This is a genomic window from Mycobacterium sp. SMC-18, from assembly GCF_045310895.1.
GTDB lineage: Bacteria > Actinomycetota > Actinomycetes > Mycobacteriales > Mycobacteriaceae > Mycobacterium.
Genome location: NZ_JBJIAL010000035.1, coordinates 1 through 53,606 on the forward strand (window position 1 = coordinate 1; position 53,606 = coordinate 53,606).

A 53,606-nucleotide genomic window follows, 5' to 3' on the forward strand; every position below is an offset into this window, starting at 1 on the left:
CTCATTTTCGAGAGACCTCGACCTCTATCCCGGCAACGACGCGCCAACCACCTCTACACCCTCATCTGTGAAGAGCCTCCAAAGGGAGGCGAGACGGCAGGAAGCGGTGGCCAGGGCGGTGCTGGCAGTACGCAGACCGCGCCACTTGAACAGCCCGCGCAAGCGCCAGTGTCCGATGTGCCGGGTGGCGGACAAGGCGGCAGCGGCAAGAAGCCGAGTGCGCCAGTCGAGCCAATAGTGACGCCTCGGCACGAATCTCCGCAACCCGCGGTGGCCGATGGATCGAATACACCTCCGCCTGCTGGTGGGATCAACGCGGCAATGGGGTCACCGGGATCGCGTCCGACGCCGCCCGGGGCAACTCCGACCGGCGCGCCATCAACTTCGTCGGCTGGCACGTCAACGTCTGGCAGCCCCTCGTCAAGCGCCCCGACCGGCCAGGGCACAGGCCAAGGCGCAGGCCAAGGAACTGGCCAAGGCGCAGGCCAGCCAACCGGTCAGCAAGCCCAAGGACCGCAGACTCCGAAAAGCCCGTTCGGACAACTGCCAACGCAGCCGTTGTCCGCGGCGGCGAATGCCGTTCCACTCACGACGCCCGAACCCGCCACCCAGACGGGCGCAGCGTCGGGCACCCCGGCCGCTGCAAGTGGGGCGGCGACAGGCACCGGCGGCGCGGGTGCAGCGCCGGTGACCCAGGCGGCGGGCGCGGCAAGTGCCGCCGCGCCGACCGGCACACCGGCCGGCGCCGCACCGGCCGCCCCGTTGGGGCCGGCACCGACACCCTCACCGGCCGCGCCGGTCGCGCAACCCGGCGCAGGTGCCGGTGGTCCGGGTGGTCCGGGCGTCGCGCCGATGTCGACCAACCAGCAGCAGAACGCCGCTGCCGCGGCGCCGATCCCGGTGACGGCGGCTCGCGCCGAGCGTGACGCGATGGCTGCCGCGGCGCGGGCCGGTCTGGTGCGCAAGTCCGCGGGTGACGCGGATGTGCAGTTCGCCGAGCGAATCGCGGCGGCATTGCACGCGCCGCCGTCGATCCCGGCGATGGCGTGGAACTTCGTGTGGGCGGTCGGCGTGACGACCGACGGCGAGATCATCGCCGCGAATTCCTATGGGGTGTCGTTCATTCCGGACGGCATGTGCCTACCCTCGCAGGTGATCTTCGTCAGCGCTGACGAGCGCATCCCGGCTGGCCAGCGCGGCCGGTGGGTCCGCGAGCCGTTCGTTGCTCTGCAGGCGTGGTGCACCTTCCATGAGAAGACGCTCAAGGTGATCATCGGCACCGAGCAGGAAGTGCAGCCGTTCGCCGGTAGCCTGCAGACGAGAATCATTCCGCCCGAGGACATTCCGACGGACGGCCTGATGAAGGGTCGCACCCGCTTGGAGGTCATCGCTCCCGAAGCCGCCGCGAAGCTCGCCGAGTGGCCGGATGCGCAGCTGCATGAAGCGTTGCCGCCGCAGCCGGTTCAGCTGGTCCCGCCGGACCCCGCGGCCATCGGCAAGGCATGGATGGAATCGATCCGCCCGCTGATGCAGACGACGGGCGAGACGTATCGGACGGCACACCTCGAGAAGCTGGCTGCCTACGGCCGCCTGCAGGAGTCGGCTGCGCTGTACCGCGCCTACACCGCGCCGTACGCGGCCGACCTGCGGGCAGCGATCACCGATTGGGTGTGGTGGCAACAGTTCTCGACGATCCAGGGTGACGCCCAGCTGGTGGAGCTGGGCGCCTAACCGCGCGGCAGCATCGCGAGCTGCCGGCTCTGGACGACCACCTGGCCGGTGGAGTCCAGGATGACGTGGTCCTCTTCGAACCACGTCTCGCCGACCACGGTCGAACTGGCCTGCACCCGCAGCCATCCCGGCGCCGGCCGCCGTCGGACGTACGTGGTGAGCTGCACGGTGGGCGTCCAGCCGAAGTGTCCCTGATTCATGGTGACCGGGGGAGTGATGTCGCCTGCCATCAGCGCGAACAGCAGGGCGGTGTCGGGATTGGCCTCGTCATCGGCGAAGGGCCGCAACCACATTCGGTTGACGGGGTCGCCCTCCTCGCCGGACAGGAACGGTGTCGCTGCGTCGAGCAGGAACTGGCAGCCCTGTGCCACGTGGACGATCGCACCGACCGCGTGGCCACCGGTCACCGGTACGGCATCGGCAGGTGGTTCCACCGGCAGGTAGGACACCTCGAGCGATTCCTGGTGGCGCGGCGGCTTGGCGTCCAGCGGTCCGAGCGTCACCGCGCAGCTGACCGCCGCGCGACCGTTCTGCGACAGCTGGACATCGACCAGGGCGACCTGGCGCCCATGCTTGCGGACCGTTGTCGTCAGCTGCACCTCGCCGGGGTCCGGCGCATTCAGGTAGTTGGCGCTCACGGCGACGGGCGCCAGGTCGGATTCTGCACCGATGGCCTGCTGCGCGGCCGCGGCACACACCGCCATCATGCAGCCCCCATGCACCTTCGGGCCGATCGTCCACACCGGGTCGATGGTGGCGGTGAAGGTGCCGTCTCCGACCGCGGTGACGGTGGTGAGGTCCGTGAAGGGGTGCGCTGTCATTTCATCTCCAACGGTGGCGCGATGGTTGCTGATTCCGGAATGGGCAAAGCTCACGACCGATTCAGCCGGATCTCGATGTCACCTGCGGAAACGGTGGCAGCATTTGGATCATCAGTGACGATCACGCCAACCCGGTTGCCCGACTCCCGGTCGACGAAGCACAGTGGACCGCGTCCGCCCTTCTGTAGATGCTTGTCGCCCCACTGACTCATCGCCAGGTACACGGGCAGGAGGTCTTCGCCGGCCTCGGTCAGCCGGTATTCGTCCCGCGCCCGCTTGCCGGGCTCCTGATAGGGCACCCGCACCATCAGTTGTGCGGCCTCGAGTTGTTTGAGCGCGCGTGACACCGCCGGTGCGGACGTTCCGATCCGCTCGACGAAGTCTTCGAATCGCGTTGTACCGAAAAGGCTTTCGCGGACAGCGAGAAAAACGGTCTTGGTGCTGAGCAGGTCCAGCAGCTTGGCCACCGAGCAGCCGTCCTTGATCGACCACTGGCGGTCGCGCAGTCTTTCCTCGAACTCCATCACACCCTCTTTTTGGATAACGCTTGCGTTACTCAGATGTCTGTGCTTCCATCTTAGTAACGTCATCGTTATTCAGCAAGGGAGCTTCAGATGGTCGCAGTGGCAGGCAAGGTGGTCGTGGTGACCGGCGGACGGCGGGGTCTGGGCGCCGCACTCGTCGACGAACTTCTGGCCAGGGGAGCGCGCAAGGTCTATTCGACGGGCCGGTCGTCGTTCACCGATGAGCGCCCCGAAGTGGTCCCGGTCGAACTCGAAGTACGTTCGGAGGCATCGGTTTCCGCATTCGCCGAGCTCGCACCGGATGCCGAGATCATCTTCAACAACGCGGGCATCCTGCTGCCCGGTTCGCTGCTGACCGGCGGTTTCGACGATATCGAGGCGACCTTCGACATCAACGTCTTCGGGCCGCTGCGAGTGGCTCGGGCCTTCGCCCCGATTCTGGCGGCCAACGGCGGCGGCGCCCTGGTCAACATGCACTCGGTGCTGTCCTGGGTGGCCGGAAGCGCGGCGTACGGCGCCTCGAAGGCCGCGATCTGGTCGGTCACCAACTCGCTGCGCGGCGAGCTGGCGGCACAAGGCACGCAGGTGGTCGGGGTGCACGCCGGGCTGATCGAGACCGACATGGTCGCCGATATCCCGGGTCCGAAGACGACGGCGGTGGACATCGCGACCCGCATCATCGACGGACTGGAAGCGGGTGCGGTCGAGGTTCTGGCCGATGAGGTCTCGGTGGGTGTCAAGTCGGCGTTGTCGGGTCCGGTGGAGAACCTGACCTTCGCGATGGCGGTCTGACGGCATGCCGCTGTGGACCATTCACCACACGCCGGACTTCTTCACCGCCGAGGACAAGCGTGCGCTGGCGCGCAGCATCACCGATCATTACGAGAAAGCGGGGCTGCCGCGGTTCTACGTCGTGGTCATCTTCAACGAAACCCGTTCGGGTGACCTGTATGTCGGTGGTGAGCAGACCGACGTCGGGCTGCGGGTGGTCATCGACCACATCGCCCGCCGCGCCGCGGACAAGGACCATCGCCACCGCATTGCCCACTGGATCAAGTCGATCCTCAGCCCGTATTTGGAAGCGCAGGACAACCCGCACTGGGAGTTTCACGTCGATGAGACCAGTGAGGACCTCTGGATGATCAACGGCTTGATCCCGCCGCCCATGGGCTCTGACGCCGAAAAGCGTTGGGTCGCAGACAACGCGGTGTCCGCGTACTGACCGTCAGGACCCCAGCGGCAGCATCGCCATTTGGCGACTCTGTACGACCACCTGGCCATTGGCGTCGACGATGAGGTGGTCCTCTTCGAACCAGGTGTCGCCGATGACGGTGGAGTTGGCCATGACTCGCAGCCACCCGGGTGCGGGCCGGCGCCGCAGGTAGGTGGTCAGCTGGACCGTCGGCGTCCATCCGAAGTGTCCGCGGTTCATCGTGACCGGCGGTGTGATGTCACCGGCCATCAGCGCGAAGAGCAAGGCTGCGTCCGGATCGGCTTCGTCGGAGGCAAAGGGGCGCAACCATATCCGGGTGACAGGCTCGCCTTCGGCGCCGGTCAGGAACGGTGTTGCCGCGTCCAGGCGCATGTCGCAGCCCTGCGCGACGTGGACGACGTGACCCAGCGGATGGTCGGCGGTCACCGGTACCGCATCAGCCGGCGGCTCGACGGTCATGGAGCAGACTTCCAGCGGCACCTGATGGCGCGGCGGCTTCGCATCCAGTTGTCCCAGGGTGACCGAGCACGTGACGGCGACCCGGCCGCGTTGTGACAGCTCGACCTCGACCAGGTTCACCTGTCGGCCGCGTTTGCGGATCGTGGTGCTGAGCCGGACTTCACCCGGATCGGGCGCGTTGAGGTAGTTGGCGCTCAACGCAATCGGGGCCAGGTCGGCGGCGTCGGGAACGCTCTGGCGAGCGGCGGCGGCGCACAGCGCCATCATGCAGCCCCCGTGCACCTTGGGGCCGATGGTCCACCTGCCGTCGATGTTGGCGGTGAACACACCCGAGTCGATCGCGGTGACAGTGGTCAGATCGGTGAAGGGATGCAGCGTCATGCCATCTCCAATTCCGGTGTTGTGCTTGTGGTTTCAGCGGCACGGGTGGGACGGCTCCGGACCTTCAGCGGCCACCAGAACCAGCGTCCGAGCAGTGCCGCGATCGACGGGGTGATCAGGGAGCGCACCACGAAGGTGTCGAACAGCAGGCCGAGTCCGATCGTGGTGCCGATCTGGCCGACCGACCGCAGGTCACTTGCGATCATCGAGATCATCGTGAACGCGAACACCAGGCCGGCGGCGGTGACGACGCCACCGGTGGCGCCGGTGGCACGGATCAGTCCGGTGCGCAGGCCGGCGCCGATCTCCTCCTTGAAGCGGGACACCACCAGCAGGTTGTAGTCGGAGCCGACGGCCAGCAGGACGATGACCGACATGGCGATCACCAGCCATTGCAGTTCGATGCCCAGGAAGTATTGCCAGATCAGCACGGACAGACCGAACGACGCGGCCAGCGACAGCACGACGGTGCCGACGATGACGATCGACGCGACCAGGGCCCGGGTGATCAGCAGCATCACCACGAAGATCAGGATGATGGCGGCGAGGGCGGCGATCAGCAGGTCGTAATGCGCGCCCTGCTGGGATGTCCTTGTAGGTCGCGGCGGTACCGCCCAGATAGAACTTCGCGCCGGCCAGCGGCGTGCCCTTGACGGCCTCCTTGGCGGCCTGCAGTTCGGCGTCGACATGCGAAATGCCCTCCAGGGTTGCGGGATCCACGTCATGCGTGACGATGAAGCGGGCCGCCTTGCCGTCGGGGGAGAGCATCAGTTCCATGCCGCGCTGAAAGTCGGGGCTGCTGAACGCTTCTGGCGGCAGGTAGAACATGTCGTCGTTCTTCGCGTCGTCGAACGTCTGACCCATGGCCGCGGCGGTGTCGGTCATGCGTTCCATCTGGGTGACCATGCCGTCGAAAGTGCTGCGCATGGTCTGCATCAGGTTGCGGACGTCCGTGGACAGGCTGATCAGCGGTGGCAGTTGGGCGGCGATCTGCGGCGTCACCACGTCGAGCTTGCCCATGGCGTCGGACAGTGCCCTGGTGTTGTCGGCCAGCCGGTCGAAGCCGTCGGTGGCGTCGAACACCGAGCGCATGGCGTGACAGACCGGAATGTCGAAGCAGTGCGGCTCCCAGTAGAAGTAGTTCCGCAGCGGCCGGAAGAAGTCGTCGAAATCGGCGATCTGGTCGCGCAACTCGGCGGTGGTCGCCGACATGTCCTGCGCGGCAACATCTCCGGCATGTGTGGCATCGGCCAACTGCACGCTGAGGTCGTGCATGTGCCGCATGATGCCGATCATCGAGGTGAGGTGGTCGGTCATGGTCTGCACGTCACCGAGGCGGGCCTTCAGGAACTGCAGGTTCTCGTTCATCGAGACGGCCTGCGCGCTGATCTGGAACGGCACCGAGCCGTGTTCCATCGGTGGGCCGAGCGGGCGCGTGATGCTCTGCACCCGGGCGATACCCGGTACCCGGAAGATGTTCTTGGCGATCCGGTCCAGCACCAGCATGTCCCGGGAGTTCCGCAGGTCGTGATCGGCCTCGACCATCAGCATGTCGGGGTTCATCCGCGCGGAGGTGAAGTGCTCTTCAGCCGCGGCATAGCCGATGTTGGACGGCACGTCTTTCGGTACGTAGAAGCGATTGTCGTAGTTGGTGCGGTATCCGGGCAGGGCCAGCACTCCGACCAGCGCGGCAGCGGTGGCCGCGACCAGGATGGGCCCGGGCCACCGGACCACGGCGGTGCCAACCCGGCGCCAGCCGCGGGTCTTGTTGGCGCGCTTGGGGTCAAGCAGTCCGAAGTGGGTGCTGACGACCATCACCGCGGGTGCGAAGGTCAGCGCCATGACCAGGATGACGGTCATCGCCGTCGCACACGGCAGCGCGAGGGTGTTGAAGTAGTTCAGGCGGGTGAACAGCAGGCACATCATGGCGCCGGCGATGGTCAGGCCGGAGCCGAGGATCACGTGGTAGACGCTGGAAAACGTTGAGTAGTAGGCGGTTTCGCGGTCCTCGCCGGCGTTGCGGGCCTCGTGATAGCGGCCGACCAGGAATATCCAGTAGTCGGTGCCGGCGGCGATCGCGAGGGCGGTCAGCACGCTGACGGCGAAGGTCGACAGGCTGATCAATTGGGCGTTACCGAGGACGGCGACCAACCCGCGGGCCATGCTCATCTCGGTCAGCACGACCAGTAGGGCAATGAATGTCGTTGCGATGGAGCGGTATACGACCAGCAGCATCACCGCGATGACGACGAGCGTCACGACCGTCATCTTGACCATGCTCTTGTCGCCGGCCTCGTTGGTGTCGGCGACCAGGGCGGCCTGGCCGGTGACGAACGCCCTCACCCCGGCCGGCGGATGGCTGCGGTCGACGATGTGCCGCACCGCGTCGACGGATTCGACGCCCTCGGTGGACCCCTGGTCACCGCGCAGGTTCACCTGGACGTAGGCCGCCTTGTGGTCCTCGCTCTCGGAGCCGGCCGAGGTGATGCGGTCGCCCCAGAAGTCCTGCACGTGCTCGATGTGTGCGGTGTCCTGCTCGAGTTGGTGCACCAGGTCGCCGTAGTACTGCCGTGCGGTGTCGCCGAGTGCCTGGTCCGACTCGATGATGATCATCAGCACACTGTCGGAATCGAATTCGCCGAACGTCGTGCCGATGTGTTTGGTCGCGATGACCGATGGCGCGTCCTGCGGGGAGAGCGACACGGCGTTGTTCGCGCCGACGACCTCGAGTTTGGGCACCAGCAGGTTGGTGGCCGCAGTGGCTGCCAGCCAGATCAGGATGATCGGCACCGACAGGATGCGGATCAGCCGGGGATAGCGGCCCCGGCTGCTGTGCTGGCCGCTCATGCTGCCTTCACCAGGCAGAACGTGGTCGCCGCAGCGCCGTCGGACGACTGGTGGTCGCGCAGCTCGCCATTGACCGTGATGCGGCAGGTCAGCCGGCTGCTGTCGCCCTGGGCGACGAGGTTGGCGAACACGCTCGGCACCGTGGTGGTCAGGGTTTTCGACCAGGGCAGTGAGGTGAAGCGCTCGCGTTGCGGCTGGGCCCGCTCGTCGACGTAGCTGATCATCCCGGTGGTGTCGGAGGGTCCGTCCACTTCGTACGTCACGTACTTCGGGATGGTCGAAACGATGTTGTCCGTGCGGGTTTCGGCGGAATGCTGGCTGCCGAACACGCCGTGGAAGCGGTCGATGACGAAACCGCCGACCGTGACGACCCCGACAACCGTCAGCAGCACCCAGCCGCGTCGCGCGGTCTTGAGCAACCAGTTCATGACCAGCACCATACGACTGTATATATACGCATGTATAGTTACGGAGCGGTGGCGACCATCACACCTCGTCACGACGACGATTAGGGTGAAGGCATGGCGGGCTCGACACGGCAGCGGAATGTGCGAGGGCAGGGCGCGCTGCTGCGTGACGAAATCCTGGCCGCCGCGATCCGGGTCGTCGACTCGTCGGAGTCCACGAACGAGGTGTCGTTACGCAGCATCGCGCGTGAAGCCGGCATCTCGAACATGTCGGTGTACGCCCATTTCGACAGTCGCGAGGACGTGCTGGCCGCCGTGGCGGAGCTGAGCTGGGATCAGGTGAACCAGGACATCGCCGATCAGGTGCAGAGCGGCAAGACGCGGCGAGAGCGCCTACTGCTCGGCTGCCGTGCGTATGTCGCGTTCGCCCAACGCTTTCCGTTGCGATACGTCCTGATGGTCAAAGTCGACGAGATCACCCCGTCGGCGCGCCAGGCGCTCGAGGTGGTGACGCGCGGGTTGCTGGCCGCCGGCGGCATGGACCCCGACTCCGAGCCGGGGCCCGACGCGAAGCGGGTGGCCGCGGCGCTGTCGGTCGCGCTGCACGGCGTCGCGATGCTGCACCGCACCGACACGCCGCATCTGTGGATGAGCGATTTCAGCACCTGCGAAATCATCCAGACCATGGTCGACGCGGCCATCCTGCAGCTCGAGCAGGCGGCCGCGGCGCCGCGGCCGTAGCAGCTACTTCTTCTTGGCTTCGCGCCAACCCCGTTCGAACGGCAGCCGCCAGGCGTTGGGCGCAATCAGTTGGTGAATGGCGTTGGGGCCCCAGGTGCCGGGCTGGTAGTTCTTGACCGGCGGCGGATCCGCCAGCAGCGCAGCCGAATTCGCCCACAGGGACTCGATGCCCTCGGCAGTGGTGAACAGCGTGTGGTCGCCGCGCATGGCGTCGAGGATCAACCGCTCGTAGGCCTCCAGTACCTGGTCGGCGCCGTCCGCCTCGGTGGCCGAGAACTGCATCGAGAGCTTCTCGAGCTTCATGCCCGGCCCGGGCCGCTTGCCGTAGAACGACAGTGACACCTTCGAGTTGTCGGCCAGGTCGAAGGTCAGGTGGTCGGGTCCCTGTGACCCGACGCCCGAACCCGACGGGAACATGGTGCGCGGCGCCTCCTTGAAGGCGATCGAGATGATGCGCATGCCCTCGGCCATCTTCTTGCCGGTGCGCAGGTAGATCGGCACGCCGGCCCAGCGCCAGTTGTCGATGCCGACCTTCAAGGCGATGAACGTCTCCGTATCGGAATCCCTTGCCACGCCCTCGAGTTCGCGGTAGCCGGTGAACTGCCCACGGACGACATCGGACACCTTCACCGGCAGCATGGACCGGAAGACCTTGTTCTTCTCCTCGCTGATGGCGCGCGGTTCCAGCGCCGTCGGCGGCTCCATCACCACGAAGGCCATCACCTGGAACAGGTGGGTGACCACCATGTCCTTGTAGGCGCCGGTGCTCTCGTAGAAGTTGGCGCGGGCGTCCAGGCCGAGCATCTCGGGAATGTCGATCTGGATATGGTCGATGAAGTTGCGATTCCAGATCGGCTCGAACAGGCCGTTGGCGAACCGGAACGCCAGGATGTTCTGCGCCGCTTCTTTGCCCAGAAAGTGGTCGATCCGGAAAATCTGTGCCTCGTCGAACGTTTCGTGGACGAAGTTGTTGAGTTCGACGGCGCTGGCCAGGTCGGTCCCGAACGGCTTCTCCATGACGACGCGGGAGCGCTCGACCAGGCCGGCCTCGTCCAGCGTCGCGATGACGGCGCGCGCAGCTTTGGGTGGCACCGAAAGATAGTGCAGGCGGCGCACATTCGGGCCCAGCTTCTTCTCCGCGGCGGCCACCGCCGCCGCCAGACCCGACGGCCCGGCGCTCTGCGGGACGTAGGTGAGCGTCGCGGCGAACCGTTCCCACTGTTCGTCGGTCAGGTGGTGGCTGCCGAATTCGTCGATCGCGGCCTTGGCCAGCTCGCGGAACTCGTCGATCGTCAGGTCCTCCAACGAGGTGCCGACGATCTGGATGTCGGGTGCCAGTTCGGACTGGTCCAGATAGGCCAGACCTGGCAGCAGTTTGCGTTTGGCGAGGTCGCCGGTCGCGCCGAACAGCACGATCACGTGTGGATCGACGGCGACATCGTCGTGGCGGTTCGGCCGCGAGCCGGGCGCCGGGTACGAGATGGTCTGCGGTTTGGTGTTCGCCACGATCCGCATGATTCCACCGCTGCCGGGTCCGCGCATGGCCTAACACGAACAAGGCCCGGTCACCGTGAGCGGTGACCGGGCCTTCGTCGCGAACTGTCAGTCGAGCTGGATGTACTTCACCGTAACCGGCTGCGCGGGCTTGCCGTCGCCGCCACCGCCCTCGATGCCGTTCTGGGCGATCTTGTCCAGGGTGGCCAGGCCGGTGGCGTCGACGGTGCCGAACGCGGTGTAGCCCGGAGGCAGCTGCGAGTCTTGGTAGACCAGGAAGAACTGGCTGCCGTTGGTGTTCGGGCCGGCGTTGGCCATCGCGAGCGTGCCGCGCGGGTAGACGACCGGCTGGCTTAGAGCGGGGCTGTCGGGCTGGTACTGGTTGGTCGGGTACTCGTTGGCGAACTGGTAGCCGGGGCCGCCCATGCCGGAGCCGGTCGGGTCACCGCACTGCAGGACGGCGAGGCCGCCCTTGGTGAGCCGGTGGCAGGGGGTGTCGTTGAAGTAGCCCTGCTGCGCCAGGCTGGCGAAGCTGTTGACGGTGCACGGCGCCTTGGCGTTGTCGAGCGTCAGGCCCAGGTTGCCCTGATTGGTGCTCATGCTGGCCGTCACCGTCGGCGGGGTGGTCGGGATCTTGCCGGTGCGCGGCGGGTTGACCTTCTTGCTGGCCTGCTCCGACGACGCCGGGTACTGGCAGTTCTCACCGAGGCCGGCGGGCGCCACGAACGGCGGCAGCTTGCCGTCGGCGGGCGGGTTCTGCGCCGGGGCGGTCGAGCTCTCGGTCGATGCCGAGGCCGTCGCCGACGAGGAGTCGGAGTCCTTGTTGAGGTAGATGACACCAAAGACGGCGCCGCCGATCACCGCGAGCACCGCGACCACCGACGCGGCGATGGTGATGATGCGCTGCTTGCGGGCCTTCTCGGCCCGGCGCTCCAACTGCCGTTCCAGCTTGCGCTTGGCGGTCTCCCGCCGTTGTTCATTCGTCGGCACCGCCGAAGCCCTCCTCGTCACGGTCGGGGGAATTGCCCCGACGTACAGCTGGTCGGCACCGAGTGTGCCAGGTCACCCTGAGACGTTCTTGAGCTGGTCCAGCAGCGCCTGCGGATCGGGATGCAGCAGCACGGCGTCCCCGATATCGGTGCCGTTGAGCAGAACCGTCGGCGTCGAGTTGATGCCCGAGCTCTTCACCGCGCTGTTGACCATGTCACGGTACTTGCCGCCGGTGATGCAATCGGCGACCGAATCCGGGGCGCCGGCCTTCTTCGCCTGTTCGACCAGCTCGTCGTCGGCCGGGAACGTCTGCGCCGACTCGTCGGGTTGATGCGCGAACAGCGCGGCGTGGAATCGCTGGAACGCCGCGGTGTCGGCGTCGGCCACGCAGTACGCCGCCGCGCCGGCCCGTACCGAGTACGACGTCAGGTCGCCGCGGCCCAGGATCGACACCATGGTGTAGTCCACGGCGACGCGGCCGTCGGTGATCAGCTTGCCGATGGTCGGGCCGTAGACCTGCTCGAACCGGCCGCAGAACGGGCACAGGAAGTCCTCGTAGACCGTGAGCGTGGCCTTCGGCTCGGAGGTGCCCGGCTTGGTGGCGACGTTGGGCGCCGCGAGGCGGATCGAGCGCAGCGGCGTCGGACCGGAGTCAGCGGACGATGTCTCGGCAGCACCCCCGACGGGCGCGTTCTTGTGCCGAAGCACGATGACGGCGGCGACGCCGGCCGCGACCAGCGCGATGACGGCGATCACGGCGAACATCACCCAGCCGGTGCGGGACTTCTTCGGTGGCGGAAAGCCCGGAACGTATTGCGGCGGCCCCCACGATCCTGGCTGCGTCATGGAGGCAGTTTCCCACGTGGGAAAATGGCTGCGTGTTGTTGACGGGGTTTCCGGCCGGGATGTTGCAGTGCAACTGCTACGTCCTCGCGGCGCGCGCCGGGTCGGACGCCATCATCGTCGACCCGGGCCAGCGGGCCATGGGCCGCATCCGCGAAATCCTGGATGAGAACCGGCTCACCCCGTCGGCGGTGCTGCTCACCCACGGCCACGTCGACCACATCTGGTCGGCGCAGAAGGTGGCGGACACCTACGGCTGCCCGGTGTACATCCACCCCGAGGACCGGTTCATGCTGACCGATCCCATCAAGGGGTTCGGTCCGCGGCTGGCGCAGCTGGCGTTCGGGGTGCTGTTCTCCGAACCCAAGCAGGTCGTCGAACTCGACCGCGACGGTGACAAGCTCTACCTGGGCGGCATCACCGTGACGGTGGACCACACGCCGGGGCACACCCGGGGCTCGGTGGTGTTCCGCGTGACCGACGGTCCCGCCGAACTGGCATTCACCGGCGACACCTTGTTCAAGCAGTCGGTGGGCCGCACCGATCTCCCGGGCGGCAGCGGCCGGGACCTGCTGAACTCGATCGTGACAAAACTGTTGGTGCTCGACGACGACACCGTGGTACTACCTGGGCACGGCCCACAGACCACGATCGGCGCCGAACGCCGTACCAACCCATTCCTCGAAGGCTTATCAAGTTGAGCGATTTTCAGGCGCCCAAGGGCGTCCCGGATTACCTGCCCCCGGACTCGGCGGAATTCGTCGCGGTACGTGACGGACTGCTGAACGTCGCGCGGTTGGCCGGGTACGGCCACATCGAGCTGCCGGTCTTCGAGGACACCGCGCTGTTCGCCCGCGGTGTGGGTGAGTCCACCGATGTGGTGTCCAAGGAGATGTACACCTTCGCCGACCGTGGTGACCGCTCCGTCACGCTGCGGCCCGAAGGCACCGCCGGCGTCATGCGCGCCGTCATCGAACACGGGCTGGACCGCGGCGCGCTGCCGGCCAAGCTGCGGTACTCCGGACCGTTCTTCCGGTACGAGCGGCCGCAGGCCGGCCGGTACCGCCAGCTGCAGCAGGTGGGTGTCGAGGCCATCGGCATCGACGACCCGGCGCTCGACGCCGAGGTGATCGCCGTCGCCGATGCCGGCTTCCGCTCGCTGGGCCTCGACGGCTTCCGCTTGGAGATCACGTCGCTGGGTGACGACACCTGCCGCCCGCAGTACCGGAAGCTGTTGCAGGACTTCCTGTTCAAGCTCGACCTCGACGAGGACACCCGGCGCCGCGCCGAGATCAACCCGCTGCGGGTTCTCGACGACAAGCGCCCGCACGTCAAGGAGATGACGGCCGACGCCCCGGTGATGCTCGATCACCTGTCGGAGGCCGCCAAGGAGCACTTCGACACCGTGCTGGCGCACCTGGACGCTCTCGGCGTGCCGTACGTCATCAACCCGCGCATGGTCCGCGGCTTGGACTACTACACCAAGACCACGTTCGAGTTCGTGCACGACGGGCTCGGCGCGCAGTCCGGCATCGGTGGCGGTGGCCGCTACGACGGCCTCATGAAGCAGCTGGGCGGGCAGGACCTGTCCGGCATCGGTTTCGGCCTCGGTGTGGACCGCACGGTGCTGGCGCTCAAGGCCGAGGGCAAGACGGTGGCGTCACCGGCGGCTGTCGATGTGTACGCCGTGCCGCTGGGTGCCCCGGCCAAGCTGGAATTGGCGAAGATCGTTGCGGCCCTGCGTGGTTCGGGTATCCGCACCGACATGTGTTACGGCGACCGCGGCCTCAAGGGTGCGATGAAGGCCGCCGACCGCTCCGGCGCCAAGGTGGCCCTGGTCGCCGGTGACCGCGACATCGAGGCCGGCACCGTGGGCGTCAAGAACCTGTCGAACGGTGAGCAGGTCGACGTGCCCATCGCCGACGTCGCCGCCCGAGTGGCCGCACTGCTTCCTTAGCTGCGTATTTTGGGGCCGCTCGTCAGCGCTGGGTGGCCCCAAAATGCACATCCCACACGGCGTGTCGGTGTACAAACACGGCCGCTCGCGGGTTGTGGTCAGTGGGTCAGTGGGTCATGCGGCGGAGCATGCCGTCGCGCAATGTCAGGGTGTGGAGCAGGATGGCGCTGACGTGTGCCGCGATGGCGGCCACCAGCAGGTACGCCACCACTGAATGTGCCTGCCGCAGAACGCCGTACAGATCGCCGTCGAAGGGGACGAGGCCGGGTAGCGTCAGTCCGAAGGCCCGCACCGGGGTGCCCGAAGCCGACACCATGGCCCAGCCGACCAGTGGCTGCGCCAGCAGCATGGCGTACATCGCCAGTTCGGACCCGGCGATCAACTTGCCTTCCAGCGGTCCCACCGTGTCGGGCCACTTCGGCGGCTTGTGGGTGAATCTGTTTGCCGCCCGAACGATCACGATGACCAGGATGCTGATGCCCAGCGTCATGTGGACGGCGACCAGGGCCCCGTGGGAACCGATCCGGTTGGTCATGGTGAAGCCGATCAACAGCGCGGCGAACACGGCGGCCGCGGTCAGCCAGTGCAACACGCGGGTGCGGACGGGGAAGCGGCCGGTCATGGGACAACCTGAACGGCCGGAGCGCTTTTCGGCTCGATGGTCCGGGCCCGGTACGACCCGGCGTACACCGCCGATCGCGCGCTGAGCAGGGGGTCGTCGGACGGTTCGATGCCGTCGGGCAGGACCAGCGGGTCGAAGTTGATGTCGCGGGCGTTGCCGGCGGCATCGGTCTGGGCTTCGGTGAGCGTCAGGACGCCCGCGTCGATCACCTGCCGGTCGGCCGGCCACGGCAGCGTCGGGTCGGTCGGGTCGCCGTCCCGTCCGACCGTCAGTCGCAGATTCCACTGCAGCGGAGCCTTTTTCAACTGCAGGATCAGCGCGTCGAACAACGCGTTGGGATCGTCGGACTTCGGTGGCAGCGCCGTCTGCTGCGGTACGAACGACCAGCGGACCGGCGTGCGGACGCCGGCCTGGCTCACCAGATAGAACTTGTGCAGACCCGCGAATGTGCTGTCGGCGAAACTGGGCGTGGGCGGGCTCTTCTTGACCAATGCCATCGCGGCCGCGGTCTCGGGGTGCCAGCCGAGGAAGTCGGCCATGACCTTCGGGTCGGGCTTGCCGTCGGCGGCCGGTTTGGAGGCCAGCAACCGGTCGTAGAAGCCCTGCGGTGAATTGTCGAGGAACACCGGGATGTTGAGCATCGCGGTCCGCCACTGGCCGGGGCCGGGGAAGCCGATGGCCAGGCCGAGCCCGCGTGCCGCGCCGGGAGTATCGGCGACGGTCGGGTTGCCGCCGGCCAGCGAGAACCGACCGGCGACCGGCGTCTCACCCGGACCGAAGACCGCGGCGCGGGACAGCGCGGCGGCGTTGCCGTTGCTCATGAAATGGCCGACCACCGAGACGCCCTTGGCGTGGTTCTTCCGGAAGCCGGGGTGGGCGCCGAAGACGCTCCGGAAACCGTCCAGGAACGTCTGGCGGGTCAGCGTGCCGGCGCGGCTGGTGTACGCGACGAGTCCGAGGTCGACGGCGAGGAACGCCCCGACGGCGCCGAGGCCGACCAGGACCGAACGCCGGGTCAGGGGAGTACCGCGCCAGGATGGGCCGTCCATGACCACCACAGGTACCACAAACTGCTGTGGCAACATCTGCGAACGTGCGGGTACTGGTGCAGCGGGTGACGTCGGCGCGGGTGACTGTCGACGGGCAGATCGTCGGCGAGATCACCCCGAACCCTCAGGGCCTGGTGGCGCTCGTCGGTCTGACGCACACCGACGACGCCGCGGTGGTGCGCAAGATGGCCGACAAACTGTGGCGGCTGCGCATCCTCGACGGCGAGCTGAGCGCCGCTGACGCCGGCGCCCCGATCCTCGTGGTCAGTCAGTTCACTCTCTACGCCGACACCGCCAAGGGACGCCGCCCGTCCTGGAACGCCGCGGCTCCCGGGCCGGTCGCCGAGCCGCTCGTCGACGAGTTCGCGGCGGCGCTGCGGGCGCTGGGCGCCGAGGTCGCCACCGGGCGGTTCGGCGCCCATATGCACGTCGAGCTCGTCAACGACGGGCCGGTGACGGTGCTGCTGGAGCTGCAGGCGGGGTGATACGTCTGATGCAGGGTGTAACAGTCCGGTACGGTCAGTCGATATGACCGGCATGCGTAAAGCGACAGTCAAGTTGTCAGTGGTGTGTGGCGCGGCAGCAGTGGCGGCCGCTGGGCTGATGGCGCCGGTGGCGTCTGCCGCCCCGGCCGGCCACGAGGTCCGGTACACGCTGTCGGTGGGCGGCCCGGCCACGTTCGACCTGCTCTATCTGGTCAATCAGCCGGCGAACAAGGCCGCCTACAACGCCGACGCCTACGCCTACCTCAAGCGCGAGACGGTCACCGTCGGTCCGGACGCCCCGTGGGTGTTCACCACGACGCTCGCCGACCCGCAGTGGGCCATCTTCACCGTCAGCAGCACCACGCACGGTGGCCAGGCCGCCCCGGACTCGACGTGCGACATCGCGGTCGACGGGCAGTCGGCGGCGCACCAGACCGCGCCGTACAACGTGCAGTGCCAGCTCGGTCAGTGGTAGTTCGCTAGCGGCGGCTCGCCCGCCGGTTGGCCTTCTCGATCGCGTCGACCAATTCGTCCTTGTTCATCGTCGACCGGCCCCGGATGTCGAGCCGGCGCGCGACGTCCATGAGATGTTTCTTGGTGGCGTGGGTGTCAACGCCCTCGGCGGTCTTGCCGCGGGCGTTGGGCCCGCCGCTGCGCGCCCGCTCGTCCGAGGGGCCCTTGTGGTCCTTCTTCTCCCAGTGGTCGCCGACCTTCTCGTAGCTGTGCTTCAGAGCTGAGTACGCGACGCGGTGGGCGCGTTCACCTTCGCCGTATTCCTCGGCCGCCGAGTCGTGTGCTTTCGCAAACGTGCGTTGCGCCTTGGGACTCGACTTCTGCAGTGTGCTGGGCAGCTCACTCTTCTTGGCTTGCCCTGTCTTTGTGGTCTTCGGCATGACACTCCTCCTCACGGTGGTTAATTGGTGTCCGAATCGTCGTCCACGACGGGGAAGAACGAGGCGTCCTCCTCGGTGTCCGGCCGGACCGGACCGCCGAGCACATCGGGCTCCTCGGCGGCGAGCTTGTCGTCGAGTGATTCGCCCTGCTCGGCTTCGTCTTCGAGCAGACCGAATTGATCGGCTCCATGCCAGCCTTCGGGTGGCTCGACGGTTTGGTCACCGTCGCGGTTGTGCAATTCGTCGGAGTCGGTGGACTCGCTCGGGGTGAGCATGTTGTCGTCAGACATCAGGCAGGCACCGCTTCCGTCGCCCGGTTCCAGGTCCGGTGCCGCCGGATCGTGTCGACGAACGCCTCGATGAACAGTTCGTCGAGCGAGCCGCCGTGCGATGTCGTCGTGACAACGCCTCTGTCCGTGTGGGTTTCGGCCAGTCCGGCGGATTCGGGATTGATCCCCGCGGCGCGCAGCAAGCCGACACCCGCACCGAACGCGGCGATGGGCTTCAGGTGCTTGTAGGCCTCGGCGACGAAATGGATCGCCGAACCGTCCTGTGCGAGCAGCTCCACGGAGTTCTGCGGTCCCGGCACCAGCACCGCGTCGTACAGCGTCGACGACGTGGTGTTGAGCCCCAGATCCACGCCGAGTTCCTGGCCGGTGTCGGTCGCGATGGTGCCGCCACCGATGAGGCCGATGATGTCGACGGTGGCGCCCAACTCCCTGAGCGCGGCGGCGGTCCGCTCGGTGCCGCGCAGGTCCACGCCGTCGGCGGCCAGGACGGCGATCCGGCGGCTGACGATGGAATCGGTCGCGGTGTTCATCTGCGACAGCGCCGGCGACGGCGTCACATGATCGGGGACGGCGACCTCGTCCGGTGCCAGCAGTCCGAGCTTGGCGGCGACCCGCTCGGCCAGCTCGTGGTCGATCATGTTGAGCTGTGCGATGACTCGTTCACGGATGCCGGTCTCGGGGCCGACCTTGCCGAGTTCGAACGAGAATGCGGCGACGATGTGGTCCTTCTCGACGGTCGACATGCTCAACCAGAACATCCGGGCCTGGCTGTAGTGGTCCTTGAAACTCTCTGCGCGGCTGCGGATCTTGCGACCGTCGACGCGTTCGGTGTAATGCCGGTAGGCGTCTTCGTCGGCCAGCGCGGGACAGCCACCGCCGAGGTTGTTCTTGAGGTAACTCGTGGCGCCCTGGGGGATGGTGTGCTGGCCGTAGCCGTCGCGCTGATTGTTGGTCACCGCTGCGATGGGCCGGTTGACCGGCAACTGCGCGAAATTCGGCCCGCCCAAGCGGATCAGCTGGGTGTCCAGGTATGAGAAATTGCGGAGCTGCAGCAGGGGATCGTTGGTGAAGTCGATACCCGGCACCACATTGGCGGTGTGAAACGCGACCTGTTCGGTCTCGGCGAAGAAGTTGTCCGGGTTGCGGTCGAGCACCATCCGGCCGACCGGGATCACCGGAACCCGTTCCTCTGGAACAAGTTTGGTCGCGTCGAGCAGATCGAACGGGAAGGCGAACTCGTCGGACTCGGGGATCAGCTGAACGCCCAGCTCCCACTCGGGGTATTGGCCGGCCTCGATGGCGTCCCACAGGTCGCGGCGATTGAAGTCCGGATCCTTACCGGCGATCTGCTGGCATTCCTCCCAGAGCAGTGAGTGCACACCGAGTTTCGGCGTCCAGTGGAATTTCACGAAGACGCCCTCGCCGGCCGCGTTCACCAGCCGGAAGGTGTGCACGCCGAAGCCCTGCATCATTCGGTAGCTGCGCGGCAGGGCGCGGTCGGACATCAGCCACATGATGGTGTGCAGCGTTTCCGGCTGCAGCGACACGAAGTCCCACAGCGTGTTGTGGGCAGACGCGGCTTGCGGAATCTCGTTGTGCGGCTCCGGCTTCACCGCGTGGACGAAGTCGGGGAACTTGATGCCGTCCTGGATGAAGAAGACGGGGAAGTTGTTGCCGACGAGGTCGTAGTTGCCTTGCTCGGTGTAGAACTTGGTGGCGAAGCCGCGGACGTCGCGTACGGTGTCGGCGGAGCCGCGGGACCCCGCGACGGTGGAGAAGCGCACGAACACCGGTGTGCGCAGGCCCGGCGTGGTCAGGAATTTCGCCGTGGTGAAGTCGGCCAGCGAATCGTCGTACGGCTCGAAGTACCCGTAGGCCCCCGCGCCGCGTGCGTGCACGACCCGCTCGGGAATGCGTTCGTGGTCGAAGTGGGTGATCTTCTCCCGCGCGTGGAAATCCTCCATCAGGGTCGGGCCGCGCTCACCTGCGGTGAGGGCGTCGTCGGTGTGCGGAACCCGCACCCCCTGTTGGGTGGTCAGGTACCCCGCATTGTTGTCGACCCGCGTGGCCTCGAGTTGCTCTTGCTTTGCATTCGATGTTTTGTCCACCGTGTCTGGTTACCCAGCGCGATGGTCAACAAACGCGGCGGTGGGCAGCCCTGATTCACAATGATGCGGCCGACGGATAGTCCGCTGCGTCGAGGTTCGCCGCGGGCGTGACCTGCTTGACGAACTCGCCGATGTAGTGGATCGCCCGCCGCCCTTCGGGCAGGACGGGAGCGGCAAGCGGAAAGTCGTGGATCTGCCCGTCCCACATGTGAAGTTCGCACTGTGCCCCCGCGGCGGTCAACCGCTCGTACATCAGTTCCGCGTCGGGCCGGAGAAACTCGTCGCTGCTGACGTGGATCAACACCGGCGGCATCCGGCGCAGGTCCGCGTCGACGGGCGAGGCGATCGGCTGCCCGGACGGATTCTTCTCACCGTGCGCGGCGACGTAGCGCATGAACGACGCCATGGCGCGTGCCGTGAACATGGCGCACCGGTCCTTGCCGCTGGGGGATTTGTCGCGCGGCTTCAGCGTCGTCAGAGGGGAGATGGCGGCCACGCCGGCGGTGGGCGGGTTACCGTCCCGAAGCAGATCGGCGGCGGTCTGCAGGGCCAGATATCCGCCCGCAGAATCTCCGGCCACCACGATGTCGGACCAGCGGTAGCCGCGGCGCAGCAGCCAGCGGAGCCCGTCGGCCGCGTCGGCCAATGCCGCCGAAAGTCCGTGGTTGGGCAACATGCGGTAACCGACGTTGAGTACCTCGGCCTCGGCGCTGCGGGCAAGCCGGGCGGCAAGGGCGCGGTGCGTGTTGAGACCGCAGGTGAGGAACGCGCCGCCGTGCAGGTAGAGGATGGCGCGTCGGGCCGACGAGCCGGCGGTGCCGATCAGCTCGGCCGGACAGGACGGCAGGCGGACGGGCTGCACGGTCGCCGAGCTCGGCAGCGGGGCCAGCGCGGCGACCTGATCGACGGAGCTGAAGGGCCAACGCAGATTCGGCTGCAGAGCCCACATCCGCACGATGTTCTTGACGAACACCCGGCAGACGGCGCCGATTGCCTGGGATTGTGGGCTGCGTCGGCGGTGATGGTGCCGTACTCCCTGGTCATGCCGGGTATTTCGCATTGTCATCAACTCCCGAGCACTCGGGTACCCATGCCAGATTTTGGCGAAACGTTGCGCCAGAGAAGGTTTCCGATGGGCGCAGACCAGGTATGTCGGTAGTGCCGGATTGTTCAACGGAATCAAGCATGTTTGGAGGAATGGCGTATGACCACGCACATCGATACCGGCTCCGACACCGGCGTCTTCACCGGAACCGCTGACAAGGACTACAACCTCATCTGGTTCGTGGAGAGCTGCCTGAGCAACGCGCTTCGCATGGAACGCTATTGCGCCGACGCTGAGCGCCAGGGCGATACCGAACTCATCGATCTGTTCAAGCGGGCGCAGAAGGAAAGCCGCAAGGGTGCCGAGCAAGGCAAGGCGCTACTCGCGAATCGCCTGGTGTGACGGACTGCGATCGCACCTGACAACACCGCAATACAAGGAGGAAATGCAGTGGGAGAGAACAAGAGTGGCCCCGAAGAGGGCGTCAAGGGCACCGTCGAGGGTGTCAAGGGCAAGCTGAAGGAAGCCGCAGGCAGTGTCGTGGGCCGGGACGATCTGGTCCGTGAGGGACAGGCCCAGCAGGACAAGGCCGACGCCGAACGCGATGCGGCCAAGCATGAGGCGGAAGCCGAGTCGGCCCGCTCCGGCGCGGCGGCCGCTGAGAAGCGCCAGCAGCAGAACCAGTGAGCCAGAACGGCCCGGCCTCCTTCAACCGTGGGGAGGCCGGGCCGCTTCTTGCGTGAAAACTATTGTGCGCGAGCGGTATCGTTGGGTCCGCTGTTCTGCATCGCCAATGGGACCAGCACCCAGAACGTGCAGAAGCCGGCCAGGCCGATGCCGCCGGCGACCCAGCCGGCCACCTGGCCTGTGACGGTCCCGAAGATCAATTCGGTCACGCCGGTCAGGGCCATGCCGAGTAGCAGCAGGCCGTAGAAGGCGCAGCGGTGTGCCGCGGCCACGATCAATGACATGCGTCGTTGCCGAAACAAGATGCGGTGCATGCCGACTGGGGCGATCAGCAGAATCGTCGACGCCACCGAGAAGCCGACGGTCGCCAGGTAGACCGCCTGGCTCTGGTCATCCAGCGTGGAGAACCGCTGTTGGAACGGCAGGGTCAGCAGGAAGCCGGTGAGCAGCTGTACTCCGGTCTGTGTGACGCGGAGTTCCTGCAACAGGCTCGACCAATTGCGGTCCAGCCGTTCGATTTCCGTCTCGTGACGGGCCATCCGGTCCCAGCGCTGGTCGGATGGTCCCTCGTCACCGTGCTCGCCCGTCATCAGACACATCGCTCTTACGCCGAACTTTTTCCTTGTCGACCACGATGATGCGGTCATCGGGTCCCGAACCGTAGAAGCTGAAGATGTCCTTGTAGGGCGAGGAGTCCACCTGGATCTCACGGACCGTGAGCCAACGGCCACCCGCGGGGTCCTCGATGACGTCGCCCTTCGTGACGTCCGCGGGCCGGACGGCCTCGATCTTCGTTTCAGTGGTCATCGGAACCCCTTTCCTGTCAAGGGGTTTCGAACGTGAACGTGAGGATGGCGAACCCGGCGATCAACAGGGCCCAGGCGACCAGCGGTACCACGATGCCACGCCGGGTGCGTGCGGTCACGAATGAGATCGCGATGGCCAGCACCGCGACCACCGGTGCGCCGTACTCGATCAGCCCGAATATGAACGGGCTCGGGCCCAGCTTGGCGCAGGTGCGTTCGGAACAACCCGCGGTCGCCAGGACCTGGGCGTATTGATACAGGATGATGGCGAGGGCACCTGGCACGGTGAGGCCGGCCAGTACCCAGTTGATGACGGTGCGTCGCCGGTGTCCGGCTCCCTGTGCGTCTGCATCGTGTTGCGCGATCGCCCCGGCCTGGACCTCAGACATCGACACCTCCCGGGTGGTAGCGGTTTCCTTGGGACTGTCCTGTTGAGGGCGTACCCGGGCGGCCGAACCGCGAAACGCCTGTTTCGTCCGGTACCTCACGGGTACCACGCCCGGATGACGATGACTGTTGGGGATTACCTGCTCGAGCGGCTGAGGCAATGGCATGTCCGTCACGTATTCGCCTATCCGGGTGACGGCATCAACGGGATCGTTTCCGCATTCGGCCGGAGCGATGATGTGCCGCAATTCATTCAGACCCGCCACGAAGAGATGGCGGCGTTCTGTGCCACCGGATACGCCAAATTCGGTGGTGGGCTCGGTGTCTGTATGGCGACATCGGGACCGGGCGCCATCCACCTGTTGAACGGGCTGTACGACGCCAAGCTCGACCGCGTTCCGGTGGTGGCGATCGTGGGCCAGACGGCGCGCAGCGCGATGGGTGGTAGCTATCAGCAGGAAGTCGACCTGCACAGTCTCTTCAAGGATGTCGCCAGTGATTACCTGGTCGATGTCAATGTCGCCAACCAACTACCCAACGCGCTCGACCGGGCGATCCGCATCGCGCTGGCCCGGCGGGCGCCGACGGCCCTGGTGATCCCGTCGGATCTGCAGGAGCAGCCATACGAACCTCCGCAGCACGCGTTCAAGCAGGTGCCGTCGAGTGATCCGGAGTATGTGCCGCCGGCGGTGTATCCGCAGAACGAACAGGTCCGCCAGGCAGCCGATGTGCTCAATGCCGGTGAGCGCGTGGCGATTCTGGTCGGGCAGGGTGCCCGCCAGGCCGCCGAAGAGGTGCGCGAACTTGCGTACAAGACGGGCGCCGGGCTCGCCAAGGCACTGCTGGGCAAGGACGTGCTGTCCGACGAGCTGCCGTACGTCACCGGGTCCATCGGGTTGCTCGGGTCGCGGCCGAGCTACGAGATGATGCGCGACTGCGACACCCTGCTGATCGTCGGATCGAATTTTCCCTACAGCCAGTTCCTGCCGAAATTCGGTCAGGCCCGGGCGATTCAGATCGACATCGACGGAACGGCAATCGGCATGCGCTACCCGACGGAGGTGAACATCGTCGCCGACGCGAGTGCCGCGCTCGGTGCGCTCCTGCCGCTGGTGGAACCGAAGACCGACCGGAAATGGCGAGACACCATCGAGCACAACGTGTCTCGCTGGTGGGACACCGTCGAGCGCCAGTGCATGTTGTCGGCCCGCCCGGTGAATCCGATGCGGATCGTGTGGGAGCTCTCACAGCGGATACCGGCCGACGCCATCGTGACGGCAGACTCCGGTTCGTCCACCAACTGGTATGCGCGGTGCCTGAAGTTACGCGGTGAGATGCGCGGTTCGCTGTCGGGCACGCTCGCAACCATGGGGTGCGGAGTGCCGTACGCGATCGGTGCGAAGTTCGCGCATCCGGACCGTCCTGTCGTCGCGCTCGTCGGCGACGGCGCGATGCAGATGAACGGCATGGCCGAGCTGTTGACCATCAAGCGCTATGCAGAGCAATGGTCCGACCCGCGCCTGGTGGTGTGTGTCTTCCACAATGGCGATCTCAATCAGGTCACCTGGGAGTTGCGGGCAATGGGCGGAGCGCCCAAGTTCGTGCCGTCACAATCGCTACCGGACGTCTCGTATGCCGAGATCGCCTGTGCCATGGGGCTGGATGGCATCGCGGTCAATGATCCCGACCGGCTGGGCGAGGCCTGGGATCGGGCGCTGGGTGCCGATCGCCCCGTCGTGCTGGACGTCAGGTGCGACCCCGAAGTGCCGCCGATCCCTCCGCACGCGACCTACGAACAGATCAAAGACCTGACCGCCGCGGTGCTCAAGGGTGATCCCAACGGCTGGCACCTGGTGTATCAGGGGATGAAGACCAAGGCGCAGGAGTACATCGCCCGTTCCGGTGGTGGCGCCGGGTAGCCCCGTGTACTGTGAGAAGCACGACGCTGTTACAGCGTGGCCGCTTAGCCAAAAGCGGCGATAGTCGAGGGTACTGCAGCTCGGCGCGTGAATCCGGTCCAGAGCGGGGCCTCCATTCTCAGGATTCGCCGGTTGCAATCGGGCTCGACTTCGGCAGATCGCCGTTCCGCCTTCACGGCGGAAGCCAGCATGTCGCGAACTAATCGGCTATGCCGTCAATTGGTGGTATCGCGCGTGCTGTCACACCCTGGAAGGGGTGCTGCATGTCAGTTTCTGTGTTGGAAAACGACTTTCGTAAAGCGAGTGAGCCGGTAGAAGCCGGCGCAGAGCCCGATCAAAGTCCTGACGAATACGCGGATGTGGTCGCGATGGTCGTGATGCTCCGTCAATTACCGCCCGACTCGGCCGCCTATGCTCGTCAACTCGAACGCATCGTGCTGCGGTGCTGCCCGCTGGCCGACCGGGTGGCACGCCACTTCGACCGCCGCGGCGAGAATCTCGAAGACCTGATGCAGGTGGCCCGGGTGGGGTTGCTGCAGGCCGTCAACCGGTTCGATCCTGCGCGAGGATCACGATTCGTGGCGTTCGCCCTGCCGACGATGATGGGAGAGCTGCGGCGATATTTCCGGGATTATGGCTGGAAAGTTCACGTACCCAGGAGAATTCGCGATCGGCAGCACGATATTGCCTGTGCCACTGCGTATTTGACCAACGACCTGAGGCGAGCGCCGAGCATCGAGGAGCTCGCCGAGGAGCTGGAGATCGACCGTGACCAGGTGGTCGAGAGCATCGTGGCAGCCAAGGCGTATCAACCCCAGTCGCTGGACGTCAACGTCGTCGACGACGACTCGCGGGCGCAGGCGCTCGGTGACTCCCTTGGTGAGATGGATGCCGGATTCGACCGAGTGACGGATCGTGAATCGGTACGGTCCCTGCTGGCGGCGCTGCCTCGACGCGAGCAGAAAGTGCTGTATCTCCGGTACTTCGGTGCCATGACGCAGCGGCAGATCGCCGACTCGATCGGCGTTTCCCAGATGCATGTGTCACGGATACTGGACCGCACCCTGCGCGATCTGCGCGCTCAAGTGGGTTGCGCCTGATCGACGCCGGCCTTTCGGCCATCGGCGGCAGACCGGTTCTGCCGCCGATGGCTGGTGTCGCACCACGGATAGGTCTTGCTGCGTTGACAGCAACAGATCGCGACCATGAATCTGTCAGAGCAGACGCGGGTCCCGTCTTCGAGTTCGACCTGGACCGGCCCCTGGATCAGCATCGGGCCGCGGGGCACGATGCGCACGGTTCTGCGCGCGGGACTCATGGCTTCACCGCCTTGATCACAACCAGTTCCTCGGTACGCCGCCCGGGTGTCAGTCGACCGCAGTCCTCCAACCACCGTGCGCGAGCGGTCATCACCGGCCCGAATGGGATGGTCCGGCGCGCCACCACGTCAACCTGAAGGCCGCCGCCTCGCAAGGCGGCGACGCTGCTCGCGACATCGGCGAACTCGGAGTGGACGATGAGCGCTGCGCCGCCGCGCCTGAGCAGCGCGGGCGCCGCGGCGCAGAGCGGATCGAGGATGAGCCGGCCGTCGGGGCCGGCATTGAAAGACGTGGGCGGACCACCGGCGCCGACGATCACCGGTTCGCTCGCAGGCTCGGGCACATATGGCGGGTTGCACAGCACCAGGTCGAATGGCTCGAGCCCCAGTGCCGCCGACCAGGAACCGAGCCGCGCATCGATGCGGCAACCGGCGAGCCGTGCGTTGGCGCGGGCTGCCGCGATGGCGGCTTGCGACGTATCGAGGGCAACGACGCTGTCCGCTCCGGCGCCGGAGGCAGCAATCGCTGCCACCCCGCTGCCGGTACACAGGTCCGCGACGCGCATGCCCGCCGGGTGGCAGCAGCGGTGCATGGTTTCGATCAACAATCGCGAATCGTGTTGCGGCAGATAGACGTTTGCGCACTCAGGCGAGATTTCGGAGCTCAGCATTCGGGCTTCCTCTCTGGATCCAACCTCTCCGATATAACCGGGATGCGGCATGGGCAAACGCGTCAATTCGGTAACGCCGCATGACCTGGGCGGTTTTGATGCGGGCGGAAACGGGTAACACCCGTCAATGCCGGGTCACGGTGACAGCCAGCGGGCGGTGATCCGAGAGTTCCACCTCCGGGGTGGCATGTCGGAGCACGGCCAGCTGCCGGTCGTCGGTGAGAAGGTGGTCGAGCTGCTGGGCCGGTGCCTCAGCCGGAAACGTGTTGGCACAGGCCAGCGAACGCATGCCCGACCAGCGCTCGGCTGGTTCCGCCGCCATGTTCAGGTCGCCGGCGATGATGTGTGGTCCGGGCAGCGCGCGGACTGTGCGGGCCAGCTGCCGCAGTTGATGCCGATTCCAGCCGGGTACGAACGACAAGTGGGTCCCGGCGATCGTCATGGCGCCCAACGGCGTCTCGAGCCGGGCGAGCACGGCGGCGCGGGGCTCCTCGTGCACGATCATGACCCTGCCGGGCACCGGAAGGTACATCGGAAAGCGGGTCGGTATCCGGGGCAGCCGCAGCACCTGCCAGCTGGTCGCCGGATACCGCGAGAGCAGAGAGATGCCGTACGCCGCCGATTCGGGTTGTTCCTCACCGGTGGCGGCGATCCAGGTGGCGCCCGGCGTTCCCGTGATGGCGGCGACGAACCGGTGGGAGACGGCATTCATGACCTCAGCTGCGATGGCGGTCAGATCCGCCCGGCCGGAACGTGTTTGGTCGAAATCCACCTCCTGCAGCGCCAGGATGTCCGGGTCGAGGATGCTGATGCTGCGACGAAGCCGGTCGAGATGGACTCCGTCGCCGACGGTGCGGCCGTGCAGGATGTTGAAGGTCGCGAGGCGCATCGAAGTCATGATGACTCGGTACCCCCGAACGCCGACTTTGATTGCGCGGTGCGTCATGTGTCCTGAGCGCACCCAGCTGAGAAACGCACTGCGCGCCGCGGCAAGTGCCTTCAAGGCGAACGGCCAGAGTTTCGCCCTTGCCGGCAGCTACGCGCTGTGGGTCCACGGCGCGCCGGAACCCGACCACGATGTCGACTTCGTCGTGCCCGAGCCGGACACCGAGGCGGCGGTGAAGATATTGGGCCAGAACGGATTCGACATCGAGCGACCACCAGAAGACTGGCTGTTCAAAGCGTACTTCGAGGGCGTGCTCGTCGATGTTCTGCACCGACTCAACGGCGTGCCTGTGGACTCCGCTCTTCTCGCCGGGGCCGTGGATCGCGAGGTACTGGCCATCTCGATGCCGGTCTTGACCCCCGATGCGGTGATCACCCAGAAGCTGCTGACGCTCAACGAACATCACTGTGACTTCGCTCCGCTGCTGCCGGCGGTGCGCGCGGTCCGTGAGCAACTCGACTGGCCGCGAATCCGGGAACTGGCGGCCGGAAACGACTTCGCCATGGCCTTTCTCGAGCTGGCGGCCCGACTTGGGCTGGACGGGTAAGCACCGGTCGCGGGTTCTTTTTCTTGCGCGTTAGTTTGCCGTCACGCACCCATGGGTACTTCTTTCCATGAGACCAGAGAGGTCTGTCTAGGAGGAGCCATGTTGCGAGGAAGCGTGGGCGTCATCGTGGTGGTCTGGCTGTTGATCGGGGTGCTGGCGGCCTGGCAACGCGACTATTTCCGCGGCGGCGACACGAGCTGCGGCTCGGCAGGGCGTATCGCGCTGACCGTGGTCGCCGGGCCGTTGAACTACGCCGGGGTCAATCCGAAGGTGGTCGATTGCCGACTGCCGCAACCGAGTGCCATGCGGTGAACCGCATCTGAGAAAAGGAATCGATCATCATGATTGCTTTGGGAGTAGTCCTGCTCATCCTGGGCTTCGTCTTCAACGTGTATCTGCTGTGGGTCCTGGGCATCGTGCTCGTCGTGGTGGGCGCGATCTTCTGGCTCCTCGGGGCAGCCGGTCATGCCGTCGCCGGACGCCGGTACTGGTATTGACGTGACAAGAGGGGCGAAAGCCCGGGCCTCAGGCCCGGGCTTTCGCCTTCTTTGCGGTAGTGACTGCGGTGTCGGCCAATTCAGACGCACGCGCACTGGCTTTCCGGTACGCGGATTCCGCGTAGGGAGCGGCCTTTTCCAAGCCGTCTCCCACGGTGTCGGCCAACTCCGAGGCGCGGGCGCTGGCTTTCCGGTAGGCAGATTCCGCATACGGGGCAGCCTTCTCGAGCCCGCCTTCCAGCTTCTCGAGCGCGACGCCGGCGAGCTCACGGCCGTGCTCGAAGCCGGTTTGGACTCCGTGGCCCAGCTTTTCGCCCACTTCCGGCATGCGGGCGAGCGCAACTTCCGTCCTGGACGGCACCGTCGATGAGAGGGCCTCGGCCGCCCGTTTCGCGGCGCGCCGACCCCGCCATCCCAGCGACGGCTTTCCGGCGGTATCCGCGGAGGCGAGGATCAGACCGCCGAGCAGGCTCAGGTCGGCCAGGAAGCCCCGGCGTTTGGCGGCTTTCGCCTCGGGATCGTCCTCGGCCCAGAACATGTGGTTACCGAGGTTTGCGGGAATCACCGTGGCCGCGAGAACTGCCGAGGCCACGCGCGGAATGCGTCCGGTGGCCAGCAACAGCCCGCCGGCGACCTGAGCGGCCGCGGTCGCCTGCGCCACGGCGACGGCGTTGGAGGGCACATTGCGTGCGACGGGTTCCGGCATGTCCTTCAGTCCGTCGAGCGCCGGCTGTACGGCCTGGGCGCCGGAGTCGGTGTTCAACAGGGTTTCGACGCCCTGTCCGATGAACGCGGTGGCCAGAAGTGGACGGGCGATCCTACGAATGATCATGGGGCAGGGATTTCCCGTGCGGGACCGGCCCAAACATCATCCCGGCATCGTCTCGCCGCCGAGGGGCGCCAGCACTTCACCGCTGTAGTACGACGACAGTTGGTCGGCGGCGAAGAAGACGTACGACGGCGCGATCTCGTCCGGCTGGGCCGGCCGCCCCAACGGTGCGTGGGCGCCGAATGACTCGACCTTCTCCTGCGGCATGGTGGCCGGGATGAGCGGCGTCCAGACCGGCCCGGGGGCGACACAGTTCACGCGGATGCGGCGTTTGGCCAGTGATTGGGCCAGCGCGTAGGTGAACGCGATGACGGCTCCCTTGGTGGCCGAGTAGTCGATCAGCGACGCATTGCCGCGTAGCCCGTTCACCGACGCGGTGTTGATGATCGCGGCGCCGTCCGGGAGATGCGCCAGGGCGGACTTGGTCACCTGGAAGTAACTGTCGATGTTCACGGCGAACGTCCGCCGCCACTGCTCATCGGTGATGTCGGTGAGATCGTCTGTAGGCGCCTGATATGCGGCATTGTTGACGACGATGTCCAGCCCGCCGAGCTCGGCGAGGGTGCGCGCCACCACCTCTCGGCAATGGGCGGCCTCGCCGAGATCACCGGGGAACAGGGCGCACGTCCGTCCGGCCGCGCCCACGATGCTCGCGGTGTGCGTCGCGTCGTCGTGCTCTTCGAGGTAGGCGATGGCGATGTCCGCACCTTCCTTGGCGAACGCCGCCGCCACCGCGCGCCCGATGCCGGAGTCGCCGCCGGTGATGAGGGCCCGGCGACCTTTCAGCAGCCCGCGGCCGACGTACTGGCGCATCTCATCATGCGGCTGTTCTGCCATGTCGGCGGTGTGCCCGGGATAGGGGATCGGTGTTTCCATCAGGCATCGCGTCCGAAATCGTCCTCGTCGGCATCAATTTCGACATCCGCGGTCTGCTCCAACCAATCGTGTGCGGCGGCCTCCGGCGGCGGGTTGTCGCGGCCGGTGACCGCGGCCTCGTCATCGAGGACCGGTTCTTGGACGTCACGCGACTGCTCGACGGCGTCTGCGTCGGGGACTGCGTCCGGGAACTGTTCTGGTGTCATGTCAGAGCGGATACCCGTCCCACGCGCCGGAAAACACTTCGGGTGTTTAAGTGCCGAACCCTCGGGTACCTCGGCCCGCATGACAGCAGACCGCGAGCAATCGGTGCTGGTGTGGCATGTGCACGGCGCCTGGATGGAGTCGTTCGTGGCCGGCCCGCACCGCTACCTCGTGCCTGTTGGGGCTGCGGCACCCGATCGTGACGCGCGTGGCTTGTGTGGCCGGAGTTGGCCACGAGCACAAGAGATTCCGCTCTCGGAACTGGCTGCTGCCGATGTCGACCTGGTGGTGTTGCAGCGGCCCGGGGAACTGGACGAAGCACAACGGTGGCTGCGGCGGCGTCCCGGAGTCGACGTGCCGGCCGTCTACGTCGAGCACAACGCGCCGCGCCCGAACGCGGTGGACAGTGTGCATCCGCTCGCCGACCGGCGGGACATCCCGCTGATCCATGTCACCGAATTCAACAGGCTGATGTGGGACAACGGAATTGCACCGACCAAGGTCATCGATCACGGCATCGCCGATCCCGGCCCGCTCTACACCGGTGACATCGCCGGGGCCGCGGCCATGATCAACGAGCCGCTACGCAGATGGCGCACGGTGGGCGCCGACCTGCTCGGCGAGCTGTCGCGAGCTGTCCCGATCGAGGTGTGGGGGATCGACACCAAGGAACTCAACCGCCGTCAGGCCGACCCGCGAGATCGATTGCGGGGCAAGGGCGATATCCCCGCGCCCGAGCTGTGGCGTCGAGTCGCACGCCGCCGCGTGTATCTGCATACCGCGCGATGGACATCCCTGGGACTGTCGTTGGTCGAGGCGATGTACCTCGGCATGCCGATCGTGGCGGTCGCCTCGACGATGGCGCCGCTGGTGGTGCCGTCCCGCGCGGGTGTCGTCGGCGCCGACGTGAAGGTCCTGTCGCGAGGCCTGCTGGACTTCGTGAACGATCCCGCCGCGGCAGCGCTGGCGGGCAAGGCGGCCCGCGAGTTCGCTGCCGAGCACTTCGCACTTGACCGGTTCCTGGCCGACTGGAACCGCGTGATCGATGACGTCTGCCACTGACCGGAAGAGGGAACGATGAGAATTGCCATGGTCTCCGAGCACGCCAATCCGCTTGCGGCACTTGGCGGGGCCGACGCGGGCGGGCAGAACGTCCACGTGGCGGCGTTGTCGGCGGCGCTCAGTCGACATGGGCACCGGGTCGACGTGTACACCCGTCGGGACGATCCCGACGTGCCGGAGCGCGTCATCGCGCCGGAGGGGTACACGGTGGTGCATGTGCCCGCCGGCCCGCCGCGCCCGGTTCCCAAGGACGACCTGTTGCCGTACATGGGGCAGTTCGGCGGGTTTCTCCACGATGAGTGGGCACAGACCCGTCCCGACGTCACGCACGCCCACTTCTGGATGTCCGGCGTTGCCACGCAGTTGGCGGCGAAGAAACTGAATTTGCCTGCCCTGCAGACGTTCCACGCGCTGGGTGTGGTCAAGCGGAGGTACCAGAAGGACCAGGACACCAGTCCGCGGGAGCGGCTCACCTTGGAGAAGCTGGTGGCAAGGGAAGCCACCTGGGTGGCGGCGACATGCACCGATGAAGTTTTCGAGCTGATGCGTCTGGGCCGCGAGCGGTCCCGGATCTCGGTCGTGCCGTGCGGCGTCGACCTCAAGTTGTTCCGTCCCGACGGGCGGGCCGCCGCCCGTAAGGCGCGCCCACGCATCGTCAGCGTCGGCAGATTCGTGCAGCGCAAGGGATTCGATGTCATGATCCGTGCGCTGCAGTGGATACCCGACGCCGAACTCGTCATCGTCGGTGGTCCCGACAAGGCCGCGTTGCGTGCCGACAGCGAGGCACAGCGGCTACTGGCGCTGGCCCGCGAGCTCGGCGTCGCGAAGCGGGTGCGGCTGTACGGGTCGGTGGAGCGTGCTGATATGCCCGCGGTGCTGCGTTCGGCGGATGTTGTCGCGTGCACCCCGTGGTACGAGCCGTTCGGGATCGTCCCGCTGGAGGCGATGGCCTGTGGCGTGCCGGTGGTGGCGTCCGCGGTCGGTGGCATGCTCGACACCGTCGTGGATGGTGTCACCGGCCGCCTGGTGCCGCCGCGGCGTCCTGATCTGCTCGCCGATGTCCTCAACGAACTCCTGGCGGACGACTCGCGCCGCCGGGCCATGGGGGAGGCCGGCTGTCATCGCGCGCAGGCCCGGTACTCCTGGGACCGCGTGGCGGCGGAGACGCTGAGAATCTATGACCGGTTGGCGGCGTCGGGCTTCTGGTTCGATGCTCGTCCCTCTCGGCCGCGGGCGTTGTCGGGATGAGGGGCCTCCAGCAGACGGACGGCCGCCTCGACCTCCGCGGGCAGCAGCCGGCGCCCGCTCAGCACGGCCGGCACCCGCAACAGCGCCTCCAGGGCGGCCCGCGCGTACTCCCGGTCGTTCATGGCCGCCCGGAGCAGCGTGGCCGTGGCCTCGGCACACTGCTTGGCCGGGCGGCGCAACCAGGTGGTCAGTGTGGCGTTACGCAGCGCACGGGCATCCTGCGCGGCCGTCGGCGGCCGGACCGTGGACGGGCGGTGTATCGCGGTCAGCTCGGCGCAGTAGCACAACTCCCAGCCCAGGGCGGCGAGATCCATTGCCAGCAGCTGTTCTTCACCTCGGAAGTGCAGGATCGGGCTGAAGCCACCCGCGGCCTGGAAGGCGCATTTGCGCACCATCGCCGAACACGACAGGAATCCGAGCACCGGCGGCCCGGGCAGACCGGAACGGCGCGGCAGCGGGCTGGCGGCCAGCATGCTCGACACCGGGTCCTCGCGATCACCGGGCCAGACCACGGTCCGGGCGGCGATCAGGCCGATGTTCGGTTGCGTATCGAAGATTTCGGTGGCCCGCGGTACCGCGTCAGCGGCCCACCACGAATCATCATCGCAGAACGCGACATACGGAGTTCGGCAGGCGGCGACGCCGATATTTCGGGCCACGGCACCGAGGTTCGAGCCGAGCGGAAGCACACGGAGCCGGTCGGTGGTCTGCTCGAGCTGACGCATTCGGGCAACCGAACCGTCACGAGAATGGTTGTCGACCACGATGATCGGACAGCCCGTCGTCTGCAGCAGTCGCTCGACGACGGCAGCCAGTTCGCTCTCGCGATCACGTGTCGCGATCACGAACGTGAGTTTTTCTTCGGTGCCCTGGTTCACAACGGCTCCCACTACCCGCCCAGCAGAACGGCAAACGCTCATGGCTGATCGACGACGCGCACTCGTGACCGGAGGCGCCGGCTTCCTCGGCACGCATCTCTGCCGGCGACTGCTCAGCGACGGCTACGAGGTGACGTGCGTGGACGACCTCAGCACCGCAGGTGATGCCGGAATCGGCCTGGCCGCACAGTATCCGGGCTACCGGTTCGTCCAGCTCGACATCGCCGACAAGCTGGATCCGAGCGTCGCGGGCGGGCCACTGGACGTGGTGTTCCACCTTGCGTCCCCGGCGTCACCCATCGACTACCAACGGATGCCCGAGCAGACGCTACGTGTCGGTTCGGCCGGGACGTCCAACGCGCTGGGCCTGGCAGCCCAAACCGGCGCGCGGCTGGTGCTGGCCTCGACGAGCGAGGTCTACGGTGACCCGCTCGAGCATCCACAACGCGAATCCTATTGGGGCAACGTCAATCCCATCGGCCCTCGCAGCATGTATGACGAGGCGAAGCGGTTCGCGGAGGCGCTGGTGTTCACACATCGGCGGACGTACTCGGCGGACGTGGGTGTGGCGCGCATCTTCAACACCTATGGACCCGGCATGCGCGGTGACGACGGACGTGTCGTCCCGACGTTTTGCCGGCAAGCCTTGGCGGGTACACCCTTGACGGTGCACGGCACGGGTCAGCAGACGCGGTCGCTGTGCCATGTGGACGACACGGTCGACGCGCTGGTCGCGCTCGGCGAATCCGATTGTGCCGGACCGGTGAACATCGGCAACCCCGACGAGCTCACGGTCCTGCAGATCGCCGAGCTGATCCGGGAGCTCGCCGGCAGTTCCTCGCCCATCGAGTTCGAACCGGCCGACGCCGACGACCCGCACCGGCGCTGTCCGGACATCAGCACCGCGATGGCGCTGCTGGGCTGGAGGCCTCGGGTCAGCTATCGCGACGGGTTGTCGGAGACCATCAAATGGTTTGCCGGGCAGGGGGTTTAGCAGTGCGAATACTCGGAATCAATGCGGTCTTCCACGATCCGGCCGCTGCCGTCGTGGTGGACGGCCAGATCATCGCCGCGGCGGAGGAAGAACGGTTCAGCCGTCGCAAGCACGGCAAGTCCGCGGTGCCCTTCGCGACGTGGGAGGTCCCGGTACAGGCGGCCCGATGGTGCCTGGAGCGCGCGGGGCTGGCGCCGTCCGACCTGGACGCGGTCGGATACTCGTACGACCCCCGGTTGATGCGCGACATCCCTGCCGACCGCGGCGGCCTCGACCGGGACTGGGAATACCTCCGCACGCTGTATGCCGAACGTGCCCCACATTTCCTCAAAACCGCACTGCCCAGGCTGGATCCGGCCAAGGTGCGGTTTGTGCGGCACCATGTCGCGCACGCGGCGTCCAGCGCCCTGGCGGCGCCCGACCCGGATTGTGCTGTCCTGGTCGTCGACGGTCGCGGCGAAAGCACGTCGATGCTCGCGGGCAGCTGCACCGACCACAAGCTCGACATCCTTGCCGCCCAGGACCTTCCGCATTCATTGGGACTGCTGTACGAGGAGCTCACCGAACACCTCGGGTTCAAGCGGTCGTCCGACGAGTACAAGGTGATGGCGATGTCGTCCTACGGCAAACCGCGATTCGCCGATCAGCTGCGGGAATCCGTATACGCCACCGGCGATGGCGGCTTCTGCACCTGGCCGGTCGACTGGGCGTCGTTCGGCACCGATTGGGACGACAGGGTCGATCTCGCGTGCAGCGTGCAGCGGGTCGTCGAAGACGTGCTGCTCGAACTGGTGCACTGGCTGCGCGACGCGACCGATCACGAGAACCTCTGCCTGGCCGGCGGTGTCGCACTCAATTGTGTCGCCAACACCGAGATCCACCGCCGCGGCGGGTTCCGTCGCGTGTGGGTGCAGCCCGCCGCCGGTGATGCCGGGACGGCCCTCGGTGCGGCGCTGGCGCTGGCCGCCGAAGCCGGCGAACCGATCGTCCCGATGGCGTCGGCGGCCCTCGGCCGGGACTGGTCCGACGAGCAGATCGCCGAAACCCTCACCACCGCAGCGGTTCCGTTCGAGCGCCCGGCCGATCTGGCCGGCACCGTCGCCCGAGCGCTTGCCGACAACAATCTCATCGGCTGGTTCCAGGGACGGTCGGAGTACGGCCCGCGGGCCCTCGGCTGCCGGTCCCTGCTCGCCGATCCGCGACGCTCGGAGAACCTGGAGCGCCTGAACGATGTGAAGGGCCGCGAGCAGTTCCGGCCCGTCGCGCCCATGGTGCTCGCCGAGCGGGCCGACGAGATCTTCAGCGGTGGCCCGATACCGAGCCCCTACATGCTGTTCGTGCACGACGTCGCGCCGGACTGGCGCCCGCGCATCCCCGCCGTCACCCACGTGGACGGTACCGCGCGAATCCAGACCGTCGACGCCACCGCGCAGCCGTTGCTGCACGCGACCATCGCGCAATTCGCCGAGCTGTCCGGAGTCCCGGTGGTGGTGAACACCAGCTTCAACACCGCCGGCCGGCCCATGGTCGACAGTCCACGCGACGCCCTCGAATGCTTCGGCAGCGCACCGATCGACATGCTCGTCATCGGTCCCTACGTGGTGCGCCGCGCACAGGGGCTGCGATGAACCCACACCTGGACGCCGCCATCGTGATCCCGACCATTGGCCGAGCATCCCTGCATGACCTCATTGCCGCACTGGATGATTCGCCAGGCATCAGCCCGGCGGAGGTGATCATCGTCGACGATCGCCCCAGTTCCGTGCCGGCACTGCTGCTGCCGGTGTCGAGGGTGCCGCTCACGGTGCTGCGCAGCGGCGGACGCGGTCCAGCGGCCGCGCGCAACGTCGGTTGGCGCAGTGCGACGGCGCGGTGGATCTGTTTTCTCGATGACGATGTGGTGCCCGCCGACGGGTGGCTGGCCGCGTTGAAGGGTGACCTGGCGGCCGCCGACGCCGATGGTGCCGTCGGCTCTCAGGGGCGGATCGCGGTTCCGGTGCCGACGCAGCGCCGGCTCACCGACGACGAGCGCCGCACCGAGAGATTGGCGGGCGCCCAGTGGATCACCGCGGACCTGGCCTATCGCCGCTCGGCTCTGGTCCAGGTCGGCGGATTCGACGAGCGGTTTCCGCGGGCCTACCGCGAAGACTCCGACCTGGCGCTGCGCATCACCCGGGCCGGCGGCAGGATCGACTGGGGCACAAGACGATCCATCCACCCGGTGGCTCAGTCGACCATGCTGAGTGCGGTCCGCGCACAGGTCGGCAACACCGACGACGCGTTGATGCGCCGCAAACATGGTCGCGGCTGGAGAACCGCGATCGGGGAGGGCCGTGGCCGTATCGCAGCGCACACCGTCACCACGGCGGCTGCCCTGACCACCGTGCTGGGCGTCCTGGCCCGGCGCCGCCAGCCGGTGCGGGTGGGTGCTGCGGTCTGGGCCGCGCTGACCACCGAATTCTGGCTGCGCCGTTACCTTTCCGGGCCGCGCGGGCTGTTCTGGGCGGCCCGCCTGCTGATCACCAGCGTCGTCATTCCGCCGGTGGCGGTGCGCCACCGGCTCCGCGGCACGTGGATGTTCTGCCGTGCCCGCAAGGAGCCGCCGCTGGCAGTGCTGTTCGACCGCGACGACACCATCATCGAGGACGGCCCTTACCTCAACGACCCGGCCGGGGTGGTGCCGGTGCCCGGCGCCGCGATGGCGCTGAATCGGCTGCGCGAACAGGGACTGCTGCTCGGCGTCGTGACCAATCAGTCCGGTGTCGCCAGCGGACTGATCAGTCCGGATCAGCTGGAGAGCGTCAACGCGATGGTCAATTCGCTGTTGGGGCCGTTCGATTCCTGGCAGGTGTGCCCGCACGCCTCCGACGACGGCTGCTTCTGCCGCAAACCGTCGCCCGGCATGGTGCACGCAGCCGCCGAAGCGCTCGGTGTACCCGCGTCGCGCTGCGTCCTGATCGGGGACACCGGCAGCGATGTCGACGCAGCGCTGGCCGCGGACGCCGAGGCCATCTTGGTCCCCACGGCCCGCACGTTGCCGCAGGAGATCGAATCTGCTTGCCGCCGAGCGCGAGTGGCGTCGACGCTCACCGACGCGGTCAATCTCGTACTGCGGGAGTGCCGATGAGCACGACGGTGTTCGCCAGGCTGGACAGCGCGGGCGATGTGTTGATCACCGGGCCGGCCGTCCGCGCCGTCGCCGCCCACAGCAATGTGACCATGCTGGTGGGTCCCCGCGGCCGCGCCGCCGCCGAGCTGCTCCCCGGAGTTGACGACATCGTCGAGTGGCAGGCACCGTGGGTCGACTTCGACTCACCGGATCTCACGAGCGAGCACGCCTTCCGGCTGATCGCGGCGCTGCGGGCCATCGCGCCGCAGCGGGTGTACATCTCCACCTCGTTCCACCAGTCGCCGCTGCCGCTGGCACTGCTGTGCCGGATGGCGGAGGTGCCCTGGATCGGCGCCATCTGCGACGACTATCCCGGGACCCTGCTCGATCTCCGTCACCATGTGACGCCCGACGTTCCCGAGCCGTTGCGGGCCCTTTCGCTGGTATGTGCCGGTGGCTGTCAGCTACCCGACAGCGACGACGGCGCGCTGCGGGTGCGACACCGGGAGCTGCCGGAGCAGCTGGAGGGTGAACTCGGTGGCGGGGGATACGTGGTGTTCCACCCGGGTGCGGCGGTTCCGGCCCGCCGGCCCAGCGCGGCGCGCAGCGCGGCGATGGTGCGGGCCCTGGTGGGCGCGGGGCATCGCGTACTGGTCACCGGGAGTCCGGGCGAACGTCGGCTCACCGCGCAGGTCGCGGGAACGGCGGCACTGGATTTGGGCGGCCGGACCACTCTCGGCGAATTGTCCGCGGTGTTCCGGCACGCCAACGCGGTCGTCGTACCCAATACCGGACCCGCGCACCTGGCCGCGGCGGTCGGTGCGCCAGTGGTGTCGCTGTTCGCCCCCGTGGTCCCCGCCAGTCAATGGAGTCCATACACGCGCAACGTCATTCGGCTCGGTGATCAGTCCGCACCGTGCCGGGGCACCCGGGCCCGCACGTGCCCGGTGCGCGGCCATCCCTGCCTGGACGGCATCTCCGACGCGGAGGTGCTGGCGGCAGTCACTCAGTTGGGAGAATGCCATGATCACAGCGCACATCTCGGCGTTGGCGCAGGCCGTTGACCGGATCGGCATCGAGGCGCCACGGTTGAGCCGATGGGGCTGCCGACTCGCGGACCTGCTCGACGGCGGAGGGCGGCTGCTCGCCTGCGGCAACGGTGGTAGCGCGGCCGAGGCCCAGCATCTCACCGCCGAGTTGGTGGGCCGCTTCCGTGACGAGCGGAACCCGTTGTCGGCCATCGCCTTACACGCGGATACGTCCGCACTCACCGCGATCGTCAACGACTACGGGGTCGAGGAGATGTTCGCCCGCGGGGTACGTGCGCACGGCCGACCGGGAGATGTGCTGGTCGCCTTGTCCACCAGCGGTTCGAGTCCCAACGTCCTGGCGGCGGTGAAGGCAGCCCACGAGATCGGGATGACCACCTGGGCCCTGACCGGCCCGGCGCCGAATCCGTTGGCCGCCATCTGCGAAGACGCCATCTGCGTGGAGGCGCCCTCGACGGCCACCGTCCAGGAACTGCATCTGTTCCTGGTTCACGCGCTGTGCATCGAGGTCGACGAGCGGCTCCAGGTGGTGCCGCGTGGCTGATTCGATTGTGATCGTCGGCGATTCACTGCTGGACGTCGATATCGACGGGGCGGCCGAGCGGCTGAGTCCGGACGCCCCGGTGCCCGTGATCGACACCGAGCGGGTCTGGCATCGTCCCGGTGGCGCCGGTCTCGCGGCGCTGCTGGCCGCCCGGTCGGCCGACGACGTGACGTTGGTGACCGCTGTCGCCGACGACCGCGACGGTCGTCAGCTGACCGGGCTGTTGTCCAGCGCGGGTGTCCGGGTGGTGCCGCTGCCGATGCTCGGCGGCACCGTATGCAAGACCCGGGTGCGGGCCCGCGGCCAGTGCGTGCTGCGGATCGACCGGGGTTCGGGTACCGCCGCTCCTGACGAGGTTCCCGCCGAGGCAGCGGATGCGATCGCGCATGCCGCGGTGATCTGCGTGGCCGATTACGGGCGCGGCGTCACCGCGCATCCCGGGCTGCGGGCGCTGTTGTCGGCGGCGGCACAGCGGGTGCCGGTCGTGTGGGATCCGCATCCCCGGGGAAGCGACCCGGTTCGCGGGTGCCGACTGGTCACGCCCAACCAGGCCGAAGCGGTCGGCCGCTCGGCGGCGTCCCTGCGCAAGGACTGGCAGGCCGCCGCGGTCTGCGTCACGTGTGGCGCACAAGGTGCGGTACTCGATACGGAACCACTTGGCACCGTGCAGATTCCATCGCTCGTCGGCCGGGTGTCCGGAGGTGATTCCTGTGGTGCCGGCGACCGGTTCGCGGTGTCGGTGGCAACTGAACTGGGTAACGGGCAGGACGTGCGCTCGGCCGTCACCACCGCGGTCGGTGTGGCCGGGCAGTTCGTCGCGGCCGGTGGCGCCGGCGCGGTGTCGACGCCGGTGACCGATGTGCCGGATGACGGCGGTGAGTTCGAAGCGCTGACCGGTGACATCGAAACCGTGCGGCAGCGGCTGCGGGCACGTGCGACGACGGTGGTGGCCGCGGGCGGTTGCTTCGACCTGCTGCACACCGGCCATGTCCGGTTGCTGCGCCAGGCCCGGCTGTTGGGCGACGCGCTCGTGGTCCTGATCAACTCGGACCGTTCGGTGCGTGCCCTCAAAGGCGCGGGCCGGCCGGTGATGGCAGCGGCCGACCGCGCCCGCGTGCTGTCGGCATTGGCCTGCGTCGACGCGGTGCTGGTGTTCGACGAAGACTCGCCCGCGCAGGCACTGGCCCGGCTGCGCCCCGATGTGTGGGTGAAAGGCGGCGACTACGCCGACGCGCCACTGCCCGAGGCCGAGGTCGTCCGCCGGTACGGCGGTGAGGTGGTCCTGCTGCCGACCGTCGCCGGTTACTCGTCATCCAATCTGATCGCCGCAGCGCGATCGTGAACGAAGGGAACAAGCCATGATCGGTAACGTCATCATCACCGGCGGGTCCTCGGGGCTCGGCGCCGCGACCGTGAAAAGGATTGCCGCGCAGGGTGGTCGGCCCATGGTGATCGATCGCGACATCCCGTCGGTGCCGGTGCCGTTCCAGTGCGCGGACCTTGCCGACGCCGATGCGGTCGAGGCCGCGGTGGCCCTGCTGGCGGACGAGTGCGGCGGGCAGGTGGACGGACTGTTCACCGCGGCCGGCATCGATTCGTGCGGCAAGCTGGCGGACGTACCGGTCAAGGACTGGGAGCGGGTCGTGCACGTCAACCTGCTGGGAACCGCGGCGGCGGTGCGGTCGGCATTGCCGTATCTCAAAGCGGCACATGGACGCATCGTCACCTGCGCGTCGACGCTGGGCCTCAAGGCGGTCAGCGACGCCACGGCGTACTGCGCGTCGAAATTCGGCGTCATCGGCTTCAGCCGTGCGCTCGCCGCCGAGCTGGCCGGAGAGGTCGGCGTCACGACGCTGATCCCCGGCGGTATGCGGACCGCGTTCTTCGACGACCGCGACGAGCAGTACAAGCCGCCGCCCGACGCCAAACTGAACGACCCCGAACACGTCGCCGACACCGTGATATTCGCGTTGTCGCAGCCGGCCGGATGCGAGATTCGGGAGTTGGTCGTGTGCCAATCGACGGAGCCCTCGTGGCCGTGAGGTGGGCCGACACCATCGGTGCACCGCGCGACATCCTGGTGTTGCGTGCGCTCGGTCTCGGTGACCTGCTGACCAGCTTTCCGGCCCTGCGCGGACTGCGCCGGGCCTACCCGGATGCACGGATCGTGCTGGCCACGCCCGAACCCTATGTCTGCCTGGCGTTGCTGTCCGGTGCGGTCGACGAAGTCGACGCGACACCGGAGCTCGGGCGGCTGCACCCGCGGCGCCGCCCGCCCGATCTGGCCGTCAATCTGCACGGCAGCGGCCCGGAGAGCATCGCTGATCTGGCCGCAATACGCCCGGGAGCGCTGCTGACTCACCGGCATGATGCCTTTCCCCAATACGCGGGACCACCGTGGCGTGAGGACGTGCACGACGTGGCGCGCTGGTGCGGGTTGCTGGAATGGGCCGGCATCGCCTGTGACCCAGGCGATCTCGCCATCAGCCGACCGCGTGGATATCCGGACCGCTCCGGCTCGGTGGTGATCCATCCCGGGGCCTCGGCGCCGGCCCGGCGATGGCCGGCCGAGCGCTTCGCAGCCGTCGCCGCGGCGCTGCACCGGGCCGGCGAGCGCGTCGTCATCACCGGGTCGAGCGCTGAACTCGACCTGGCCCGAGCGGTCGCCGCGGGCGCCGGATTGCCCGACAGCGCGGTGCTGGCCGGCCGCCTCGGGCTCATGGGCACGGTGGCATTGATCAGTGACAGCCGATTGGTCATCTGTGGGGACACCGGCATCGGCCACATCGCCACGGCGACGGGGACGCCGTCGGTGCTGCTGTTCGGCCCGACGCCGCCGGCTCGGTGGGGACCGCCCGGCACCGGCCCCCACATCGTGTTGTGGGCCGGTGATCAGGGCGACCCGCACGCCGACCGGCCAGATCGGGGATTGCTGCTCATCACCGTCGAACGGGTGATCGCGGCGACAGAAGGCGTACTGAAGGAACGCGTATGACGGCGGGCACGGTCGGTGCGGGCTACGTCGGCCTCACCACTGCGGTGTGCCTGGCCGAGCGGGGACATCGGACTGTGTGCGTCGACACCGACACCGCCCGGGTGGCGCAGCTGCGCCAGGGTATCGCCACGCTCGACGAACCCGGCCTGGCCGAGCTCCTGACCTCAGGTCTTTCTGACCGAACCCTGTGCTTCAGTGCCGATTTCGGCGCATTGTCGGATTGCGACGTGGTGTTCGTGTGCGTGCCGACACCGAGCGGTGCCGACGGCGCCGCCGATCTGAGCGCGGTGTGGTCGGCCGTCACCGAACTGCGGCAGGTCCTGTCGCCGGGCAGCGTGATCGCGGTCAAATCCACGGTGCCGGTCGGTACCACCCGAGACATCGCCACCGCGGTGCGCGACAAGGGGATCCACGTGGTATCCAACCCGGAGTTCCTGCGTGAGAGCCATGCCGTGGCCGATGCCCGCGAGCCGGACCGGGTCCTCATCGGCGCCATGGATGACACCGCCGCCGACCGGGTCGGTGCCCTGTACGGGGCGACTGCCGATTCGGTGCTCCGGATGGCGCCGGAAAGCGCAGAGCTGGCCAAGTACGCCAGCAATGCCTTTCTGGCGGTGAAGCTCTCGTACGTCAACTCGCTGGCTGCGCTGTGCGCCGAGGTCGGCGCGGACATCGCCGACGTCACCCGCTGCATGGGCGCCGATGCCCGCATCGGTGGGCAGTTCCTGCAGCCCGGACCCGGCTGGGGCGGTTCCTGCCTGCCCAAAGACAGTGCGGCGCTGTTGTATACGTCGCGGCTGCACGGCGTGGCGCTGCGCGAGGTGGCCGCCTCGCGCGACACCAACGCGGCGCAGGCCCCGCGGGTAGTGCGGGCGTTGTCGGCGGCCATGGCCGAACCCGTCGCATCGGCGCGCATCACGGCGCTGGGCCTGACCTTCAAGGCCGGTACCCCCGACGTCCGGGATTCGCCGGCGCTGACCATCGCGGCAGCGCTGGCCCGGCAGGGCGCGGAGGTCCGGGGATACGATCCGCAGCTGGCGGTGATCGACCCGAAAGTATTGCGCGACAACGGGGTCACCGCGGTCGACGATGTCTACACCGCGGCCAAGGGGGCCGACGCGCTCGTCGTACTGACGGAATGGCCGGTGTTCGGGGACCTGGACTGGCCGCGCATCGCGCAACATGCACCTGACGCTGTCGTGATCGACACCCGGAACGTGCTCGACTCGCGGACGGTGACCGCCGCCGGTCTGCGCTACCTGGGCAACGGGAGGAGCCCGGGTTTCTGAGTCAGCTCGTCGGCGGCGTCCGCGGCGCACCGGGGTGCGTTTCGAGGTAGTCGAGTTCACGGCGCCGGATGCGGCGGTGCCGCGCGTAGAGCCAGGCGCCGCCCCCCACGGCCAGCACTGCCGCGATCGCCAGGGCCACTCCACCGGTGTCCGCTCGGCCGTCGGCGAAGAAGTACAAGCTCACGACCAAGGTCGCCACCGCCAGGCCGACCGCCACCAGGCCCGGAGCGTTCGTGCCGTCCTTCAAGGATTCGCCGGCATGCGGCCGGGTGGTGCGAGCATGGTCGACGGGGTCTTTCATGGAATGCCTCCTGGGGATCAGCCCTCGACGTTCTAATGCCCGGCGCAGGGCGGTTCTACACCCGAGTGACTCGCACCGATTTGAGCTCGGGATCGGCGGGGTCCGGCAGGTACATCCCCGCGGCGGCGCCGGTCCGCAGATAATCCAGGACCTCGGCATTGATCAGTTCGCCGGGGACGACGGCCGGTATCCCCGGCGGGTAAGGCGTGATCTGTTCGGCCGACACGCGTCCGACCGCCATCTCGACAGGCACCGTCTCCACCGGACCGAAGAACGCATCCCGCGGTGACTGGACCGTTTCCAGCTGCAGGTCGTCGGGTGCCGGCAGGTGGACGTGCGGGGGTGGTTCGAAATCCGCAGCCGCCGTGGGCAACCGGCGTAGCGCCAGCACCAGCGGACGGATGGTCTCCGGGTCGTCGGCCATGGACAGCGTGATCAGGATCCGGCGGTGATCTGCCAGCCCGACGTCAATGTGGTGGTGCTTCCGTAACCATTGCTGGGCCTGGTAACCCGACAACCCGGCGGCGGACACGTCGACCAGTACCTGGAGACGGTCCAGGTCGTGGGAGGCCTCGACGCCGAGCAGTTCGTCCTCGAGAGCATGCAGGCCGTCGATGTGCTCGAGATCGCGGCGTAGCTCGTCGGACAGCCGGAGCGCGGCGCTGAGCAGTCGATGCCCGTCCTCGACCATCTGGCGTCGCCAGCCGTCCATTGCCGCGTACACGAGCACGCTGGGACTGGTGGTCGTCAGCAGGTCCGCGCAGGCGGCAAGCCTGCGGTCATCTATCAGGTCGCCCTGGACGTGAAACACCGAGCCCTGCTCGAACCCGGCACCCATTTTGTGCACGCTGACCACGCAGATGTCGGCACCGGCATCCATCGCCCACGTGGGCAGGTCCTCGTGGAACGGCAGGTGCGCACCCCAGGCTTCGTCGACGATCAGCGGCTTGCCCTGCGCGTGACACACGTCCGCGATCGCTGAGAGGTCAGCACAGGTGCCGTACGGGGACGGGCTGACGATCAGTGCGCCGGCGGCGTCGGGGTGGCGCCGCCAGCCGTCCGCGAAGTCCTGCGGCGACGGCGGGTGGGACAGATGCCTCTCGGCGTCCCAGCGTGGGTTGATCCAGCGCGGGACGACCCCGGAGAACACCAGGCCCGCGACGATCGACTTGTGGCTGTCGCGGCCCACCACCAGACTGCCGTCACCGCCGGCGACCGCCATCATGGCGGCCTTCACGGACAACGAACTGCCGCACGTCGAGAACCACGCCATGTCGGCGCCCACCGCAGCGGCCATCAGGTCCTCGGCGTGCCGCAGGTAGCCGCCCGAGTTGCGATGGTCGTCCAAGCCGCCGCTGGCCAGCACGTCATCCCAAAACGGTTGTGCGCCCAGAGCATCCAGTACGCGGGCATCGGTGCCACGCCCCTGTCGATGGCCGGGAGGGGTGAAGCCGTACCGGCCGATCGAGCGGTAGCGCACGAGCGCATCGAGCACAGGGGTCTCAGACTGATCCATGGTGTCGTTGGCATACCCGTGTTGCCGCCGTCTACACCCGGGTTTAGCGGCCCCCGTCTGCGGGTATCGGGGAGGTCTCATGTGCACAGAAGAACTTGTTCAGCCTTTGCTACCGGACCCCCGCGGTCCCGTGTCCAGTGTCGTCATCGGACTGCTGGGCGAGCGCCTGCCCACGCAGTATCTGGCGCGGATACAGTTGCCGCTCGCGAACGCCGACCCCTTTGGCCTCGACCTGCAGTTGGCGCTGTATGTCTGCTACGAACTGCACTACCGCGGCTTCGCCGGCACCGACGAGAAATGGGAATGGAACCCCGCCCTCCTCGATGTCCGGCATCGCATCGAGGAGCGGTTCCTGGCCGCCGTGAGAGAGCTCGTCGGCCCCATCAGCCCGGACAGCACGGCGCAAGCCGAGCTGGCTCGTTGTGACACCGACCCTGTCGATGATTCGAGTCTGTCTGTCTATCTCCAAGATCAGGCGACGTGGCCGCAGATGCAGGAGTACTTCGTGCATCGGTCGCTGTACCACCTCAAGGAAGCCGACCCGCAGTCGTGGATCATTCCGCGGCTGACCGGTCGCGCGAAAGCCGCGTTCGTGGCGGTGGAATACGACGAATACGGCGGCCATGGCGGGTACGCATCCATGCACCAGCGGCTGTTCGCCGATCTGCTCGATGCCGCGGGTCTGCGCAGCGACTATTTGCACTACCTCGGCAATGCGATGGGCAGCACCCTGGCCGCGGTGAATCTCATGTCGATGTTCGGTCTGCACCGCCACCTGCGCGGCGCGGCCGTCGGCCATTTCGCCGCAACCGAACTGACCTCGTCGCCGGGATCGCACCGAATCGTAAAGGGCCTCAAGAGGCTTGGTGCTCCGCGACCCTGCGTCGACTTTTATCGGGAACACGTCGAGGCCGACGCGGTTCATGAACAAGTGGTCCGCAAGGACGTCGTGGCAGACCTGGTGTCGCGCGAGCCCGGCCTGGAACGGGACATCGTTTTCGGTATTCGCGCCTTCGACGCGATCGAGGGACGGCTCGCCGATCACATGCTGTCCAGCTGGGCGGCAGGGTGCCCGTCGCTGCAGCACTGGCCCGTTTGACCGCCGGCGCACCGGGTAATCGGTGAGGGACGCGCTCACAGCCCGAGCGCGTCTGACGTTCTCACAGGAGGAAATATGGCTTCACACGCCCTCAAATCCCCGTCTGATGTGATCGATCTCCTCACTGATCAGCACGAGCAGATCAAGTCACTGTTCACCGAGACCCTGGTGCTGGCCGGCGACGAGAGAGCGAGGTCGTTCCGGGATCTGCGCCGGCTCCTCGCGGTGCACGAAACCGCCGAGGAGGAGATCGTGCACCCGCGGGCGAAGCAGAAGCTGCCCGGTGGCGAGAAGGTCGTCGATGCCAGGCTGGAAGAGGAGCACGAGGCGAAAAAGCTACTCGCCGAACTGGAGTCGCTCGACGTCGACAGCAAGGAGTTCACCGGCAAGCTGACGAAACTCCGCGACGCCGTGATCGCGCACGCCGAGCACGAGGAGGCGGAGGAGTTCGCCAAGCTCGGAACCGAGCTGTCGCAACAGGAACTCGAGCGCATGGGCGAGATCGCCAAACTCGCGGAGGCAGTCGCGCCGACCCGGCCACATCCCGGCGTGGAGTCCCCGGCCGCGAACCTCATCGTCGGACCGTTCGCCGCGATGCTCGACCGTGTGCGGGACGTGATCTCGAGCGTCCGCTGAGTCCGATGATCCAGCTGCTGCAGGAACTGTTGTGGGCGTACGGACCCTGTGGCCAGGAGGACGCCGTCCGTGAGATCTGCCTGCGCGCGACGAGGAGCACTCGCCCATCCGCGTGATGGCTCACATGGACGAACTGTCGATGCTCGTCAAGCGAGTTCAGCCGGACGGCAGGGTGCGGCTGACCCCACTGGGCACGATGTACCCCGCGAACTTCGGCCTCGGACCCGTGCTGATGCTTGGTGACCGGGAACACGTATGCGGTGTCCTCACAGTGGGATCCGAACACACCACCCAGGAAAGTCCGCAGATCTGGCAGACCAAACCCGACGGTGGTGACCGGGCGCTGAACTGGTCGGATGTGTACGTGTTCACGGGCCGCACACCGGACCAGTTGGCCGAAGCCGGCATCCGTCCCGGCACTCGCGTGTGCGTGCACCGAAGCAAGCGGGAACTCGTCGAGATCGACGACTATCTCGGGTCCTATTTCATGGATGACAGAGCACTGCTGGTGGTGCTCCTGTCTGCCGCGCGCGAGTTGCGCCAACGGCCGGAAAGACCGCCCCAGGACGTGTATTTCGTGTGCACGGTCAGTGAGGAGGTCGGCGGCCTCGGTGGCTCGTACGCCAGCCGGGCCCTGCCTGGTGAGTTGACCCTGGCACTCGAGGTCGGCCCGACCGAAGCCGAGTACGGCACCACCGTCACAGGTGGGCCCATCGTCGGCTACAGCGACGCGCAGTGCGTCTACGACAAGGGCGTCGCGGACCGGCTGGTGGACGTGGCGACCGAGTTGGGCACCGATCCGCAGCCGGCGGTCCTGGGCGCGTTCGAATCCGATGCGTCGCATGCCAAGTCGAACGGGCACACGGCCGCGGCCGGGTTGCTGTGCCTGCCCACGCTGAGCACTCACGGGTACGAGGTGGTGCCGCGCGATGGCATCGGTGCGATGTCAGACGTGTTGGTGGAGTTCCTGATGCAGCCGGTGCCGTTTGCCGAGGGCACGTCCCGGGTAAACAGGGCTGCACCACGAAAGGACGCGTCATGACCGTCTCCGAAAATCCCGACCCGGACGTGATGCCGTCCGGCGTGTCCGACAAAGTGTCCATGTTCGACCGGTTCGCCACCACCACGGCCGAAATCGTTTCCCGGGCCTGGTTCTTCCTGGCGTGCGTGCTGCTGGTGATCGTGTGGGCGCCGACTTTCGCCCTCATGACCGTCGATACCTGGCAGCTGGTCATCAACACGATCACGACGATCATCACGTTCCTGTTGGTCGCTCTGCTGCAGAACACCCAGAGGCGTTCCGATGACGCGATTCAGCACAAACTCAACGCCATCGCCGACGCACTGGCAGATTTGATGCACCACCAGGGCGATGAGAACGACGGCATCCGCGACGACGAGAAAGAACTGCGGGAGGCCGTCGGACTCGAAGAACGGGAAAGCACCGGCTGACCATGAACGCCGTCAAACCGGGTGCCCGGGCGATGGACGCCATCATCGGTTGGGCCGGTTCGCTGCGCATCAGCGTCGCTGTTTTCGTGGCGGTCGCCGCAGCCCTGCTGGCCGGCATCGCTACACGCTTCCCGCCCTGGTGGCAAACCGCCGTCTATGCCACCAACGCGCTGGTTGCCCTGGTGATGCTCTTCGTCATTCAGCACACCACCAACCGTCAGACCGGCGCGATACTGCTCAAGCTCGATGAACTCATCGTCACCTCGTCGACAGCCCGCGACGACGTCATCGACGCCGAACGCCGGGACACCGCCGAACAAGAGAAATTGCACGACCGCCTGCACCACTGATGGTCAACGGCCCACATGAGACTCGGTGCGCATCCGTTCGGTCATGTGCGGGTAGTGCAGCTCGAAAGCCGTTCGCTCCGAACGGATTCGGGGCAGTTCGGTGAAGTTGTGCCGGGGTGGCGGGCAGGTGGTGGCCCACTCCAGGGAGTTGCCGTGGCCCCACGGGTCGTCGACGACGACGGGCTCGCCGTAGCGCCAGCTCTTGAACACGTTCCAGACGAACGGGAGCACAGACAGCGCAAGGATGAACGACCCGATGGTGGAGACCAGGTTGAGGGCGTCGAAACCGTCGCCCGGCAGGTAGTCCGCGTAGCGCCGCGGCATGCCCTGGTCGCCCAGCCAGTGCTGCACCAGGAACGTGGTGTGGAAGCCGATGAAGGTCAGCCAGAAGTGCAGCTTGCCCAGGCGCTCGTCGAGCAGCCGTCCGCACATCTTCGGGAACCAGAAGTAGATGCCGGCGTAGGTGGCGAACACGATGGTGCCGAAGAGCACGTAATGGAAGTGCGCCACAACGAAATACGAATCGGTGACGTGGAAGTCCAGCGGCGGACTGGCCAGCAGTACACCCGAGAGTCCGCCCAACAGGAAGGTGACGAGGAAGCCGACCGAGAACAGCATGGGCGTCTCGAAGGTCAACTGACCCTTCCACATGGTGCCGATCCAATTCCAGAATTTGATGCCGGTGGGAACCGCGATCAGGAACGTCATGAACGAGAAGAACGGCAGCAGCACGGCGCCGGTGGCGAACATGTGGTGCGCCCACACCGCGACCGACAGCACCGTGATGCCCCACGTCGCGTAAACTAGTGTGGTGTAACCGAATATCGGCTTGCGGGAGAACACCGGGATGATCTCGGTGACGATGCCGAAGAACGGCAGCGCGACGATGTACACCTCGGGGTGGCCGAAGAACCAGAACAGGTGTTGCCACAGGATCGCGCCGCCGTTGGCGGCGTCGTAGACGTGTGCCCCCAGACGACGCTGCGCCAGCAGACCGAACAGGGCCGCGGTCAGGATCGGGAAGGCCAGGAGTATCAGCACGCCGGTGGCGAGGATGTTCCACGTGAAGATGGGCATGCGGAACATGGTCATCCCGGGGCAGCGCATGCAGACCACGGTCGTGATCATGTTCACCGCACCGAGGATGGTGCCGAGGCCCGACACGATCAGGCCCACCGCCCACAGGTCCCCGCCGGAGCCTGGCGAGTGGACCGCGTCGGACAGCGGGGTATAGGCCGTCCACCCGAAGTCCGCTGCGCCGCCGGGAACCACGAATCCGGCCAGCACCAGCAGCCCGCCGAACAGGAACAGCCAGAACGACAGCGCGTTGAGCCGCGGGAAGGCGACGTCGGGTGCGCCGATCTGCAGGGGGAGCACCAGATTCGCGAAACCGAACACGACGGGCGTCGCGTACAACAGCAACATCAAGGTGCCGTGCACGGTGAACAGCTGGTTGTACTGCTCGTTGGACAGGAACTGCAGGCCGGGCATGGCGAGCTCGGTGCGCATCAGCAACGCCATGATCCCGGCGCTGAAGAAGAAGGCGAACGACACCGCCAGGTACATCTGGCCGATCAACTTGTGGTCGGTCGTGCTGACGAGTCCGTACAGGACGGCGCCCAAACGCTTTCGGCGCGCCGGAAACGGCCGCCCAGGCGTCAACGGCACTTCGACAGCGGTCACCCCGGGGCGGTACCCGGGTGTCGCCGGTACGAAACGGTGTTTGTCCCGGATGCCGTAGGGGTAGAGGCAGGCCATGAGCGAATTCACCATTCCAGGCCTTTCCGAAGAGCAGAGCAGCCGGATCCGGGTGCTGCTCCAGATCCAGCTGAGCACGTACAACGACCTGCACCTCACCCTGAAGCACGTGCATTGGAATGTCGTGGGCCCCAATTTCATCGGCGTGCACGAGATGATCGATCCGCAGGTCGAGCTGGTGCGTGGATACGCGGACCAGACCGCAGAGCGGCTGGCGGCGCTTGGCGCATCGCCGGACGGTACGCCGGGGGCGATTCTCAAATACCGCACGTGGGACGACTACTCGATCGGCCGCGATACCGCGCAGTCGCACCTCGCCGCGCTGGATCTGGTCTACGACGGCGTCATCAGGGACGCGCGCAAGGCCATCCAAGAACTCGACGAGCTCGATCTGGTCACCCAGGACATGCTGATCGGTCAGGTCGCCGAACTGGAGAAGTTCCAGTGGTTCGTACGTGCCCATCTGGAATCGGCCGGCGGCGAGCTCGCCAGCGGCGGTGCGCACACCGAGCGCCAGGCGGCGGCTCAGGCGTAGGCCGAGGTCTGGAACTCCGGGAGGACGTCGCGCTCCCAGGCGTCGAAGAAGCCGTCCATGTCCGGGCCGATCTGCTGGACATAGATCTCGTCGACGCCGGCATCCACGTACTTGCGCACCTGCTGGACGTGGGCGTCGATGTCGGGCCCGCACACGATGGCATCCGTCACCGCTTCGCGCGTCACCAGACTCGCAGCGGACGCGAAATCCGTTGGCCGGGGCAGTATCTGGTTGAGCTGGCCGCGTAGTTGCTCGGTGGCCCACAAGCGCTGCGCCGTGTCCGCCGCGAATTCGGGGTCCAGGTCCCAACAGACCTTCATGCCGGCCTGCACGGGCTTGCGGCCGCCGCCGGCCTCCCGGAAGAGCGCGACCCGGTCGGCGTCGGGCATGGTGATGCAGTAGCCGTCGCCGATCCGCCCGGCCAGTCGGGTCGCCTGCGGGCCGAACCCCCATACGTAGATCGGTATGCGGTGATCCGGCAGGGTGTAGATGCGGGCGTCCTGGACCCGGTAGTAGCGGCCGTCGTGGTTCAGTTCTTCCCCTCGGTGCAGCGCCCGGATGAGCGACACCGCTTCCGCGAGCCGGTCCAGCCGTTCTCCGGCCGACGGCCAGGGGTCGCCCAGGATGTGCTCATTGAGCGCCTCTCCGCTGCCGACACCCAGCCGGAAACCACCGCGCAGCTGAACGGCGGCCGTGGCGGCGGCCTGCGCGATGATCGCGGGGTGCATCCGGAACGTCGGGCAGGTGACCGCGGTGGTCACCGGCAGTGCCGTCACCTCGGACAGCGCGCCGAGAACGCCCCAGACGAACGGACTCTGGCCCTGTTCGTCGTTCCACGGATGGAAGTGATCAGAAACCCACAGCGCGTGGAAACCGGCTTCCTCGGCTCGTCTGGCCTGAGCGATCAGGTCATGGGGATCGAACTGTTCACAGGAGAGGAAATAACCGATATGCGTCATCTCGGCCTCGTACCCGGCAAGCCGGACGGAGAATCCCGGTAGCGCGTTACGATGGCTATGGCTACCTGCCACCCACAACGACATGAGTGAAACCGACGGCGAAATCGCCGATTCCGAATCCTGGGACGTCGCTGCCGTGTTCGGCGGCGGCGCTGCGCAACATGTCGGTAGCTTTCAGTTCCATGTCGCCGAGCAGCGCTGGGTGTGGTCCGAAGCGGTGGCCCGCATGCACGGTTATGCGTTGGGGGAGGTCGAGCCCACCACCGAGTTGCTGCTGAGTCACAAGCATCCGGACGACCGCGCCAAGGTCGCCGAGATTCTCGAGCGCGTGCAGACCGGTGGGTTGTTCAGCAGCCGGCACCGAATCGTCGATTCTGCTGGAAAAATCCATTGGGTCGTGGTCGTCAGTGACCGGATGACCGACGAGGACGGCGAGATCACCGGCACCCACGGCTACTACATCGACGTCACCGCCGGCATCCAGTCCGACCTCTCCGTGGCCATGGCCTCGGTGGTGGAATCGCGCGCCGTGATCGACCAGGCCAAGGGCATTCTGATGGCCGCCTACGGTATCGACGCAGACCGCGCTTTCGAGATTCTGAAATGGCGTTCGCAGGCCACCCAGTTGAAGCTGCGGACCGTCGCGGCCCGCTTGTTGGAAGCCGTGATCCGCGAGGGGCTGGCCCCCGAGACCGTCACCTCGATCGACCATCTGTTGCTCATCGACGGGCCCGGCGAGACTTGACAACACGTCGAACAATTGTTCGAATTAAGTGTGCGGTGGGACGGACAAGCGGTGGCGCGGGCCGAGGCCGACGGGGCCCTACCGGGACTTGAACGGCTGGGGCTGGTCCGCAGTGTCCGGGTTCCCAAGTTCGACGGCATCACGTTCCACGAGGTGCTGTGCAAGTCGGCGCTGAACAAGGTGCCCGAGGCGTCGAATCTGCCGTTCCGGTACACCGTCAACGCCTACCGCGGATGTTCGCACGCGTGCCGATACTGTTTCGCCCGCCCCACGCACGAGTATCTGGACTTCGACTCCGGAAATGATTTCGACCGTGAACTCGTGGTGAAGACGAACGTCGCGGAAGTGTTGCGGCGGGAGCTCTTTCGGCGCTCGTGGACGCGCGACGCGGTCGCGCTTGGCACCAATACCGATCCCTATCAGCGGGCCGAGGGCCGGTACGCACTGATGCCGGGAATCATCGCGGCACTGACGGATTCGGGGACACCGTTCTCGATCCT

The 53,606-nt window shown here is 67.1% G+C and carries 60 protein-coding genes and 2 pseudogenes (1 of these 62 running past the window's edge); 34 read left to right on the top strand and 28 right to left on the bottom strand.

Annotation, left to right across the window (positions count from 1 at the left end; genetic code table 11):
- The first annotated feature begins 687 nt into the window (after positions 1-687).
- On the top strand, positions 688-1,731 hold the full coding sequence (locus ACJH6J_RS23180) for a secretion protein EccK (RefSeq protein ID WP_406804576.1): 1,044 nt from the start codon (positions 688-690) through the stop codon (positions 1,729-1,731).
- Here ACJH6J_RS23180 and ACJH6J_RS23185 read toward each other — a convergent pair.
- On the bottom strand, positions 1,728-2,552 hold the full coding sequence (locus ACJH6J_RS23185) for a thioesterase family protein (RefSeq protein ID WP_406804577.1): 825 nt from the start codon (positions 2,550-2,552) through the stop codon (positions 1,728-1,730). The two genes, ACJH6J_RS23180 and ACJH6J_RS23185, sit on opposite strands and share 4 nt — an antisense overlap.
- A gap of 50 nt (positions 2,553-2,602) precedes the next feature.
- Positions 2,603-3,076 carry a helix-turn-helix domain-containing protein gene (locus ACJH6J_RS23190; protein ID WP_064858996.1) on the bottom strand — a complete coding sequence of 158 codons (474 nt, stop codon included), beginning with the start codon at positions 3,074-3,076 and terminating at the stop codon, positions 2,603-2,605.
- A 90-nt stretch (positions 3,077-3,166) separates the two neighbouring features.
- On the opposite strand from ACJH6J_RS23190, the gene ACJH6J_RS23195 reads away from it, so the two are divergent.
- The gene (locus ACJH6J_RS23195; protein ID WP_064858997.1) at positions 3,167-3,868 is read left to right on the top strand and encodes an SDR family oxidoreductase; all 702 of its coding nucleotides are present in this window, start codon (positions 3,167-3,169) and stop codon (positions 3,866-3,868) included.
- Positions 3,869-3,872: 4 nt separating this feature from the next.
- Positions 3,873-4,298, top strand: coding sequence for a tautomerase family protein (locus tag ACJH6J_RS23200; protein WP_406804578.1), 426 nt, complete (start codon positions 3,873-3,875; stop codon positions 4,296-4,298).
- A 3-nt stretch (positions 4,299-4,301) separates the two neighbouring features.
- On the opposite strand, the gene ACJH6J_RS23205 is transcribed toward ACJH6J_RS23200, so the two are convergent.
- From ACJH6J_RS23205 to ACJH6J_RS23215, 3 genes and pseudogenes are all read right to left on the bottom strand, one after another.
- Positions 4,302-5,129, bottom strand: a complete 828-nt coding sequence (locus tag ACJH6J_RS23205; protein ID WP_406804579.1) for a thioesterase family protein — start codon at positions 5,127-5,129, stop codon at positions 4,302-4,304.
- A pseudogene (locus ACJH6J_RS23210) lies at positions 5,126-7,976 on the bottom strand (RND family transporter). Before ACJH6J_RS23210 ends, ACJH6J_RS23205 begins: the two are co-directional and overlap by 4 nt.
- Complete coding sequence (locus ACJH6J_RS23215) at positions 7,973-8,404, bottom strand: MmpS family transport accessory protein (RefSeq protein WP_318984465.1); 432 nt, start codon at positions 8,402-8,404, stop codon at positions 7,973-7,975. Before ACJH6J_RS23215 ends, ACJH6J_RS23210 begins: the two are co-directional and overlap by 4 nt.
- A 93-nt stretch (positions 8,405-8,497) precedes the next feature.
- Here ACJH6J_RS23215 and ACJH6J_RS23220 point away from each other — a divergent pair, with 93 nt between their 5' ends.
- Positions 8,498-9,124, top strand: a complete 627-nt coding sequence (locus tag ACJH6J_RS23220; RefSeq protein WP_318984466.1) for a TetR/AcrR family transcriptional regulator — start codon at positions 8,498-8,500, stop codon at positions 9,122-9,124.
- A gap of 3 nt (positions 9,125-9,127) precedes the next feature.
- Here ACJH6J_RS23220 and zwf read toward each other — a convergent pair whose 3' ends face one another.
- The 3 genes from zwf to ACJH6J_RS23235 form a co-directional block, all read right to left on the bottom strand.
- Positions 9,128-10,630 carry a glucose-6-phosphate dehydrogenase gene (zwf, locus tag ACJH6J_RS23225; protein ID WP_318984620.1) on the bottom strand — a complete coding sequence of 501 codons (1,503 nt, stop codon included), beginning with the start codon at positions 10,628-10,630 and terminating at the stop codon, positions 9,128-9,130.
- A gap of 96 nt (positions 10,631-10,726) precedes the next feature.
- Entirely contained in the window at positions 10,727-11,608 is an 882-nt protein-coding gene (locus tag ACJH6J_RS23230) for a peptidylprolyl isomerase (protein WP_406804580.1), read from the bottom strand.
- 72 nt (positions 11,609-11,680) lie between these two features.
- A complete protein-coding gene (locus ACJH6J_RS23235) occupies positions 11,681-12,454 on the bottom strand; it encodes a DsbA family protein (protein ID WP_406804581.1) in 774 nt (257 codons plus the stop codon).
- Between the two features lie 32 nt (positions 12,455-12,486).
- Here ACJH6J_RS23235 and ACJH6J_RS23240 point away from each other — a divergent pair, with 32 nt between their 5' ends.
- A complete protein-coding gene (locus ACJH6J_RS23240; RefSeq protein ID WP_406804582.1) occupies positions 12,487-13,152 on the top strand; it encodes an MBL fold metallo-hydrolase in 666 nt (221 codons plus the stop codon).
- Entirely contained in the window at positions 13,149-14,408 is a 1,260-nt protein-coding gene (gene hisS, locus ACJH6J_RS23245) for a histidine--tRNA ligase (RefSeq protein WP_064859004.1), read from the top strand. The genes ACJH6J_RS23240 and hisS overlap by 4 nt, the downstream gene beginning before the upstream one ends.
- Before the next feature lie 106 nt (positions 14,409-14,514).
- Here the strand turns inward: hisS and ACJH6J_RS23250 are convergent, their stop codons facing one another.
- Both ACJH6J_RS23250 and ACJH6J_RS23255 read right to left on the bottom strand, forming a co-directional pair.
- Positions 14,515-15,030 carry a cytochrome b gene (locus ACJH6J_RS23250; protein ID WP_406804583.1) on the bottom strand — a complete coding sequence of 172 codons (516 nt, stop codon included), beginning with the start codon at positions 15,028-15,030 and terminating at the stop codon, positions 14,515-14,517.
- Positions 15,027-16,079: a catalase family peroxidase gene (locus ACJH6J_RS23255; RefSeq protein WP_406804584.1), complete on the bottom strand. Its 1,053-nt coding sequence runs from the start codon at positions 16,077-16,079 to the stop codon at positions 15,027-15,029. Before ACJH6J_RS23255 ends, ACJH6J_RS23250 begins: the two co-directional genes overlap by 4 nt.
- A gap of 44 nt (positions 16,080-16,123) precedes the next feature.
- Between ACJH6J_RS23255 and dtd the strand changes: the two genes are divergently transcribed.
- Positions 16,124-16,564 carry a D-aminoacyl-tRNA deacylase gene (dtd, locus tag ACJH6J_RS23260; RefSeq protein ID WP_406804597.1) on the top strand — a complete coding sequence of 147 codons (441 nt, stop codon included), beginning with the start codon at positions 16,124-16,126 and terminating at the stop codon, positions 16,562-16,564.
- A gap of 43 nt (positions 16,565-16,607) precedes the next feature.
- The gene (locus ACJH6J_RS23265) at positions 16,608-17,039 is read left to right on the top strand and encodes a hypothetical protein (protein ID WP_020101738.1); all 432 of its coding nucleotides are present in this window, start codon (positions 16,608-16,610) and stop codon (positions 17,037-17,039) included.
- Between the two features lie 4 nt (positions 17,040-17,043).
- Here ACJH6J_RS23265 and ACJH6J_RS23270 read toward each other — a convergent pair whose 3' ends face one another.
- Genes ACJH6J_RS23270 through ACJH6J_RS23285 form a run of 4 tightly spaced genes read right to left on the bottom strand, consistent with a single transcriptional unit; the run spans position 17,044 to position 20,804 of the window.
- A complete protein-coding gene (locus ACJH6J_RS23270) occupies positions 17,044-17,457 on the bottom strand; it encodes a ChaB family protein (protein WP_406804585.1) in 414 nt (137 codons plus the stop codon).
- Positions 17,458-17,477: 20 nt separating this feature from the next.
- Positions 17,478-17,747 (bottom strand): hypothetical protein, encoded by a 270-nt coding sequence (locus ACJH6J_RS23275; protein WP_406804586.1) that lies wholly within the window; start codon positions 17,745-17,747, stop codon positions 17,478-17,480.
- Positions 17,747-19,855, bottom strand: coding sequence for a catalase (locus ACJH6J_RS23280; RefSeq protein WP_406804587.1), 2,109 nt, complete (start codon positions 19,853-19,855; stop codon positions 17,747-17,749). The genes ACJH6J_RS23275 and ACJH6J_RS23280 overlap by 1 nt, the downstream gene beginning before the upstream one ends.
- Positions 19,856-19,910: 55 nt before the next feature.
- Complete coding sequence (locus ACJH6J_RS23285) at positions 19,911-20,804, bottom strand: alpha/beta hydrolase (RefSeq protein ID WP_406804588.1); 894 nt, start codon at positions 20,802-20,804, stop codon at positions 19,911-19,913.
- A 255-nt stretch (positions 20,805-21,059) separates the two neighbouring features.
- Between ACJH6J_RS23285 and ACJH6J_RS23290 the strand changes: the two genes are divergently transcribed.
- On the top strand, positions 21,060-21,302 hold the full coding sequence (locus ACJH6J_RS23290) for a hypothetical protein (protein WP_318984476.1): 243 nt from the start codon (positions 21,060-21,062) through the stop codon (positions 21,300-21,302).
- A gap of 48 nt (positions 21,303-21,350) precedes the next feature.
- A complete protein-coding gene (locus ACJH6J_RS23295) occupies positions 21,351-21,587 on the top strand; it encodes a CsbD family protein (protein ID WP_406774741.1) in 237 nt (78 codons plus the stop codon).
- A gap of 59 nt (positions 21,588-21,646) precedes the next feature.
- Here the strand turns inward: ACJH6J_RS23295 and ACJH6J_RS23300 are convergent, their stop codons facing one another.
- The 3 genes from ACJH6J_RS23300 to ACJH6J_RS23310 are packed head-to-tail and all read right to left on the bottom strand — an operon-like array spanning position 21,647 to position 22,782.
- Positions 21,647-22,177 (bottom strand): DUF6328 family protein, encoded by a 531-nt coding sequence (locus ACJH6J_RS23300; protein ID WP_406804589.1) that lies wholly within the window; start codon positions 22,175-22,177, stop codon positions 21,647-21,649.
- Positions 22,158-22,394 carry a hypothetical protein gene (locus tag ACJH6J_RS23305; RefSeq protein ID WP_406774739.1) on the bottom strand — a complete coding sequence of 79 codons (237 nt, stop codon included), beginning with the start codon at positions 22,392-22,394 and terminating at the stop codon, positions 22,158-22,160. The genes ACJH6J_RS23300 and ACJH6J_RS23305 overlap by 20 nt, the downstream gene beginning before the upstream one ends.
- 16 nt (positions 22,395-22,410) lie before the next feature.
- Positions 22,411-22,782, bottom strand: coding sequence for a hypothetical protein (locus ACJH6J_RS23310; protein WP_406774738.1), 372 nt, complete (start codon positions 22,780-22,782; stop codon positions 22,411-22,413).
- Positions 22,783-22,896: 114 nt separating this feature from the next.
- On the opposite strand from ACJH6J_RS23310, the gene ACJH6J_RS23315 reads away from it, so the two are divergent.
- On the top strand, positions 22,897-24,699 hold the full coding sequence (locus ACJH6J_RS23315; protein ID WP_406804591.1) for a thiamine pyrophosphate-requiring protein: 1,803 nt from the start codon (positions 22,897-22,899) through the stop codon (positions 24,697-24,699).
- A 368-nt stretch (positions 24,700-25,067) separates the two neighbouring features.
- Positions 25,068-25,799, top strand: coding sequence for a SigB/SigF/SigG family RNA polymerase sigma factor (locus ACJH6J_RS23320; protein ID WP_346415692.1), 732 nt, complete (start codon positions 25,068-25,070; stop codon positions 25,797-25,799).
- On the opposite strand, the gene ACJH6J_RS23325 is transcribed toward ACJH6J_RS23320, so the two are convergent.
- The 3 genes from ACJH6J_RS23325 to ACJH6J_RS23335 all read right to left on the bottom strand — a co-directional run bounded on the left by ACJH6J_RS23325 (position 25,781) and on the right by ACJH6J_RS23335 (position 27,577).
- Positions 25,781-26,017, bottom strand: coding sequence for a CDGSH iron-sulfur domain-containing protein (locus ACJH6J_RS23325; protein ID WP_318984482.1), 237 nt, complete (start codon positions 26,015-26,017; stop codon positions 25,781-25,783). The genes ACJH6J_RS23320 and ACJH6J_RS23325 overlap by 19 nt on opposite strands.
- The gene (locus ACJH6J_RS23330) at positions 26,014-26,688 is read right to left on the bottom strand and encodes a methyltransferase (RefSeq protein ID WP_318984483.1); all 675 of its coding nucleotides are present in this window, start codon (positions 26,686-26,688) and stop codon (positions 26,014-26,016) included. The genes ACJH6J_RS23325 and ACJH6J_RS23330 overlap by 4 nt, the downstream gene beginning before the upstream one ends.
- Positions 26,689-26,812: 124 nt before the next feature.
- Positions 26,813-27,577 carry an endonuclease/exonuclease/phosphatase family protein gene (locus ACJH6J_RS23335; RefSeq protein ID WP_318984623.1) on the bottom strand — a complete coding sequence of 255 codons (765 nt, stop codon included), beginning with the start codon at positions 27,575-27,577 and terminating at the stop codon, positions 26,813-26,815.
- A gap of 55 nt (positions 27,578-27,632) precedes the next feature.
- Here ACJH6J_RS23335 and ACJH6J_RS23340 point away from each other — a divergent pair, with 55 nt between their 5' ends.
- From ACJH6J_RS23340 to ACJH6J_RS23350, 3 genes are all read left to right on the top strand, one after another.
- Positions 27,633-28,181 carry a hypothetical protein gene (locus ACJH6J_RS23340; RefSeq protein WP_318984484.1) on the top strand — a complete coding sequence of 183 codons (549 nt, stop codon included), beginning with the start codon at positions 27,633-27,635 and terminating at the stop codon, positions 28,179-28,181.
- Between the two features lie 99 nt (positions 28,182-28,280).
- Positions 28,281-28,493, top strand: coding sequence for a hypothetical protein (locus ACJH6J_RS23345; protein WP_090562272.1), 213 nt, complete (start codon positions 28,281-28,283; stop codon positions 28,491-28,493).
- 29 nt (positions 28,494-28,522) lie between these two features.
- A complete protein-coding gene (locus tag ACJH6J_RS23350; RefSeq protein ID WP_165605920.1) occupies positions 28,523-28,678 on the top strand; it encodes a DUF6131 family protein in 156 nt (51 codons plus the stop codon).
- A 28-nt stretch (positions 28,679-28,706) separates the two neighbouring features.
- Here the strand turns inward: ACJH6J_RS23350 and ACJH6J_RS23355 are convergent, their stop codons facing one another.
- The 3 genes from ACJH6J_RS23355 to ACJH6J_RS23365 are packed head-to-tail and all read right to left on the bottom strand — an operon-like array spanning position 28,707 to position 30,589.
- Positions 28,707-29,510: a DoxX family protein gene (locus tag ACJH6J_RS23355; protein ID WP_406804592.1), complete on the bottom strand. Its 804-nt coding sequence runs from the start codon at positions 29,508-29,510 to the stop codon at positions 28,707-28,709.
- A 36-nt stretch (positions 29,511-29,546) separates the two neighbouring features.
- Positions 29,547-30,383, bottom strand: coding sequence for an SDR family oxidoreductase (locus ACJH6J_RS23360; protein ID WP_318984486.1), 837 nt, complete (start codon positions 30,381-30,383; stop codon positions 29,547-29,549).
- Positions 30,383-30,589 carry a hypothetical protein gene (locus ACJH6J_RS23365; RefSeq protein WP_318984487.1) on the bottom strand — a complete coding sequence of 69 codons (207 nt, stop codon included), beginning with the start codon at positions 30,587-30,589 and terminating at the stop codon, positions 30,383-30,385. The genes ACJH6J_RS23360 and ACJH6J_RS23365 overlap by 1 nt, the downstream gene beginning before the upstream one ends.
- 79 nt (positions 30,590-30,668) lie before the next feature.
- Here ACJH6J_RS23365 and ACJH6J_RS23370 point away from each other — a divergent pair, with 79 nt between their 5' ends.
- Positions 30,669-31,649, top strand: a complete 981-nt coding sequence (locus tag ACJH6J_RS23370) for a glycosyltransferase (RefSeq protein ID WP_318984488.1) — start codon at positions 30,669-30,671, stop codon at positions 31,647-31,649.
- Between the two features lie 15 nt (positions 31,650-31,664).
- A complete protein-coding gene (locus tag ACJH6J_RS23375; protein WP_318984489.1) occupies positions 31,665-32,897 on the top strand; it encodes a glycosyltransferase in 1,233 nt (410 codons plus the stop codon).
- Here ACJH6J_RS23375 and ACJH6J_RS23380 read toward each other — a convergent pair.
- Entirely contained in the window at positions 32,825-33,775 is a 951-nt protein-coding gene (locus ACJH6J_RS23380; RefSeq protein ID WP_406804593.1) for a glycosyltransferase family 2 protein, read from the bottom strand. The genes ACJH6J_RS23375 and ACJH6J_RS23380 overlap by 73 nt on opposite strands.
- Positions 33,776-33,815: 40 nt before the next feature.
- Here ACJH6J_RS23380 and ACJH6J_RS23385 point away from each other — a divergent pair, with 40 nt between their 5' ends.
- Genes ACJH6J_RS23385 through ACJH6J_RS23425 form a run of 9 tightly spaced genes read left to right on the top strand, consistent with a single transcriptional unit; the run spans position 33,816 to position 43,755 of the window.
- The gene (locus ACJH6J_RS23385; RefSeq protein WP_318984491.1) at positions 33,816-34,769 is read left to right on the top strand and encodes an NAD-dependent epimerase/dehydratase family protein; all 954 of its coding nucleotides are present in this window, start codon (positions 33,816-33,818) and stop codon (positions 34,767-34,769) included.
- Between the two features lie 2 nt (positions 34,770-34,771).
- The gene (locus ACJH6J_RS23390; RefSeq protein WP_406783598.1) at positions 34,772-36,397 is read left to right on the top strand and encodes a carbamoyltransferase; all 1,626 of its coding nucleotides are present in this window, start codon (positions 34,772-34,774) and stop codon (positions 36,395-36,397) included.
- Positions 36,394-37,896, top strand: coding sequence for an HAD-IIIA family hydrolase (locus tag ACJH6J_RS23395; RefSeq protein ID WP_406802093.1), 1,503 nt, complete (start codon positions 36,394-36,396; stop codon positions 37,894-37,896). Before ACJH6J_RS23390 ends, ACJH6J_RS23395 begins: the two co-directional genes overlap by 4 nt.
- Positions 37,893-38,942 (top strand): glycosyltransferase family 9 protein, encoded by a 1,050-nt coding sequence (locus ACJH6J_RS23400; RefSeq protein WP_406783600.1) that lies wholly within the window; start codon positions 37,893-37,895, stop codon positions 38,940-38,942. Before ACJH6J_RS23395 ends, ACJH6J_RS23400 begins: the two co-directional genes overlap by 4 nt.
- A complete protein-coding gene (locus tag ACJH6J_RS23405; RefSeq protein ID WP_318984495.1) occupies positions 38,902-39,471 on the top strand; it encodes an SIS domain-containing protein in 570 nt (189 codons plus the stop codon). The genes ACJH6J_RS23400 and ACJH6J_RS23405 overlap by 41 nt, the downstream gene beginning before the upstream one ends.
- Positions 39,464-40,813 (top strand): PfkB family carbohydrate kinase, encoded by a 1,350-nt coding sequence (locus ACJH6J_RS23410; RefSeq protein ID WP_406783601.1) that lies wholly within the window; start codon positions 39,464-39,466, stop codon positions 40,811-40,813. The genes ACJH6J_RS23405 and ACJH6J_RS23410 overlap by 8 nt, the downstream gene beginning before the upstream one ends.
- Before the next feature lie 16 nt (positions 40,814-40,829).
- The gene (locus ACJH6J_RS23415; protein ID WP_406774726.1) at positions 40,830-41,513 is read left to right on the top strand and encodes an SDR family oxidoreductase; all 684 of its coding nucleotides are present in this window, start codon (positions 40,830-40,832) and stop codon (positions 41,511-41,513) included.
- Positions 41,504-42,466, top strand: a complete 963-nt coding sequence (locus ACJH6J_RS23420; protein WP_406783602.1) for a glycosyltransferase family 9 protein — start codon at positions 41,504-41,506, stop codon at positions 42,464-42,466. The genes ACJH6J_RS23415 and ACJH6J_RS23420 overlap by 10 nt, the downstream gene beginning before the upstream one ends.
- Complete coding sequence (locus tag ACJH6J_RS23425) at positions 42,463-43,755, top strand: UDP-glucose dehydrogenase family protein (RefSeq protein ID WP_406783603.1); 1,293 nt, start codon at positions 42,463-42,465, stop codon at positions 43,753-43,755. Before ACJH6J_RS23420 ends, ACJH6J_RS23425 begins: the two co-directional genes overlap by 4 nt.
- A 1-nt stretch (position 43,756) precedes the next feature.
- On the opposite strand, the gene ACJH6J_RS23430 is transcribed toward ACJH6J_RS23425, so the two are convergent.
- Together ACJH6J_RS23430 and ACJH6J_RS23435 are read right to left on the bottom strand one after the other, a co-directional pair.
- On the bottom strand, positions 43,757-44,056 hold the full coding sequence (locus tag ACJH6J_RS23430) for a hypothetical protein (protein ID WP_406804594.1): 300 nt from the start codon (positions 44,054-44,056) through the stop codon (positions 43,757-43,759).
- A gap of 55 nt (positions 44,057-44,111) precedes the next feature.
- Entirely contained in the window at positions 44,112-45,572 is a 1,461-nt protein-coding gene (locus ACJH6J_RS23435; protein ID WP_406804595.1) for an aminotransferase class I/II-fold pyridoxal phosphate-dependent enzyme, read from the bottom strand.
- Between the two features lie 79 nt (positions 45,573-45,651).
- On the opposite strand from ACJH6J_RS23435, the gene ACJH6J_RS23440 reads away from it, so the two are divergent.
- From ACJH6J_RS23440 to ACJH6J_RS23460, 5 genes and pseudogenes are all read left to right on the top strand, one after another.
- The gene (locus ACJH6J_RS23440; RefSeq protein WP_064859014.1) at positions 45,652-46,671 is read left to right on the top strand and encodes an iron-containing redox enzyme family protein; all 1,020 of its coding nucleotides are present in this window, start codon (positions 45,652-45,654) and stop codon (positions 46,669-46,671) included.
- Between the two features lie 75 nt (positions 46,672-46,746).
- Positions 46,747-47,307, top strand: a complete 561-nt coding sequence (locus ACJH6J_RS23445; protein WP_061000705.1) for a hemerythrin domain-containing protein — start codon at positions 46,747-46,749, stop codon at positions 47,305-47,307.
- A 5-nt stretch (positions 47,308-47,312) separates the two neighbouring features.
- Positions 47,313-48,349: pseudogene (locus ACJH6J_RS23450) on the top strand (M20/M25/M40 family metallo-hydrolase).
- The gene (locus ACJH6J_RS23455) at positions 48,346-48,759 is read left to right on the top strand and encodes a low affinity iron permease family protein (RefSeq protein ID WP_061000709.1); all 414 of its coding nucleotides are present in this window, start codon (positions 48,346-48,348) and stop codon (positions 48,757-48,759) included. The pseudogene ACJH6J_RS23450 and the gene ACJH6J_RS23455 overlap by 4 nt, the downstream one beginning before the upstream one ends.
- Before the next feature lie 2 nt (positions 48,760-48,761).
- A complete protein-coding gene (locus tag ACJH6J_RS23460; protein ID WP_244602272.1) occupies positions 48,762-49,109 on the top strand; it encodes a low affinity iron permease family protein in 348 nt (115 codons plus the stop codon).
- Positions 49,110-49,112: 3 nt separating this feature from the next.
- On the opposite strand, the gene ctaD is transcribed toward ACJH6J_RS23460, so the two are convergent.
- Positions 49,113-50,792, bottom strand: a complete 1,680-nt coding sequence (gene ctaD / locus ACJH6J_RS23465; protein WP_234785528.1) for a cytochrome c oxidase subunit I — start codon at positions 50,790-50,792, stop codon at positions 49,113-49,115.
- A 73-nt stretch (positions 50,793-50,865) separates the two neighbouring features.
- Here ctaD and ACJH6J_RS23470 point away from each other — a divergent pair, with 73 nt between their 5' ends.
- Complete coding sequence (locus ACJH6J_RS23470; RefSeq protein ID WP_061000711.1) at positions 50,866-51,402, top strand: Dps family protein; 537 nt, start codon at positions 50,866-50,868, stop codon at positions 51,400-51,402.
- On the opposite strand, the gene ACJH6J_RS23475 is transcribed toward ACJH6J_RS23470, so the two are convergent.
- Positions 51,393-52,361: a TIGR03557 family F420-dependent LLM class oxidoreductase gene (locus ACJH6J_RS23475; RefSeq protein ID WP_061010428.1), complete on the bottom strand. Its 969-nt coding sequence runs from the start codon at positions 52,359-52,361 to the stop codon at positions 51,393-51,395. The genes ACJH6J_RS23470 and ACJH6J_RS23475 overlap by 10 nt on opposite strands.
- An 82-nt stretch (positions 52,362-52,443) precedes the next feature.
- Between ACJH6J_RS23475 and ACJH6J_RS23480 the strand changes: the two genes are divergently transcribed.
- Positions 52,444-53,106 carry a PAS and ANTAR domain-containing protein gene (locus tag ACJH6J_RS23480; RefSeq protein WP_082762128.1) on the top strand — a complete coding sequence of 221 codons (663 nt, stop codon included), beginning with the start codon at positions 52,444-52,446 and terminating at the stop codon, positions 53,104-53,106.
- A 30-nt stretch (positions 53,107-53,136) separates the two neighbouring features.
- Positions 53,137-53,606, top strand: partial view of an Rv2578c family radical SAM protein gene (locus tag ACJH6J_RS23485; protein ID WP_406804596.1) — the beginning only. It continues 547 nt past the right edge of the window; the window shows 470 of its 1,017 coding nt (coding positions 1-470); the start codon lies at positions 53,137-53,139; its stop codon lies off the right edge, out of view.

Coding starts and splice junctions, on each gene's coding strand:
- ACJH6J_RS23370 (WP_318984488.1), top strand. CDS start 30,669: ATGACAGCAGACCGCGAGCAATCGGTGCTGGTGTGGCATGTGCACGGC.
- ACJH6J_RS23255 (WP_406804584.1), bottom strand. CDS start 16,079: ATGGACGGCCCATCCTGGCGCGGTACTCCCCTGACCCGGCGTTCGGTC.
- ACJH6J_RS23315 (WP_406804591.1), top strand. CDS start 22,897: ATGACGATGACTGTTGGGGATTACCTGCTCGAGCGGCTGAGGCAATGG.
- ACJH6J_RS23290 (WP_318984476.1), top strand. CDS start 21,060: ATGACCACGCACATCGATACCGGCTCCGACACCGGCGTCTTCACCGGA.
- ACJH6J_RS23220 (WP_318984466.1), top strand. CDS start 8,498: ATGGCGGGCTCGACACGGCAGCGGAATGTGCGAGGGCAGGGCGCGCTG.
- ACJH6J_RS23375 (WP_318984489.1), top strand. CDS start 31,665: ATGAGAATTGCCATGGTCTCCGAGCACGCCAATCCGCTTGCGGCACTT.
- ACJH6J_RS23475 (WP_061010428.1), bottom strand. CDS start 52,361: ATGACGCATATCGGTTATTTCCTCTCCTGTGAACAGTTCGATCCCCAT.
- ACJH6J_RS23285 (WP_406804588.1), bottom strand. CDS start 20,804: ATGTGGGCTCTGCAGCCGAATCTGCGTTGGCCCTTCAGCTCCGTCGAT.
- ACJH6J_RS23400 (WP_406783600.1), top strand. CDS start 37,893: ATGAGCACGACGGTGTTCGCCAGGCTGGACAGCGCGGGCGATGTGTTG.
- ACJH6J_RS23415 (WP_406774726.1), top strand. CDS start 40,830: ATGATCGGTAACGTCATCATCACCGGCGGGTCCTCGGGGCTCGGCGCC.
- ACJH6J_RS23405 (WP_318984495.1), top strand. CDS start 38,902: ATGATCACAGCGCACATCTCGGCGTTGGCGCAGGCCGTTGACCGGATC.
- ACJH6J_RS23455 (WP_061000709.1), top strand. CDS start 48,346: ATGACCGTCTCCGAAAATCCCGACCCGGACGTGATGCCGTCCGGCGTG.
- ACJH6J_RS23440 (WP_064859014.1), top strand. CDS start 45,652: ATGTGCACAGAAGAACTTGTTCAGCCTTTGCTACCGGACCCCCGCGGT.
- ACJH6J_RS23340 (WP_318984484.1), top strand. CDS start 27,633: ATGTGTCCTGAGCGCACCCAGCTGAGAAACGCACTGCGCGCCGCGGCA.
- ACJH6J_RS23480 (WP_082762128.1), top strand. CDS start 52,444: ATGAGTGAAACCGACGGCGAAATCGCCGATTCCGAATCCTGGGACGTC.
- ACJH6J_RS23265 (WP_020101738.1), top strand. CDS start 16,608: ATGACCGGCATGCGTAAAGCGACAGTCAAGTTGTCAGTGGTGTGTGGC.
- ACJH6J_RS23195 (WP_064858997.1), top strand. CDS start 3,167: ATGGTCGCAGTGGCAGGCAAGGTGGTCGTGGTGACCGGCGGACGGCGG.
- ACJH6J_RS23350 (WP_165605920.1), top strand. CDS start 28,523: ATGATTGCTTTGGGAGTAGTCCTGCTCATCCTGGGCTTCGTCTTCAAC.
- ACJH6J_RS23365 (WP_318984487.1), bottom strand. CDS start 30,589: ATGACACCAGAACAGTTCCCGGACGCAGTCCCCGACGCAGACGCCGTC.
- ACJH6J_RS23250 (WP_406804583.1), bottom strand. CDS start 15,030: ATGACCGGCCGCTTCCCCGTCCGCACCCGCGTGTTGCACTGGCTGACC.
- ACJH6J_RS23445 (WP_061000705.1), top strand. CDS start 46,747: ATGGCTTCACACGCCCTCAAATCCCCGTCTGATGTGATCGATCTCCTC.
- ACJH6J_RS23470 (WP_061000711.1), top strand. CDS start 50,866: ATGAGCGAATTCACCATTCCAGGCCTTTCCGAAGAGCAGAGCAGCCGG.
- ACJH6J_RS23305 (WP_406774739.1), bottom strand. CDS start 22,394: ATGACCACTGAAACGAAGATCGAGGCCGTCCGGCCCGCGGACGTCACG.
- ACJH6J_RS23430 (WP_406804594.1), bottom strand. CDS start 44,056: ATGAAAGACCCCGTCGACCATGCTCGCACCACCCGGCCGCATGCCGGC.
- ACJH6J_RS23300 (WP_406804589.1), bottom strand. CDS start 22,177: ATGACGGGCGAGCACGGTGACGAGGGACCATCCGACCAGCGCTGGGAC.
- ACJH6J_RS23190 (WP_064858996.1), bottom strand. CDS start 3,076: ATGGAGTTCGAGGAAAGACTGCGCGACCGCCAGTGGTCGATCAAGGAC.
- ACJH6J_RS23270 (WP_406804585.1), bottom strand. CDS start 17,457: ATGCCGAAGACCACAAAGACAGGGCAAGCCAAGAAGAGTGAGCTGCCC.
- ACJH6J_RS23330 (WP_318984483.1), bottom strand. CDS start 26,688: ATGCTGAGCTCCGAAATCTCGCCTGAGTGCGCAAACGTCTATCTGCCG.
- ACJH6J_RS23235 (WP_406804581.1), bottom strand. CDS start 12,454: ATGACGCAGCCAGGATCGTGGGGGCCGCCGCAATACGTTCCGGGCTTT.
- ACJH6J_RS23185 (WP_406804577.1), bottom strand. CDS start 2,552: ATGACAGCGCACCCCTTCACGGACCTCACCACCGTCACCGCGGTCGGA.
- ACJH6J_RS23320 (WP_346415692.1), top strand. CDS start 25,068: ATGGTCGTGATGCTCCGTCAATTACCGCCCGACTCGGCCGCCTATGCT.
- ACJH6J_RS23355 (WP_406804592.1), bottom strand. CDS start 29,510: ATGATCATTCGTAGGATCGCCCGTCCACTTCTGGCCACCGCGTTCATC.
- ACJH6J_RS23435 (WP_406804595.1), bottom strand. CDS start 45,572: ATGGATCAGTCTGAGACCCCTGTGCTCGATGCGCTCGTGCGCTACCGC.
- ACJH6J_RS23275 (WP_406804586.1), bottom strand. CDS start 17,747: ATGTCTGACGACAACATGCTCACCCCGAGCGAGTCCACCGACTCCGAC.
- ACJH6J_RS23425 (WP_406783603.1), top strand. CDS start 42,463: ATGACGGCGGGCACGGTCGGTGCGGGCTACGTCGGCCTCACCACTGCG.
- ACJH6J_RS23345 (WP_090562272.1), top strand. CDS start 28,281: ATGTTGCGAGGAAGCGTGGGCGTCATCGTGGTGGTCTGGCTGTTGATC.
- ACJH6J_RS23385 (WP_318984491.1), top strand. CDS start 33,816: ATGGCTGATCGACGACGCGCACTCGTGACCGGAGGCGCCGGCTTCCTC.
- ACJH6J_RS23395 (WP_406802093.1), top strand. CDS start 36,394: ATGAACCCACACCTGGACGCCGCCATCGTGATCCCGACCATTGGCCGA.
- ACJH6J_RS23360 (WP_318984486.1), bottom strand. CDS start 30,383: ATGGAAACACCGATCCCCTATCCCGGGCACACCGCCGACATGGCAGAA.
- ACJH6J_RS23200 (WP_406804578.1), top strand. CDS start 3,873: ATGCCGCTGTGGACCATTCACCACACGCCGGACTTCTTCACCGCCGAG.
- ACJH6J_RS23460 (WP_244602272.1), top strand. CDS start 48,762: ATGAACGCCGTCAAACCGGGTGCCCGGGCGATGGACGCCATCATCGGT.
- ACJH6J_RS23325 (WP_318984482.1), bottom strand. CDS start 26,017: ATGAGTCCCGCGCGCAGAACCGTGCGCATCGTGCCCCGCGGCCCGATG.
- ACJH6J_RS23310 (WP_406774738.1), bottom strand. CDS start 22,782: ATGTCTGAGGTCCAGGCCGGGGCGATCGCGCAACACGATGCAGACGCA.
- ACJH6J_RS23215 (WP_318984465.1), bottom strand. CDS start 8,404: ATGAACTGGTTGCTCAAGACCGCGCGACGCGGCTGGGTGCTGCTGACG.
- ACJH6J_RS23205 (WP_406804579.1), bottom strand. CDS start 5,129: ATGACGCTGCATCCCTTCACCGATCTGACCACTGTCACCGCGATCGAC.
- ACJH6J_RS23335 (WP_318984623.1), bottom strand. CDS start 27,577: ATGCGCCTCGCGACCTTCAACATCCTGCACGGCCGCACCGTCGGCGAC.